This window comes from Candidatus Pelagibacter sp. uisw_138, assembly GCF_059512485.2.
This window is the reverse complement of sequence record NZ_CM183453.2, coordinates 1370630-1414611: the sequence shown is the minus strand read 5'-3', so window position 1 is coordinate 1414611 and position 43982 is coordinate 1370630. Positions and strand designations below refer to the sequence as shown.

General features: G+C 29.9%; 46 protein-coding genes and 1 pseudogene (1 of these 47 cut by a window edge). 20 read left to right on the top strand and 27 right to left on the bottom strand.

Going from position 1 to position 43982, the window contains the following annotated elements; all coding sequences use genetic code 11:
- Positions 1-338: 338 nt before the first annotated feature.
- Entirely contained in the window at positions 339-599 is a 261-nt protein-coding gene (gene rpsT, locus AC5YGC_RS07590) for a 30S ribosomal protein S20 (protein WP_496139622.1), read from the bottom strand.
- 50 nt (positions 600-649) lie between these two features.
- A complete protein-coding gene (gene mutM / locus AC5YGC_RS07585; RefSeq protein ID WP_496139621.1) occupies positions 650-1513 on the bottom strand; it encodes a bifunctional DNA-formamidopyrimidine glycosylase/DNA-(apurinic or apyrimidinic site) lyase in 864 nt (287 codons plus the stop codon).
- Positions 1514-1548: 35 nt separating this feature from the next.
- Between mutM and ubiE the strand changes: the two genes are divergently transcribed.
- Genes ubiE through AC5YGC_RS07555 form a run of 6 tightly spaced genes read left to right on the top strand, consistent with a single transcriptional unit; the run spans position 1549 to position 6677 of the window.
- The gene (gene ubiE, locus AC5YGC_RS07580) at positions 1549-2253 is read left to right on the top strand and encodes a bifunctional demethylmenaquinone methyltransferase/2-methoxy-6-polyprenyl-1,4-benzoquinol methylase UbiE (RefSeq protein WP_496139620.1); all 705 of its coding nucleotides are present in this window, start codon (positions 1549-1551) and stop codon (positions 2251-2253) included.
- Positions 2253-3821, top strand: coding sequence for a 2-polyprenylphenol 6-hydroxylase (gene ubiB / locus AC5YGC_RS07575; RefSeq protein WP_496139619.1), 1569 nt, complete (start codon positions 2253-2255; stop codon positions 3819-3821). Before ubiE ends, ubiB begins: the two co-directional genes overlap by 1 nt.
- 8 nt (positions 3822-3829) lie before the next feature.
- Entirely contained in the window at positions 3830-5035 is a 1206-nt protein-coding gene (gene coaBC / locus AC5YGC_RS07570) for a bifunctional phosphopantothenoylcysteine decarboxylase/phosphopantothenate--cysteine ligase CoaBC (protein ID WP_496139618.1), read from the top strand.
- Positions 5036-5041: 6 nt separating this feature from the next.
- On the top strand, positions 5042-5479 hold the full coding sequence (dut, locus tag AC5YGC_RS07565) for a dUTP diphosphatase (protein ID WP_496139617.1): 438 nt from the start codon (positions 5042-5044) through the stop codon (positions 5477-5479).
- On the top strand, positions 5476-6231 hold the full coding sequence (locus AC5YGC_RS07560) for a ThiF family adenylyltransferase (RefSeq protein ID WP_496139616.1): 756 nt from the start codon (positions 5476-5478) through the stop codon (positions 6229-6231). Before dut ends, AC5YGC_RS07560 begins: the two co-directional genes overlap by 4 nt.
- The gene (locus AC5YGC_RS07555; protein WP_496139615.1) at positions 6228-6677 is read left to right on the top strand and encodes an SH3 domain-containing protein; all 450 of its coding nucleotides are present in this window, start codon (positions 6228-6230) and stop codon (positions 6675-6677) included. The genes AC5YGC_RS07560 and AC5YGC_RS07555 overlap by 4 nt, the downstream gene beginning before the upstream one ends.
- Here the strand turns inward: AC5YGC_RS07555 and AC5YGC_RS07550 are convergent.
- The 4 genes from AC5YGC_RS07550 to AC5YGC_RS07535 all read right to left on the bottom strand — a co-directional run bounded on the left by AC5YGC_RS07550 (position 6670) and on the right by AC5YGC_RS07535 (position 9605).
- Positions 6670-7263 (bottom strand): DUF3501 family protein, encoded by a 594-nt coding sequence (locus AC5YGC_RS07550; RefSeq protein ID WP_496139614.1) that lies wholly within the window; start codon positions 7261-7263, stop codon positions 6670-6672. The genes AC5YGC_RS07555 and AC5YGC_RS07550 overlap by 8 nt on opposite strands.
- Before the next feature lie 2 nt (positions 7264-7265).
- The gene (locus AC5YGC_RS07545; RefSeq protein ID WP_496139613.1) at positions 7266-8597 is read right to left on the bottom strand and encodes a heterodisulfide reductase-related iron-sulfur binding cluster; all 1332 of its coding nucleotides are present in this window, start codon (positions 8595-8597) and stop codon (positions 7266-7268) included.
- A 58-nt stretch (positions 8598-8655) separates the two neighbouring features.
- Positions 8656-9072: a rubrerythrin family protein gene (locus AC5YGC_RS07540; RefSeq protein ID WP_271512302.1), complete on the bottom strand. Its 417-nt coding sequence runs from the start codon at positions 9070-9072 to the stop codon at positions 8656-8658.
- Positions 9073-9176: 104 nt separating this feature from the next.
- Positions 9177-9605, bottom strand: a complete 429-nt coding sequence (locus tag AC5YGC_RS07535) for a transcriptional repressor (protein ID WP_496139611.1) — start codon at positions 9603-9605, stop codon at positions 9177-9179.
- A gap of 73 nt (positions 9606-9678) precedes the next feature.
- Between AC5YGC_RS07535 and fabA the strand changes: the two genes are divergently transcribed.
- From fabA to AC5YGC_RS07515, 4 genes are all read left to right on the top strand, one after another.
- Complete coding sequence (fabA, locus tag AC5YGC_RS07530; RefSeq protein ID WP_496139610.1) at positions 9679-10179, top strand: bifunctional 3-hydroxydecanoyl-ACP dehydratase/trans-2-decenoyl-ACP isomerase; 501 nt, start codon at positions 9679-9681, stop codon at positions 10177-10179.
- Positions 10179-11390: a beta-ketoacyl-ACP synthase I gene (gene fabB / locus AC5YGC_RS07525; RefSeq protein WP_496139609.1), complete on the top strand. Its 1212-nt coding sequence runs from the start codon at positions 10179-10181 to the stop codon at positions 11388-11390. Before fabA ends, fabB begins: the two co-directional genes overlap by 1 nt.
- Positions 11391-12176 (top strand): SDR family oxidoreductase, encoded by a 786-nt coding sequence (locus AC5YGC_RS07520; RefSeq protein WP_496139608.1) that lies wholly within the window; start codon positions 11391-11393, stop codon positions 12174-12176.
- Between the two features lie 83 nt (positions 12177-12259).
- Positions 12260-12652 carry a cupin domain-containing protein gene (locus tag AC5YGC_RS07515; RefSeq protein WP_496139607.1) on the top strand — a complete coding sequence of 131 codons (393 nt, stop codon included), beginning with the start codon at positions 12260-12262 and terminating at the stop codon, positions 12650-12652.
- A 75-nt stretch (positions 12653-12727) separates the two neighbouring features.
- On the opposite strand, the gene pnp is transcribed toward AC5YGC_RS07515, so the two are convergent.
- From pnp to AC5YGC_RS07450, 13 genes and pseudogenes are all read right to left on the bottom strand, one after another.
- On the bottom strand, positions 12728-14800 hold the full coding sequence (gene pnp, locus AC5YGC_RS07510) for a polyribonucleotide nucleotidyltransferase (protein WP_496139606.1): 2073 nt from the start codon (positions 14798-14800) through the stop codon (positions 12728-12730).
- Positions 14801-14821: 21 nt separating this feature from the next.
- Positions 14822-15070 carry a 30S ribosomal protein S15 gene (gene rpsO, locus AC5YGC_RS07505; protein ID WP_415278299.1) on the bottom strand — a complete coding sequence of 83 codons (249 nt, stop codon included), beginning with the start codon at positions 15068-15070 and terminating at the stop codon, positions 14822-14824.
- 13 nt (positions 15071-15083) lie between these two features.
- Positions 15084-15452, bottom strand: coding sequence for a 30S ribosome-binding factor RbfA (gene rbfA, locus AC5YGC_RS07500; protein WP_415286456.1), 369 nt, complete (start codon positions 15450-15452; stop codon positions 15084-15086).
- On the bottom strand, positions 15452-17656 hold the full coding sequence (gene infB / locus AC5YGC_RS07495; protein WP_496139605.1) for a translation initiation factor IF-2: 2205 nt from the start codon (positions 17654-17656) through the stop codon (positions 15452-15454). Before infB ends, rbfA begins: the two co-directional genes overlap by 1 nt.
- Before the next feature lie 10 nt (positions 17657-17666).
- Positions 17667-19220, bottom strand: coding sequence for a transcription termination factor NusA (nusA, locus tag AC5YGC_RS07490; protein ID WP_496139604.1), 1554 nt, complete (start codon positions 19218-19220; stop codon positions 17667-17669).
- A gap of 98 nt (positions 19221-19318) precedes the next feature.
- On the bottom strand, positions 19319-20488 hold the full coding sequence (gene metK / locus AC5YGC_RS07485) for a methionine adenosyltransferase (protein WP_496139603.1): 1170 nt from the start codon (positions 20486-20488) through the stop codon (positions 19319-19321).
- On the bottom strand, positions 20481-22025 hold the full coding sequence (gene lnt, locus AC5YGC_RS07480) for an apolipoprotein N-acyltransferase (protein ID WP_496139602.1): 1545 nt from the start codon (positions 22023-22025) through the stop codon (positions 20481-20483). Before lnt ends, metK begins: the two co-directional genes overlap by 8 nt.
- 1 nt (position 22026) lies before the next feature.
- Entirely contained in the window at positions 22027-22488 is a 462-nt protein-coding gene (gene ybeY, locus AC5YGC_RS07475; protein ID WP_496139600.1) for an rRNA maturation RNase YbeY, read from the bottom strand.
- Complete coding sequence (locus tag AC5YGC_RS07470; protein WP_496139599.1) at positions 22481-23482, bottom strand: PhoH family protein; 1002 nt, start codon at positions 23480-23482, stop codon at positions 22481-22483. The genes ybeY and AC5YGC_RS07470 overlap by 8 nt, the downstream gene beginning before the upstream one ends.
- A gap of 2 nt (positions 23483-23484) precedes the next feature.
- Positions 23485-24828 carry a tRNA (N6-isopentenyl adenosine(37)-C2)-methylthiotransferase MiaB gene (miaB, locus tag AC5YGC_RS07465; protein WP_496139598.1) on the bottom strand — a complete coding sequence of 448 codons (1344 nt, stop codon included), beginning with the start codon at positions 24826-24828 and terminating at the stop codon, positions 23485-23487.
- Positions 24829-25260: a putative 2OG-Fe(II) oxygenase gene (locus AC5YGC_RS07460; RefSeq protein ID WP_502314041.1), complete on the bottom strand. Its 432-nt coding sequence runs from the start codon at positions 25258-25260 to the stop codon at positions 24829-24831.
- Between the two features lie 189 nt (positions 25261-25449).
- Positions 25450-25857: pseudogene (locus tag AC5YGC_RS07455) on the bottom strand (Fur family transcriptional regulator); the annotation flags it as partial.
- An 8-nt stretch (positions 25858-25865) separates the two neighbouring features.
- The gene (locus AC5YGC_RS07450; RefSeq protein WP_496139595.1) at positions 25866-26252 is read right to left on the bottom strand and encodes a peptidase M22; all 387 of its coding nucleotides are present in this window, start codon (positions 26250-26252) and stop codon (positions 25866-25868) included.
- A gap of 7 nt (positions 26253-26259) precedes the next feature.
- Here AC5YGC_RS07450 and AC5YGC_RS07445 point away from each other — a divergent pair, with 7 nt between their 5' ends.
- Positions 26260-27258 carry a polysaccharide deacetylase family protein gene (locus AC5YGC_RS07445; RefSeq protein WP_496139594.1) on the top strand — a complete coding sequence of 333 codons (999 nt, stop codon included), beginning with the start codon at positions 26260-26262 and terminating at the stop codon, positions 27256-27258.
- On the opposite strand, the gene AC5YGC_RS07440 is transcribed toward AC5YGC_RS07445, so the two are convergent.
- The 4 genes from AC5YGC_RS07440 to murJ are packed head-to-tail and all read right to left on the bottom strand — an operon-like array spanning position 27255 to position 31412.
- The gene (locus AC5YGC_RS07440; protein WP_502314018.1) at positions 27255-28280 is read right to left on the bottom strand and encodes a glucosaminidase domain-containing protein; all 1026 of its coding nucleotides are present in this window, start codon (positions 28278-28280) and stop codon (positions 27255-27257) included. The genes AC5YGC_RS07445 and AC5YGC_RS07440 overlap by 4 nt on opposite strands.
- 2 nt (positions 28281-28282) lie before the next feature.
- Positions 28283-28825 (bottom strand): NifU family protein, encoded by a 543-nt coding sequence (locus tag AC5YGC_RS07435; protein WP_496139591.1) that lies wholly within the window; start codon positions 28823-28825, stop codon positions 28283-28285.
- Between the two features lie 56 nt (positions 28826-28881).
- The gene (trpS, locus tag AC5YGC_RS07430) at positions 28882-29883 is read right to left on the bottom strand and encodes a tryptophan--tRNA ligase (RefSeq protein ID WP_496139590.1); all 1002 of its coding nucleotides are present in this window, start codon (positions 29881-29883) and stop codon (positions 28882-28884) included.
- Between the two features lie 2 nt (positions 29884-29885).
- Positions 29886-31412, bottom strand: coding sequence for a murein biosynthesis integral membrane protein MurJ (gene murJ, locus AC5YGC_RS07425; RefSeq protein ID WP_496139589.1), 1527 nt, complete (start codon positions 31410-31412; stop codon positions 29886-29888).
- Between the two features lie 50 nt (positions 31413-31462).
- On the opposite strand from murJ, the gene AC5YGC_RS07420 reads away from it, so the two are divergent.
- Positions 31463-33751: a phosphate acyltransferase gene (locus AC5YGC_RS07420; protein ID WP_496139588.1), complete on the top strand. Its 2289-nt coding sequence runs from the start codon at positions 31463-31465 to the stop codon at positions 33749-33751.
- Here AC5YGC_RS07420 and AC5YGC_RS07415 read toward each other — a convergent pair.
- Positions 33748-34341: a BON domain-containing protein gene (locus AC5YGC_RS07415; RefSeq protein ID WP_496139587.1), complete on the bottom strand. Its 594-nt coding sequence runs from the start codon at positions 34339-34341 to the stop codon at positions 33748-33750. The two genes, AC5YGC_RS07420 and AC5YGC_RS07415, sit on opposite strands and share 4 nt — an antisense overlap.
- Positions 34342-34476: 135 nt before the next feature.
- Complete coding sequence (gene rsmI, locus AC5YGC_RS07410) at positions 34477-35193, bottom strand: 16S rRNA (cytidine(1402)-2'-O)-methyltransferase (RefSeq protein WP_502314017.1); 717 nt, start codon at positions 35191-35193, stop codon at positions 34477-34479.
- A 32-nt stretch (positions 35194-35225) separates the two neighbouring features.
- Between rsmI and AC5YGC_RS07405 the strand changes: the two genes are divergently transcribed.
- Positions 35226-36377 carry an ABC transporter substrate-binding protein gene (locus AC5YGC_RS07405; RefSeq protein WP_496139585.1) on the top strand — a complete coding sequence of 384 codons (1152 nt, stop codon included), beginning with the start codon at positions 35226-35228 and terminating at the stop codon, positions 36375-36377.
- On the opposite strand, the gene rdgB is transcribed toward AC5YGC_RS07405, so the two are convergent.
- Positions 36361-36963 (bottom strand): RdgB/HAM1 family non-canonical purine NTP pyrophosphatase, encoded by a 603-nt coding sequence (gene rdgB / locus AC5YGC_RS07400; RefSeq protein WP_496139584.1) that lies wholly within the window; start codon positions 36961-36963, stop codon positions 36361-36363. The genes AC5YGC_RS07405 and rdgB overlap by 17 nt on opposite strands.
- A 36-nt stretch (positions 36964-36999) precedes the next feature.
- On the opposite strand from rdgB, the gene AC5YGC_RS07395 reads away from it, so the two are divergent.
- The 6 genes from AC5YGC_RS07395 (at position 37000) to AC5YGC_RS07370 (ending at position 43198) form a co-directional block, all read left to right on the top strand.
- Complete coding sequence (locus AC5YGC_RS07395; protein ID WP_496139583.1) at positions 37000-37635, top strand: nucleotide exchange factor GrpE; 636 nt, start codon at positions 37000-37002, stop codon at positions 37633-37635.
- A gap of 62 nt (positions 37636-37697) precedes the next feature.
- On the top strand, positions 37698-39647 hold the full coding sequence (gene dnaK / locus AC5YGC_RS07390; protein ID WP_496139582.1) for a molecular chaperone DnaK: 1950 nt from the start codon (positions 37698-37700) through the stop codon (positions 39645-39647).
- A 32-nt stretch (positions 39648-39679) separates the two neighbouring features.
- Positions 39680-40801 carry a molecular chaperone DnaJ gene (dnaJ, locus tag AC5YGC_RS07385; RefSeq protein WP_496139581.1) on the top strand — a complete coding sequence of 374 codons (1122 nt, stop codon included), beginning with the start codon at positions 39680-39682 and terminating at the stop codon, positions 40799-40801.
- Between the two features lie 36 nt (positions 40802-40837).
- A complete protein-coding gene (gene dapB, locus AC5YGC_RS07380) occupies positions 40838-41614 on the top strand; it encodes a 4-hydroxy-tetrahydrodipicolinate reductase (RefSeq protein WP_496139580.1) in 777 nt (258 codons plus the stop codon).
- On the top strand, positions 41614-42267 hold the full coding sequence (nth, locus tag AC5YGC_RS07375) for an endonuclease III (RefSeq protein ID WP_496139579.1): 654 nt from the start codon (positions 41614-41616) through the stop codon (positions 42265-42267). The genes dapB and nth overlap by 1 nt, the downstream gene beginning before the upstream one ends.
- Before the next feature lies 1 nt (position 42268).
- Entirely contained in the window at positions 42269-43198 is a 930-nt protein-coding gene (locus AC5YGC_RS07370; protein WP_496139578.1) for a PfkB family carbohydrate kinase, read from the top strand.
- A gap of 6 nt (positions 43199-43204) precedes the next feature.
- On the opposite strand, the gene AC5YGC_RS07365 is transcribed toward AC5YGC_RS07370, so the two are convergent.
- The gene (locus AC5YGC_RS07365) at positions 43205-43786 is read right to left on the bottom strand and encodes a winged helix-turn-helix domain-containing protein (RefSeq protein ID WP_496139577.1); all 582 of its coding nucleotides are present in this window, start codon (positions 43784-43786) and stop codon (positions 43205-43207) included.
- Positions 43787-43806: 20 nt separating this feature from the next.
- On the opposite strand from AC5YGC_RS07365, the gene AC5YGC_RS07360 reads away from it, so the two are divergent.
- A protein-coding gene (locus tag AC5YGC_RS07360) for a L,D-transpeptidase family protein (RefSeq protein ID WP_496139576.1) crosses the window boundary here: on the top strand, positions 43807-43982 show its 5' end (the start). Its footprint extends 313 nt past the window's final position; the window shows 176 of its 489 coding nt (coding positions 1-176); the start codon lies at positions 43807-43809; its stop codon lies beyond the right edge, outside the window.

Below are 43982 nucleotides of genomic sequence, written 5' to 3'. Positions count from 1 at the left end.
AAGAATTTGTAGGAATAAAGTTAGTTAGAAGCAAAATAGAAATTATACAATAGAAAAGTTTGTATATTTAAAAATAAATAAAATCTGTAGGTGAATCATTTTTAACGCGAACTTTTTTTAAAGGTGGTCTGTTTTTATTCTTAGAAAATATTTTTTCACAATGTAATTTAATTGAACAAAAAATAATAAAAATAAATTTTACAATCTTTAAATCTATGAGTGTGTGATTTATAAATAATAAGTTTTACTAAATCTAGATATGGTGTTGTTAATTAAAAAGGAAATCTTATTTGGTACAAGTACCTTAGGTTGAAATTTTTCAGCAACTGTAGATGATTTTATAAGGCTGTGATCTTTTTTGTTATTCTTGAAATGTTTCTTGAAGCATTAGCTTTCTTAATAATTCCAGTTTTTGCAACTTTCATTAATTCAGAGTTCAACTTTGGTAAGAATTTTAGAGCTTCATCTTTTTTCTTTTCTTCAAGAAGAAGGTTCATTTTTTTTATAGCATTCCTATATTTGCTCTTACGAGCCTTATTAACTAGTGTTTGCGTAGCAATTTTTCTAATTCTTTTAATTGCTGATTTTGTGTTTGCCATAAGCGCAGTGGTATAGCTGTAGAATTTATACTGGTCAATAGAATAATTGCTTATTTTTGGCAGGTATTACAAAAAAAAGTGGATCTATTGGATATAAATATTTTCTTTATTTTGCCAGTGCATTTGTTTCTTAGACATTTTAAATTTTCTCTTTGGTAAACTTTAAATTCTTTTTGAAAATTACCATTTTCACCAGAAATATTCTTAAAATCACGAATACTTGACCCACCTTTTTTAATAGCCCTATTAAGTATACTTTTTGAATAAGTAATAATTTTTTTGCAATCTTGCTTAGATAACTTTGATGCATAGATAGTTGGATTAATTTTGCATAAAAATAAAATTTCACTTGCATAGATATTTCCAATTCCTGATACAAATTTTTGATCCAGTAAGAAACTTTTTATATCTTTCTTTTTATTTATAAAATAACCAATTAAATATTCTAAGTTAAAATTTTTAAAAAAAGGTTCTGGCCCTAAATGACTAAATCTTTTTTTAAGCTCCTTCTTGTTTTCTATAAATTTAAAAAAACCAAATCTTCTAGGATCGTTATATATAACTTTTAAACCTTCAAAATGAATTTCAACATGATTATGTTTCTTAGGGAGTCTTGGTGAGTTATAAAAACTAGTATTGGTAAACTTGCTAATGTTAATTTTTTTTATCAAATGAACAGTCCCTGACATCCCCAAATGAATTAAACAAAAAGATTCATCAGAAAAATTCAAGATTAAATACTTTGAAAATCTAGTTACTTTTTTAATGATTTTATTTTTTAACAATTCTTCAAATTTTAAAGGAATTTTAAACCTTAAGTTTCTATTCGTAATTATTATTTTTTTGATTTTTTTACGCTCTATTTTTTTAGATAACGATTGTCTGACTATTTCTACTTCTGGTAATTCTGGCATTTGAGACTATATTATCAATAAATAATAAATTTAATATGCAACAATATCTCCAAAATAAAAAAGGCCTTGTCCAAAGTGTCTTTGATAATGTCTATGACAAATATGATTTAATGAATGACTTTATGTCATTAGGAGTTCATAGAGTTTGGAAAAAAGATCTATTAAGCTGGATGAACCCCTCAAATAATAAAACTTTAATTGATGTTGCCTGTGGTACTGGAGATCTTGGTAAACTTTTTTTAGACGCAACTGATAAAAATGGAGAAATATTTTGTGTCGATCCAAATAAAGGAATGATTGGTAAAGGCAAAGAAAAGTTAAGTACTTATAAAAATATCAATTGGATAATTGCTCCAGCTGAAAAATTGCCTATTGAAGATAATTCTTGCGATTATTACACAATTAGTTTTGGGCTACGAAATACTAAAGACCTAAATAAAGCTCTATCAGAAGCTTATAGAGTTTTAAAACCAGGAGGTCGCTATTTATGTTTGGAATTTTCTAAAATTCAAAACTCTAATTTGGATTTTATATATAAAAATTATTCAAAACTTATTCCTTTGGTTGGAAAGGCTATTGTTGGACAAAAAGAACCTTATGAATATCTAATTAAAAGTATTGAAGAATTTATTAATCAAGAAGAGTTAATCGATTTAATGAATAAAAATAAATTTGTTAACTGTAGTTATAGAAATTTATCAGGTGGAATTGTAGCTATCCACTCAGGTTGGAAAATCTAATGTTAAAAAAAATATTTATTTTATTTAAATTGGGAAGAAAATTAGCTCGTTCTGATATATTAGCCATTCTTTCTAAGTTTAAAAAGCCACCATTAACAATCAAGATTCTCTTTCAAATACTTTCATTTTCTTTTTCGGCTCCTAATAGAACTAATTTAAACGAAAATGAAGGAGCAAGACTTTCTAAATCCCTACAATCGATGGGAACTACATTTATTAAATTAGGACAATTTCTAGTTACTAGACCTGATATTATTGGAGATGATTTAGCAAAACAGTTAGAGGGCTTACAAGATAGATTGCCAGCATTTACCTTATCTGAAGCCAAAGCAATAATTAAAAAAGACCTAGGAGATGATACCTTCAATTCAATCATTGATTTAAGTGAGCCAGTTGCAGCAGCCTCAATAGCACAAGTCCATAAAGCAAAAATAAATGATAATGGAACCATAAAAGATGTTGCTATTAAAATTTTGAGACCAGATATTAAAAAAGTATTTAATGAAGAAATAGATGCCTTGATGCTTTTTGCTTTTATGGTTGAGTCATTTATAAAAAAAACAAAAAGATTAAAATTGGTAGAAGTTGTCTTTCTTCTTAAAGAAATAACTAATTTAGAAATGGATTTAAGATTTGAGGCAGCAGCTGCAAATGAATATGCTGAAAATACAAAGAATGATGCAGGTTTTAGAGTTCCTGCTATATATTGGAATTTTACAAGCGAAAATGTAATGACACTTGATTGGGTTGATGGTGTTTCTATTCGTGAAACAGAAGATTTACAAAAAAGAAATATAGATACTAAAAGAATAGCCTCTGATGTTATTCAGCATTTTTTAAGGCATGCTGTTAGAGATGGTTTTTTTCATGCTGATATGCATCAAGGAAATATATTTATTGATAATAGTGGACAAATTGTTCCTATAGATTTTGGTATAATGGGAAGATTGGATAGTCTTAGTAAAAGATTTTTAGCTGAAATTTTATTTGGATTTATTCAAAGAGACTACAAAAAAGTTGCTGAAGTACATTTGGTTGCTGGTCTAGTTCCTAAAGATGTACCCGTTAATGATTTAGCACAAGCATTAAGATCAATTGGTGAACCAATCTTTGGCCAATCTGTAAAAGATATTTCTGGGGGTAAATTGTTAAAACAACTTTTTGAAGTTACTGAAAAATTTAATATGCAAACTCAACCTCAATTATTAATGTTACAAAAAACAATGGTAGTTGTTGAGGGTGTGGCTAGAAAACTTAACCCTAATACTAATATATGGGAGACTTCAAAACCAGTTTTAGAAAATTGGCTGAGAGAAACAAAAGATCCAATTAATACCTTGAATGAAAGTTTAAAAACTACCACTGAAGTAATTAAAAAGTTACCTGATTTTCCAGAGATTATGGATAAAGCTAATCAAGCTTTATCGTTTTTAGCAAGTGGACAGATCCCACAAAATTCAAATTCATTTACAGCCTTAAATGAAAAGAGATCTGAAATGACTACCTTTAGAAATCAGTCTATTGTTGGTTTATTACTGCTTGTAATTTTTGGTCTAGTAGTATTTTAATTTGCACAATGAATAATATATCTGAAAAAAAAATACTTTTAATAATATGTGGTGGCATATCTGCTTACAAAAGTTTGGAATTAATCAGATCTTTAAAGAAATTAGGTGCAAAAGTTAAAACTATTCTTACTAAAAGTGCCAAAGAATTTGTAACTCCTTTGTCGGTTGCCTCACTATCTCAAGAAAAAGTTTATGACGAGTTATTTAGCCCTGAAAATGAGGCTGAAATGGATCATATTTCACTATCTAGATGGGCAGACTTAATTGTTGTGGCTCCAGCTACAGCTAATACAATTTCAAAATTGAGTGCAGGGTCTTCTGAAGATCTGGCTTCAACTGTAATTTTAGCTTCTGATAAAGATATTTTTTTAACACCGGCTATGAATGTTAGAATGTGGGAACACCCATCAACTAAAGAAAATCTTAAAAAACTAAAATCATTTGGTTATAAAATTATAGGTCCTGAAATTGGTGATATGGCCTGTGGAGAATTTGGTGAAGGGAAAATGACTGAACCAGATAATATTGTTCAAGAAATTAATTCATACTTTAGTGAATTAAATAAAAATTATAAACTAAAAGCCTTAGTAACGGCTGGACCAACTAATGAGTATATTGACCCTGTAAGATTTATAACAAATAAGTCTTCTGGAAAACAAGGCTATGCCTTAGCAAAAGCATTCGCTAAAAAAGGTTTTCAAACCACTTTAATTTCTGGACCTACAAATTTAGAAGTAAGCAATAATATAAACTTAATTAAAGTAGAAACTGCAGATGAAATGTTTAAAGCTACACAAGATAATTTACCAGCAGATGTAGCAATTTTTTCAGCAGCTGTTGCTGACTTTAAAGTTAAAGAAACAAACAACAACAAAATAAAAAAGCAGGAAAAATTACATTTAGAACTAGAAAAAAATATTGATATTTTAAATTATGTATCAAAACATAATTCTCTTAGACCAAAGTTGGTAATTGGATTTGCTGCAGAAACTAATGATGTTGAAGAAAATGCAAAAAAAAAATTAGAAGAAAAAAATTGTGACTGGATAATAGCAAATGATGTTTCCAATAAAGCAATTGGATTTGACTCTAGTTTTAATGAAGTTTCAATCTATTATAGAGATAAAAATATGAATGATGAAAGGCTTGCAATAAAAAGTAAATCTGAAATTTCTGATGAAATAGTAGATAGAGTTATTAAAAAATTAAATTAAAATTCAGTGGCTAAAGTATTAATCAAAAAATTAAATCCTAAAGTAGAATTACCTGCTTACAAAACAGATGGTGCTTCAGGTATGGATTTGATGGCTTTTATAGAGAAGTCTATTAGAATAGCCGCTAATAGCTCATATTTGGTTCCTACAGGGCTTTCAATAGCATTTTCAGAGGATTATGAGGTTCAAATTCGTCCTCGATCTGGTTTGGCTGCTAAAAAGAGTATTACAGTTTTGAACACTCCAGGAACAATTGATAGTGATTATAGAGGAGAAATTAAAGTTATACTTTTTAATCATGGTAAAGAAGATTTCCTTATCAACAATAAAGATAGGATAGCGCAAATGGTCTTGATACCTGTAATTAAGATGGAGCTTGAAGAAACAGATAATTTACCCAACACATTACGAGGTGATGGTGGATTTGGTTCAACAGGTAAATGAATAACCAATTAAGAAAAGTAGCAATAGAGAGATATTCAAGACAAATAGTACTAAAAGATATTGGCACTATAGGGCAAAAAAAAATTATATCTGCAAAAGTTTTAATTGTTGGAATGGGTGGCTTAGGGTCTCCTGTTGCTGAATTTCTTGCAAGAGCTGGTGTTGGTTTGATAGGAATAGTTGATGATGATAAAGTTAGTTTATCCAACCTACACAGACAAAGTCTTTATAATACTAGTGATATAGAAAAATTTAAAGTTCAAGTAGCAAGGGGTAAAATTAAAAAAATAAACCCAAGTATTAAAATTAAAATTTACAAAATAAGACTAAATAAAACTAATTTTAAGAAAATTATAAAAGATTATGATTATATAGTTGATGGCTCTGATAATTTTTCTACAAAATTTTTATTAAATGATTTTTGTTATAAATTTAAAAAAATACTTATAACTGGAGCTATAAGTAAATTTGACGGTCATATATTTACTTTTGATTTTAAGAATAAAAAAATCCCATGTTTAAGATGTTTTTTTCAAGACTCTGATATTTCAGATGATTTATTTAATTGTGAGTCTGAAGGTATTCTAGGTACTGTTGCTGGTATAATTGGAACTATACAAGCAAACGAAGTTTTAAAGAAAATACTTGATATTGGAAAGGGTCTTGATGGATATATTTTTATCTTAGACTTATTACAATTAAATTTTAGAAAAGTTAAACTTAAAAAAAGAAAAAACTGTTTTTGTAAATGATAAAAAAAATAGCTATTTGGTGTTTATGTCTATCAATTTTAAGCATTCAATTCATAAACGCTGATGAAAAATTTTTATCTCTAAAAAAAAATAAGACTAATGTTAGGTATGGGCCAAGTATAGATCGTTCTATTAAATATGTTTATAGAAAGATTAATTTGCCTGTAAAACAGATAGACAAAAAAGAGAATTGGAGAAGAGTAGTATTTTTTGATAATAATAGTGGCTGGATTCATTGGAGTCAGTTGAAACCATCAAACTCTATTATTATTTTAGAAGATAAAATCTTATATAAAAAACCATCTAACTTTTCAAAACCAATAGCCAAATTAGAAAAAGGAAGACTATTAGTTTTAAAAAAATGTGAGAATATATGGTGTAAGGTGAAGACTGATGATTATTCAGGTTGGGTCAAAACCAAAAATATCTGGGGGTCTATTAAATAAAATCAGCACATAGTGATTTAACACTATTTTCAGCTAATCTTGTAGTGTGGGTGTACTCTTTATGATCAATCCCAAATTCAATGGTTGCACCATCTGACTTAAATTTAGAAACTTGATCATCATTTAATTTAAAATGGATAAACTGCACTGAAGAAGCTTTTCCTTCTGCTGATGTTCTATCAACATCTTCTTCTGGAACAGCCTTAACAATTTCATCATTAATTTTCATGAATATTTTTTCTTCAATTCCTCCAACTTTACCTAAAAATGCAGCTCTTGAAATTGGATTATCAATTTCAAACATTAGTGTAGCTGTAAGTTCTTTTCCGTTTGGAACCAAAGGGTTATAGGCTATTAACTCATCTTTTAATTGCTCATCACCACCTTTTTCAATGTGAAGCATCTCTTGAACTTGAGCAACCATAGTTTCAAAACTTTCAAAATAAAAAGTGGCATAAGGACCAAGTGCTATTCTTCTATCTTTTTTAAACTCAACTAAATCTTTTCTGATTTGTTTTCTGCTTTTTGCATAAACATCAGATGGTAATAAATCTTCTTTTTCTATTTGTCTTTTTTCTTTACTCATAATTATAATCTATAACTTTTTGCCATTAATTCGATAGGATGAAGTGCCTCATCATTTGCAATATTTGTGTCTGTTTCTAATTGTTTTAAATGCTTACCTGCCAACGGACAATCTGAGGCCATGTATTTGTTATTTTTATTTTTAATCTGTTTTGCTGTTGGTGTTCCAACTTTTATAGCTAAATCGTGAGTTTCCTTCATCACACCAAAAGTTCCCCCATGACCAGCACATCTTTCAACAACATCCATTTTTATATTAGGGATAAATTTCAGCATATCTCTAGATTTAATACCCATGTTTTGTGCTCTTGCATGGCATGCGTTGTGAACTGTAACTCCACCATCAATTTCTTGTAAACCTTCTGCTAGGCCCTCGTTTTGTGCTATATCAACGATATATTCATCTATATCACTAACTCTTTTTGAAAGTCTTTTAATGTTTTTGTCATTTGGTAATAGTAAAGGCCATTCAAATTTTAACATTAGACCACAACTGGCTGTTAAAGTAATAATTTGATAACCCTTGTCTACCCACTCCAATAAATCTTTGGAAACTTTTTTGGCTTGCTCTACAACTTTTGGTAAATCTGCTTGCTCAAGATAAGGCATTCCACAACAACCCGGATAAGCTTCTTGAACCTCTACTCCATTTTTTTTTAAAACTTTTAATGCAGCTACACCTGTATCTTTTTTATTAAAATTAACAAAGCATGTTGAGTAAATTACAACTTTTCTATCTTTAGATGGAGCTTCACTATTTGTTGGAATGTTATTTTTTTTAAAATAATTTGTAAATGTTTCTGAATTATAAGTGGGAAGCTTAACTCTCATATCGATTCCAGCAACTAATTCTAATATTTTTCTAAAGAATGTATTTTTAATGTTTGATGCCCAGTTTATTAGTGATGATAGCATTACACCAATTTTTCCATTTCTATCAATTTGAGCTAATTGTGCTGGCACTGCTGGTAATTTATTTAATTTTTTTTGAGCCGTTCTATATCTCAACATCAAATGAGGAAAGTCTAAATCAAAATCATGGGGTGGAACATAAGGACATTTGGTCATAAAACACATGTCACATAATGTGCAGGCGTCTACTACAGGTTCAAACTGTTCACTTTTTAAACTTTCTACATCCTCATTTTCTGACTCATCTATCATGTCAAATAATTTTGGAAACGAGTCGCATAAATTAAAACATCTTCTGCATCCATGACAAATATCAAATGCTCTTCTCATTTCGTCATCTAATTTTTTAGGGTCTAAAAAATCAGGATGCTCAAAATTTATTGGGTGCCTAATGGGTGCATCTATACTGCCTTCTTTGCTCATATTTAAAAATTTAAGGATTTAATGGTGGGGAAGATCCCCACCATAAATTAAGTCTTATTTACGCAATAGATTCTAGTGTTTTTTGGAATTTACCTGCGTGTGATTTTTCAGCTTTTGCTAAAGTTTCAAACCAATCAGCAATTTCTGAAAAGCCTTCTTCTCTAGCTGTTTTTGCCATACCTGGGTACATGTCTGTATATTCATGTGTTTCACCCTGTACTGCTGAAGCTAAATTAGCTTTAGTTTCACCAATCGGCAATCCTGTTGCTGGATCTCCAACTTCTTCAAGATACTCAAGGTGTCCATGTGCATGACCTGTTTCACCTTCAGCTGTAGATCTAAATACAGATGCTACATCGTTATAACCTTCAATATCTGCTTTTTGAGCAAAATATAAATAACGTCTGTTTGCTTGGCTCTCACCTGCAAATGCATCTTTTAAGTTTTCTTCTGTTTTACTTCCTTTTAATGACATATTTTTCTCCTTAATGATTATGATGTACATATAATCGTTCTAAACTATATGTCAACAGTTTAGAATTGTTTTAATGTAAATATTAAGCTGTTGAAATTATTGAATTATTTTTGCGTTTGATTATCAGTTGCAACTTTAATTAATACTTCAACAGATTTTATTTTTTTTCCAGTAATATTTTGTTTAATATTTACCGAATCAATATCGTCGTTGCTACAATCAATTAACTCATTTGTGTCTTCGTCAAAAAAATGATGGTGCTCGGTTACGTTAGTGTCAAAATAGCTTTTATCTGAGTTGATAGAAATTTCTTTTAGATATCCTTTTTTTTTAAATGCGTGAATTGTATTGTAAACTGTTGCTAAAGAAATTTTTTCACTCAGCTTATCCTCAATAATTTTAGTCAGATCATTTATTGTAAAGTGAAAGGTTTTTTCAGGTGAAAATAATACTTCACAAATTTTTAGTCTCTGTCTTGTTGGTCTTAAGCCAGATTCTCTTAATTTTTCAGTGTATATACTTATATTGTTCATTACTGTTTATAATAGTTCTAAACTATTTCTATATTATAATCCCGATAAATCAAGTATTAAGGGACTGAAATTTATGAAAAAAAACTCATTCACATATGATGAGCTAATAAGCTGCGGAAATGGCGAACTTTTTGGCCCAGGTAATGCAAAATTACCACTTCCACCAATGCTCATGTTTGATAGAATAACAGAGATCAACGAGGACAATGGTAATTTTAGTAAGGGCTCTTTAAAAGCCGAGCTTGATATCAAAGAAGACCTTTGGTTTTTCGATTGTCACTTTAAGGAAGACCCTGTTATGCCAGGTTGTCTTGGCTTGGATGCTATGTGGCAGCTAGTTGGTTTTTACCTTGGTTGGCTTGGCAATCCAGGTAAAGGGAGAGCTTTAGGAGTGAGTACAGTAAAATTCACTGGTGAAGTTTTACAAAATGTTAAAAATGTAAGATATGAAATTGATATGAAAAAAGTTATGGCACCAGGTGGAACAACCGTTGGTCTTGCAAATGGTTTAGTATTTGCCGATGACAAAAAAATATATTCAGCAGAAAGTTTAAAAGTGGGGTTATTTAAATAATGAGAAGAGTAGTAGTTACAGGTTTGGGAGTTATTTCTTGTTTAGGTAACAATCAAGAAGAAGTTTATCAGTCTCTTTTAAATTCAAAATCTGGAATATCTTTTTGTGAAGAATACAAAGAACACAATTTAAGAAGTCATATTCACGGCAAACCAAATATTAAACTTGAAGATCATGTTGATAGAAAAACTATCAGATTTATGGGCTCTGGATCTGCATATAATTACATTGCAATGAAAGAAGCTATTAAAGACTCAGGATTAGAGGATAAAGATGTGAGTAATTTTAAAACTGGAATAGTTATGGGTTCTGGTGGTCCTTCAATAGAAAATGTAGTTTTATCTGTTGATAAGACTAGAGCTAAGACACCAAAATTGATGGGGCCATTTATTGTCCCAAGAACTATGGCTAGTACATCTTCAGCAACTCTTGCCGTACCTTTTAAAATTAAAGGAGTTAATTATACGATGAGTTCTGCATGTGCAACTAGCGGACACTGCATCGGTCATGCAAGTGAATTAATTCAAATGGGGAAACAGGATGTTGTATTTGCAGGCGGTAGTGAAGAATTACACTGGGCTATGACTGCAATGTTTGACGCGATGACTGCTTTGTCTTCTAAATATAATGATGCACCCGAAACTGCTTCAAGAGCTTATGATAAGACTAGAGATGGCTTTGTAATAGCAGGTGGTGGTGGAGTTTTAGTGCTTGAAGAGTATGAGCATGCAAAAGCTAGAGGCGCAAACATATATGCTGAATTAACAGGCTATGGCGCGACTTCTGACGGATATGATATGGTAGCCCCATCAGGTGAAGGCGCTGTTAGATGTATGAAGATGGCTTTAGCGACAGCTAAAAATAAAATGGACTACTTAAACACTCATGGAACATCAACTCCAGTTGGAGATATAACAGAGCTTAGAGGTGTTGGAGAAGCATTTGGTGCTGAGGTACCAAAAATTAGTTCTACTAAATCTCTTTCTGGTCACCCACTAGGTGCTGCTTCAGTTCATGAAGCAATTTATAGTTTAATCATGATGAAAAATAGTTTCATTACAGCATCAGCTAATATCAATGACATGGATGATGAAGCTAAAAAATTTCCAATCGTTACTAAAACTGAAACAGATGTTAAATTAAACTCTGTAATGTCTAACAGCTTTGGTTTTGGTGGAACAAATGCAACTTTAATTTTTGAAAAGGTCTAAATGAGTTTAATGAAGGGTAAAAGAGGATTGATCATGGGTGTTGCCAATGAAAGATCAATTGCTTGGGGTATTTCACAAAAACTTGCAGAAGCTGGAGCAGAACTTGCATTCACTTATCTTGGGGATGCACTAAAGAAAAGAGTAATTCCTTTAGCTGAAAAATTAAATTCAAAAGCTACATTTAGTTGTGACGTTGAAAATAAAGAAGAAGTAATAAAACTTTTTGAAGATATCAAATCTGAGTGGGGACAAATTGATTTTGTAGTTCACGCAGTTGCTTTTTCAGATAAATCAGAATTATCAGGTGAATATCTAAATACAACTAGAGAAAATTTTTTAAGAAGTATGTTAATTTCATGTTTTTCATTTACAGAAGTTGCAAAAGAAGCATCTAAATTAATGAAAGAGGGTGGAAGCATGTTAACTTTAACTTATGAATCTACTAAAGCTATTCCAAATTATAACGTAATGGGTGTTTGTAAATCAGCTCTTGAGGCAAGTGTTAAGTACCTTGCAAGAGATCTGGGTGCTAAAGGAATGAGGGTGAATGCAATAAGTGCAGGACCTATTAAAACTTTAGCAGCTTCTGCTATTGGGGATGCAAAATTCTTATACAAATGGAATGCGAACCATTCTTTCTTGAAGAGAAATGTAGATATCCATGATGTTGGAAACTCAGCATTGTATCTACTAAGCGACCTTGCAGCTGGTGTTACTGGTGAAATTCACTACGTAGATGCTGGATATAACAAGGTTGGGATGCCAGATCCTAAGAATATTACCTAAAGTATAGTTAAATTTATTAGGAACAATTCTTTAGACTTAATGATTTATATTTAAAAAAAATAAAACATAAGTTAAGATTTTGAATGATTTCTGTAAAAAACCTTGCTTCAGTTTCTGACCAAGAATGGTCAACAACCGAAAAGTATCCTGGAGTTAGATGGAAATTTTTAATCGATTCAGATTTCGATGGTAGTTCTGGTCTATCCCTTGGTTTTGCTGAAATAGTACCTGGTGGAAATTTAACCCTTCATTATCACTCACCTGCAGAAATATATGTGGTTACCAATGGTACAGGAATATTAAATAAATCTGGTGAACTTGAGACAATTAAAAAAGGTGATGTAGTTTATATAGCTGGAAATGCAGAGCACTCCTTAAAAAATAATGGTAAAGAAACTTTAGAATTTTATTGGATTTTTCCAACAGATAGTTTTTCAGAAGTAGAATATTTTCCAACAAAACAAGAGAGTGCATAGAGCTTTCAGATAAGTGCCCCATAAAAAAAACCCCCAGAACTTTCATTCGAGGGGTTTAGAATTTTAATTTAAAAATTATTCAGCAGCTTGTTTCATAGAAAGTTTAACTTTACCTCTATCGAAACCAATCACTTTAACTTTTACTTCATCGCCTTCTTTGACAACATCAGTAACTTTTTCTACTCTTTTAGCAGCAAGTTCTGAGATATGAACAAGACCATCTTGTTTGCCTAAGAAATTTACAAATGCACCAAACTCCATAATTTTCATTACTTTACCTGAGTAAATTTTATTTAGTTCAGCTTTTGCAGTTATGTCTTTAATAATCTGCATAGCAATGTTTCTAGACTCTTCGTCTGGAGCAGAAACTGTTACCACACCTTCATCATTCACATCAACTTTTGCACCCGACTTTTCAACAATCTCTCTAATTGTTGCTCCACCTTTTCCAATAACGGCTGCGATATCTTTTTTATCAACAGTAATTTGTTCCATTTTTGGAGTGTGTTCACCAACATCAGCTCTTGATTCACTTAAGACTTTATTCATTTCACCTAAGATATGAACTCTTCCTTCTTTAGCTTGTTTTAAAGCCTGCTCCATGATTTCAAATGTGATACCTGTAATTTTGATATCCATTTGAAGTGAAGTAATTCCATCTTTAGTTCCAGCAACTTTAAAATCCATGTCTCCAAGATGATCTTCATCACCTAAAATATCTGACAAGACACTAAAATCATCGCCTTCTTTAATTAATCCCATTGCAATACCTGCAACTGGCTCTTTAATTGGCACTCCAGCATCCATAAGCGCAAGAGATGCGCCACAAACACTTGCCATTGAAGAAGAACCGTTAGATTCTGTAATCTCAGACACTATTCTGAAAGTATATGGAAATTCCTCTTTAGAAGGTAATGAAGAATTAATTGCTCTCCATGCTAATTTTCCATGGCCAACTTCACGTCTTCCAGTTCCAATTCTTCCAGTTTCACCAACTGAAAAAGGAGGGAAATTATAATGAAGCATAAATCTTTCTCTATGCTGTCCATCCAAACTTTCTAATCTTTGTTCATCATCGGATGTACCTAAAGTAGTCACAACAATCGCTTGTGTTTCTCCTCTAGTAAATAAAGCTGATCCGTGAGTTCTTGGTAAAACACCAACTTCACACTCAATAGCTCTTACATCGGCTAAACCTCTACCATCTATTCTTTTTTTGTTTTTAAGAATATCAGTTCTAACAATCTTCTTTTCAAGATTTTTTAATTCATCATTAACATTAAAATCAGAGTAATTTTCATCTTCTGCAAAAAGCTGTTTTGCTTTATCAGAAATTTCTGAAATTTGATTTGATCTATCTTGTTTGTCTATTGTCGCAAAAGCTTTAGTTAAATCTTCTGTAAAGTTTTCTTCAAGTTTTTTCTTAACTTCCGATAAATCTTTTTTCTCAACAGTCCATTCTGGTTTTCTACATTCTTTTGCAAGTTCCTCTATCATTTCGATTACTGGAACAAAACCTTCATGGCCAAACTTAACTGCATCTAACATTACTTCTTCTGTTAAACCTTTGGTCTCAGATTCAACCATAAGCACAGCATCTTTAGTACCTGCTACAACTAAATCTAAAGTAGAGTTTTCTAGCTCAGCTTTTGATGGGTTTAATATGTATTTACCATCAACTAAACCAACTCTTGAAGCACCCACAGGTCCCATAAATGGCATTCCTGAAATAGCTAGTGCTGCTGAAGAAGCTGTAATTGCTAAAATATCTGGTTGATTATCTTTGTCATATGAAATTACTGTTGGTAACAACTGAACTTCATTTTTAAATTCACTTGGAAACAAAGGTCTGATTGGTCTATCAATTAATCTTGAGATCAATTGTTCACTTTCAGTTGGTCTTGCTTCTCTTTTAAAATATCCACCAGGAATTTTACCACCTGCATAATATTTTTCTTGGTAATTTACAGATAGAGGAAAATAATCCATATCTGAATTTACTTTTTTTGCTCCTACTACTGTTGCTAAAATAACCGTTTCACCACATGAGGCAACGATTGCTCCATCTGCTTGTCTTGCTACTTTACCTGTTTCTAAACTTATCTTCTTACCTGCTACTTCAATTTCCTTCTTATATACTTTGAACATCTATTTTCCGTTTCCTTCTATCTATTTTCTTAAATTTAATTGTGTTAATACATTTTTGTAAGAATCGAATTTATTTTTCTTTAAATATTCTAACAATTTTTTTCTTCTATTTACTGCTCTTAACAATCCAACCGAAGAGTGTTTATCTTTTTTGAATTGCTTAATGTGCGCTGAAAGAGTTTCAATTTTGCCTGTTAATAATGCAATTTGTACTTCTGAAGAACCAGTGTCCTTCTCATGCATTTTTAATTCTTCTGCTTTATTCGTCATACTATTTATTTTCCTATTTGTTTGTTTGTTTTATTAAGTTTTCTATTTTTTCTGCGTATTCAAAAGAATCATCTTTAGCAAAAAGTATCTTTGGTATGTATTTCATAAATACTTTTTTAGATAAAATTTTTCTAATTAAAAAAGAATATTCTCTTAGTTTTTTAATAACTTTTTCAGTATCTTTTCCTCCTAGGGGTAATACATACGCTTTTGCAATTTTAAGATCTTGACTCATTTTCACTTCTGTAACCGTTATGGTATTAGTTTCTAAATTCGGCACCTTAGCTTCATTTCTAGCGAAAATCATACCTAAAGATTGCCTAATCATCTCTCCAACACGTAATTGTCTTTGTGATACCGGTTTTCCTGTTTTATCAACCATTATATTGTTCTTTCCGTCGTAGTCGTACTATACGCCTCTATTGTATCGTTTTTCTGGAAATCGATAAAGTCTTTAAGTGTTATTCCACATTCTTGGCCGTTACTGACCTGTTTTGCCTGATCTTTTTCTCTAAAAATAGTACTTATTTTACCAGTATAAATAATTGCTCCATCTCTTACTACTCTAGCATTTGCTCCACTAGCTATTTCACCTTCGGTTACTTTTGAACCCGCAACTTTTCCTGTACCTGAAACTTTGAAAATTTCTAGAATTTGAGCTGTGCCAACAATTTTTTCTTGAACATCTGGAGCAAGAAGTCCTGACATTCTTAATTTGATATAATCTAAAACTTCATAAATAATATTGTAAGAAGATATTATAATTTTTTCATTCTCTGCTAATTTTTTTGCTTCCTTGCTTGGTTTAACATTAAATGCAATTAATGTAGCATTAGATGCTTTTGCTAAAGTTACATCAGTCTCTGTTACCATTCCGATATCAGATAAAATTATTTTAGGTTTTACTTCATCATGAGTAATTTGATTAATCGCACTTTTAATTGCTTCAGCAGATCCATGAACGTCTGATTTTACAATAATATTTAATTCTACAGCTGACTTATCAGCAAAAGCTGAATCTTGAGTTGCAAAAGTTAAAGAGCTTCCACCAGTTTTGGTTTCGTCTGCTCTAGTCTCACTTAATGTTTTGGCTTCTTTTTCTGTATCTAAAACAATAAAATCATCTCCTGATTTAGCCGCTCCATTAATTCCAAGAATTTCAACTGGCATTGATGGTGGTGCTTCATTAACACTTTCTCCTTTATCGTTAATTAAAGCTCTTACTTTTCCCCATTTTAATCCACTAACAAAAAAATCACCTTTTTTAATTGTTCCAGATGTAACCACAACTGTTGCAACCGCTCCTCTACCAATATCAATTTTAGATTCTAAAACAATTCCTGTTGCTTTAGATTCAAAGTCAGTTTTTAAATCTAAGATTTCTGCTTGTAGAACAATCGACTCTACTAATTTATCTAAATTCTTTTTATTTTTTGCAGAAATTTCAACCATCAAAGTATCTCCCGATAAATCTTCTGCAATAAGCTCATACTCCAAAAGTTGGTTCTTTATTTTTTGTGGGTCTGCCTCTGGTAAATCACACTTGTTGATTGCTACAACTATTGGAACGTTCGCAGCTTTTGCGTGTTTTATAGATTCAATTGTTTGAGGTTTAACTCCATCATCTGCAGCAACAACTAATACTACAACGTCTGTTAATTTTGATCCTCTTGCTCTCATTTCTGTAAATGCAGCGTGACCTGGTGTATCAATAAAAGTTAGTTTATTAGATTCGTGTTGTATTTGATAAGCACCAATATGTTGTGTTATTCCACCAAATTCACCAGAGACAACATTGGCACTTCTTAAAACATCTAATACTGAAGTCTTCCCATGGTCCACATGACCCATCACAGTTACGATCGGCGGTCTATTCTTTAAATTTTCAGATCTAGACTCTTTTATTTTTTGAATAATCTCTTCAGCTTTTGTTTCTCTAATAGGATTGTGACCAAATTCTTTTACTAAGTATTCAGCTGTATCTGCTGCTAATGTTTGATTGATAGTAACCGTCACTCCCATTCCAAATAAATGTTTGATTACATTGTTTGATTGCTCAGCCATTCTGTTAGAAAGTTCTCTCACTGTGATTGCTTCAGGAATATTTACATCTCTTTTTACAGGCTTTAGGCTTTCTTGAATTTCTTCTTTAGTTAGCTCTCTATTTTCTTTTAGCTTTGCTCTTTTAAGTGAAGCCATACTTCTTGTTCTTGCTTCGATCTCATCGCTTAACGCTCTTGAAACAGTTAATTTTAATTCTCTTTTTTTAGTGTCAGGTTTACCTGTGTCACCTTTAAGTCTTCTGGTTGCTCTTTGCTCAGCTAACTTACGTTTTTCATAATCATTAGTTATTGGAGAAGATGGTTTAGGCGCCGATGTAGTTCTAGGGGGAAAGCTACTTGCGTTTGTTACTGTCGGTTTTGACCTAACACTAGCAGGTCTAGTAAAGTTACCTCTAGGTGCAAATTTGCTAGGTTTTTTTTCAATTACAACAGAATTTTTACTTTGAGTTTTTGCTAACTCTATATTCTCTATCGATTTCTTGGCTATGCCAGAAAGTGTTAATTTTGTTTTTTTGTTTTCCATATTTCATTACTCAATCTTTGTAAATTATGTTTCTTGCAGACATAATTAATTCATCCGCTTCTGTTTTTGACAAAGCAAAATCTTCAAGATATCCTTGAATCTTAATTCTTTCACCTTTTACAACATCATAACCACCAGTTAATTCATCAGAGGCAAGGTCTGCAAAATCTTCTAGTTTTAAAATCTTTTGCTCTCCTAAAGTAACCAACATTCCTGGCGTTAGTCCTTTGTGATTTATAAGATCATCTTGAAGTCCCAAATCTTTAATTCTTTGAGTGATGTCTTCTTGATCTTTTTGGTAAAACTCTTTTGCTCTTTCAATCAAAGCCTTAGCAGTGTCTTCCTCTATACCTTCAATTTTCATTAAATTTTCTGGTGAGCTATCTTTAATGTCTGAAATAGAAGAAAAACCTTCAGCAACAAGTAATTGTCCTAATGTTTCGTCCAACTCTAAATTTTTAACAAAGTTTTCAGTTTTTTCTTTAAACTCAGATTGTCTTCTTTCTGAATCTTCTGCATCAGTCATTATATTAATTTCGTAATTTAATAATTTAGTAGCCAACCTAACATTTTGACCTCTACGACCAATTGCTTTACTTAAGTTTTCTTCAGTTAAAATTACATCTAATTTTTTTGCAACACTATCAACGTTTACTCTTTGAACTTCAGCCGGTGATAATGCATTTGAAACTACTATTGCTGGATCTTCAGACCAATTAACAATATCAATTTTTTCACCTTGTAATTCGTTAACTACTGCTTGAACTCTTGATCCTCTCATTCCAACACAAGCTCCTACTGGATCTAATGAAGTATCAACAGCTTTAACACAAATTTTTGCTCTGCTTCCCGGATCTCTTGCTGATGATTTGATTTCAATTAAACCATCATAAATTTCAGGAACCTCTTGAACAAATAATTTTTCCATAAATTTTGGATGTGCTCTTGATAAAAATATTTGCTGTCCTCTAGCTTCTCTTTTTACGTCATAACAATAAGCTTTAACTCTATCTCCAGCTTTAATATTTTCTCTAGGGATCATTTCATTTTTTTGAATAATTGCTTCAGTTCTACCCAAATCAACTATTACATTTCCAAATTCTAGACGCTTAACAATTCCACTTAGAATTGAATCTTTTTTGTCTATGAAATCATTATATTGTCTTTCACGCTCTGCTTCTCTTACATTAAAACTAATAACTTGTTTTGCTGTTTGTGCAGCTATTCTTCCAAAATCAAAAGAAGGAAGCGGTTGTAAAATTTCATCACCAATTTTTTTATCTTTGTTTACTTCATTTAAAATGATTGCATCTTGAAGATTAATTTCTGTATTTGTATTTTCTGGTTTTTCTACAACAATTAATTTTCTGAAAATTCCAATATCACCACTTTCTCTGTCTATTAAAACTTTAATTTCATTGTCCTGTCCAAATTTTGATTTAGCAGCTTTTGCAATTCCAGTTTCCATGGAATCAATAATTAATTCTTTATCTATAGACTTTTCTAAAGCAACTGCTTCAGCAATTCTTAATAACTCTAATTTATCTGATCTTCTATTTAACATAAGTTTATTAGCTCCAAAAAAAAATGGGCTAAAGCCCATTCTGTAATTTCAATAATGTAAGGGCAATATATAAAGATTTTTTTTTAATTCAATAGCAACTATTTAAAAAAAACGTCTTTTTTATCTGTTTTTTCCCATGAAAATGAACCGTTAGCTTCAGGCACCCTTCCAAAGTGACCGTAAGCTGCTGTTTTTTCGTAAATAGGTTTATTTAAGCCTAGCATTTCTCTTATGCCTCTTGGGCTTAAATCAAAATTTTCTGAAATCTTTTCTGTTACAAATTTATTTTTTTCTAAATCATTATCAAATAAATCTACATAAATTGATAAAGGTTTAGAAACTCCGATTGCGTATGCTAGTTGAATTAAACATTTTTCAGCAATGTTAGATGCAACAATATTTTTAGCAATATATCTTGCTGCGTAAGCAGCTGATCTATCAACTTTAGTTGGATCTTTACCAGAGAAAGCTCCTCCACCATGAGGTGCTGCTCCACCATAAGTATCTACAATGATTTTTCTACCTGTTAAGCCACAATCCCCATCCGGACCACCAATCACAAAATTTCCAGTTGGGTTTATATATAATTCATCTTCATTAAAATCTTTCAAAAACTTTTCTGGAATTGATTTTGATAAATAAGGTTTTAATAATTCTCTAACTTCAGCCTGATCTATATCTGCTGAGTGTTGTGAAGATATAACAACTGATTTTACTTTGGTTGGTTTTCCATCAACATACTCAAACGTAACTTGACTTTTTGAATCTGGCTCAATATTTTTTAATTTTCCAGATTTTCTATCTTCTGCCATTAATCTCAAAATCTTATGTGAATAATGAATTGGTGCAGGCATTAATTCTTCAGTTTCATTGCAAGCATAACCAAACATTATTCCTTGGTCACCCGCTCCTTCATCTTTATTAATTGATGAGTCCACACCCATTGCTATATCTGCAGATTGTGCGTGAAGGTGGCTTTCTATTTTTGTAGCTTCTCTCCAAGTAAAACCATCTTGATCGTACCCTATATCCTTGATGCATTCTCTTACTTTTTGAATAAGATCTTCTTCTTTGATGCTCGGTCCTCTTACTTCTCCAGCTAAAACAACTTTGTTTGTAGTGGTTAAAGTTTCACAGGCTACTCTTGAAAAAGGATCACCTGAAAGGTAGCTATCCACAACCATATCGGAAATACGATCTGACACTTTGTCTGGATGTCCTTCAGAAACAGACTCGCTTGTAAATAAAAAATTTTTTAAATTACTCATGTGTAATTTTATTAAATGAAAAAATTAAAAAAATATATAATAAAATAAGCATAAAAAATATCTTATCCCCATAATTCATATAGAGCGTAGATTTAAGGACTTTACTCTCTTTAAAATCAACATAACCATTAGTGCCAAACTCAACTTTTTTTTCTATAATACCAATGGGATTAATAATGGCAGATATTCCATTGTTTGCTGATCTAATTACATACTTACCACTTTCAATTGATCTAAAGATACTATGTGCAAAATGTTGTTTTGGGCCAATAGAATTTCCAAACCACCCATCTTCTGAAATATTAATTATATAATCAAAGTTTTTGTCTTTAAATAATCTATTTGAATAAATAATTTCATAACAAATTAAGGGAAGTAATTTTAATTCTATCTTGTCATTTTTTATTGAAAGTGTTTTTTGACTCTCACCTTTTGAAAAAGATTGGTAATCATTGGTTACTGTTTTAAGTCCTATTAAACTAAGAACTGTTTCAAATGGGATAAACTCTCCAAATGGCACTAAATTAATCTTATTGTAACTATGAATTAAATCCAATTTATTGTTAAAAACTGCCATTGAATTAAAAAATAAATTTTCACTATTTTTAGTCTTTACGCTATTTAGACCCATGATAATTAAATCATCATTTCCAAAACTATTTGAAAATAACTCCTTATATATATCCATATCTCTTAAATAACTGTCCGGAATAATTCCTTCGGGCCATAAAAAAATTGTTGGTTCTTTTTTTTCTGGGTTACTCAAGGTAATTAGTTCTTGGATAATTTTTAACTCATTCTTTCTTGAATAAAATCGATCCAAACTAATATTGGGTGATACGGCTCTTATTGTAAAATTATTTTTGATATCAGTCGTAGTATTAAATTGATTGTACTTTAAATTACCAAAAAATAAAAAGCCTGCAGAAATTACTATAAAGAAAAAACAGACAATAATTTCTTTTCTGGTTTTTCTTAGGATAAATATAGCTGGCACAGTAAATAAAGATATGCAGATTAAATTAAAAGAATAAGTCCCGATTACTGAAAGAATTTGAATAAAATAAATACTTTCTGAAAAACTAAAAGCAATTAAATTCCACGGAAAACCAGTAAGAATGGATCCTCTAATAAATTCAATAGATCCATATAAAATTGAAAAAATCAAAAATGTACTAACAACATTTTTAGAATAAAAAACAGAAAACAAATAAGTTATTAATCCATAAAATATTGCCAGAAAAGCAGGAAATAAAACTATAGCTATTGGTATTAAAAGTTTGAAGCTTTCATCAAAAGTTAAGGAAATTGCGATCCAATATAAACTACATAAAAAATAACCAAAACCAAAAAACCATCCATATTTAAAGAAAGATTTATTATTGGGGTTGGTTTTTTTTTCTATAAAAAGAAAAATAAAGAATAATGAAAAAGTAAAAAAATTAATTATAAAATAATTATAAGGTGGCAAGCTGTAAGAACTAATAGCACCTAAAAAAAATACATATAATATGTTTAAAAAATTTTTTTTAAGCAAGTTAGGCAACTTTTGTTTTAATAAATTTATAAATGTTATCTTCTTCTTTACTCATTTTTTTAAAGTCTTTTAGTTTTATGTGGTCGTGTCCTAATAAATGAAGAAATCCATGAATAAAAATTTTAACAACTTTTTGTTTAAACTCTAAAATGCTTATATTTTTTGGTTTATTCATAAACTCATAGCTAATTACTATATCACCAAGATAATTTGATTTTTTTGGGTTAAATTTTTTCTCGAATGGAAATGATAATACATCTGTGGGTTTATTTTTATTTCTAAAATCTTTATTTAGTTTTTTAATATTCTTATTATTTGAAAGTAAAATTGTTAGATTTATTTTTTTACCTATAAATTTATATTTTTTTGGAAAAAACTTTATAATGAAATTGAAAAAAGTGTTATTTTTCTTGATTTTTTTGCTCCAGAGAGTGCACTCCGAAACCACATCAATTTTAATCATTTTCTTGATCAGTATAAGCTTTTACAATCTTAGATACCAAAGGATGTCTCACCACATCTGAATGATCAAAATCTATAACTGAAATTTCCTTTAAATGTCCAAGTAATTTCTTAGATCTACTTAAGCCAGACATATTTTTATTTGGTAAGTCTATTTGAGAAGGATCACCATTTATAACGATTTTTGAATTCTCACCAATACGCGTTAAAAACATCTTAATTTGAGTATCAGTTGCATTTTGGGCTTCGTCTAAAATTGCAAAAGAATTCTTTAAAGTTCTTCCTCTCATGAAAGCAAGTGGCGCTATTTCAATATCACCAATTTCAATCATTCTCTGTATTTTTTCAAAATCAAATAAATCATAGAGGGAATCATATAGAGGCCTTAAATAAGGATCTACTTTCTCTTTCATGTCTCCTGGTAAAAAACCAAGTCTTTCACCAGCTTCTACTGCGGGTCTTGATAAAATAATTCTTTCAATCTTTTTATCAAGCAACATGGTTAATCCGACAGCTACCGCTAAAAAGGTTTTACCTGTTCCGGCAGGGCCTGCTGATATAACAATATCACTTTGTCTTAATGCTCTAACATATTCTTTTTGCCTTTCAGATCTAGGAATAACAGATTTTTTTGGTGTTTTAATTATGTCAGAAACATTTTGATTTTTTACTTTCTCTTCAATCATAAATTTATCTATAGATGAGATTATATCTTTTTTCTCAATACTTCCATTATTAATAAATTGATATGCAAGGAATTGAATAGCATTTTTTGTTATTTCGTTTTGTTCTGGGGTTGATTTTATTAAAATTGAATTTCCTCTTGAATAAAGATTTGTATTTGTAATTTTTTCAAGTTCTTTTAAATTTTCATTAAACTCACCAACAACCCCCATTAATAAATCATTATCATGAAAGATAACACTTAAAGAATTATTGTCAGAATATACAAATTTTAATGTTGAATTAATTTTTTTTGAAACTGTATTATTCAATCTTAAGCTACCTTTTTTTTAGTGCTTTCAGTTAATTTTCCAAAAAGACTATTTTGATTGCTACTTGTTATTTCAACTTGTACAATTTTTCCAATATTTTCTATGTTGCCGTCGAAAATTACCGATGACATGTATTCTGTTCTACCAAATAACTTGACCCCATCTTTCATTTTATTTTCTACTAGAACATTTAAAATTTTATTTTCAAGAGATTTATTTTTTTGTATTTGGTTATTAAATAATTTCTCCTGAATTATTTCTAATCTTTGTTTGGATTTTTTGTGATCAACTAGTTTTAAATCTGCTGCAACAGTTCCCGGTCTTGGGCTAAAAATAAACGAATATGAGTTGGTAAATTTTATTTTTTCAATCAATTCCATTGTCATTTTAAAATCTTGCTCATCTTCTTCTGGATATCCAATAATAAAATCGCTGGAAAACTCAATTTTTGGGTTAATTTTCTTAAGTTTTTCATAAACCAACACGTATTCTTCAATGGTGTGCTTTCTATTCATTAAATTTAAAATTTTATTTGATCCGCTTTGTACTGGTAAATGTACGAGTGGCATCAGTTTAGATGAAGTCTTATAAACATTAATCAAGCCATCCGTCATATCCTTAGGATGAGATGTTGTGTATCGAATTCTTTCAAGTTTATCAAAGCCATCAAGTTTAATTAGCAAGTCTGAGAGTCTGTACTCTTTACCTTCCTCATGATAACTGTATGCGTTTACATTTTGACCTAGCAAGATAATTTCTTTTGTACCACTTTGGATTAATTCTTTTGCTTCATTTATGATTTGATCAAAGGGTCTGGAATATTCAGGTCCACGGGTATAAGGCACTACACAAAAATGACAGAATTTATCACAACCCTCTTGAATTGTTAAAAATGAAGAAACTTTACTGTTTTTATTTTTAATCTTACTTAAATAATTAAATTTTGAAATTGTATCAAATTCTGTTTCTTCCTCTTTATTTTTATTTTTTGAATGATTTAATATTGCCTCATTTATTTTATGATAGGACTGTGGACCAATTACAATGTCAATATAAGGTTCTCTTTTTAACATTTCTTGATTTTCTGCTTGAGCAACACAACCAGCAACAATTACAATTGGTTTTTTTTTCTCTCTAAAAATTTTTTTAACTCTTCCTATTTCGTGGTAAACCTTTTCTTTTGCTTTATCACGAATATGACAGGTGTTTAAAAGATAACAATTTGCATCCTCGTATTTATCAGTTTTTTCAAAACCTATCTTTTTAACTATATCAAATATACGATTTGAGTCGTATTCATTCATTTGACAGCCAAATGTTTTTATAAAAATTTTTTTATTTTCCATTTAAACCAAGACAGCTTGTTCATCAATTTTTGCATTGAAAGACACGGATCTTCGCTCTTCGTCAGTACCTGAAAATGGATAAACAGTATGCATTAAATAACTAGGAAATAAATAGAAGTCACCTACTTTGGGTGTAATAGTGTAAGTTGAACTGCAAAATAATTTTTTTGATCCATCAATTAATATAAGTTTACCATTCTCATTTAATTTTTTATCTTTTTGAAAAGTTTCACCCATTGTTTTTGGTACTTTTAAATAACCAACACCCGAAATATGTCCACTGTGGATGTGTATTGGATTGTATTCATTCTTAAATTGCCTAACAATCCAAGATTTAATGATTTGAAAATTTTTTAGCTGAAAATTTTTTTCACTCCATATCCATTGATTACATGCCGATGCAATAAATTCACCCCATTTTATTTTTTTCATAAAATCTGCATCCATTAAAAATTCTTGATAAACATTTCCTGCAAGATTTGGACCTTCATTTGATTTTTCTAATTTATCTTTATTATTAATCATTTCATCAACAAATAAATTCATTTGATCCATAATTTCTTGTGGAATATCAATTTTAACTACTGACGGACCGAAAGGTTTTAAAATTTTAATTTCCATGTTTTTTTTTTTAATTCCATATAACTCAAGTTTATGATCAACTAATCGATATCCATATTTATTGGCAATTTTTTCTTGTAGCTTTTCTATCTCTTCATCAACAAATTCAATAATTTCCCCTGATTTAACATCAATTAAATGATCATGATGTCCTTCATTTAATTCTTCGTATCTAGCTTTACCCCCTTTAAAATCATGTTTTGCTAAAATCCCAGACTCCTCAAAAAGCTTAACTGTTCTATATACCGTGGCAATACTTATTTTTGGGTCAATCTTTGAAACTCTATTATAAAGCTCATCTACATCTGGATGATCGTTTGATTCCGACATTACTTTTGCAATAATTTTTCTTTGATCTGTAAGTTTAACCCCTTTAGCTAAACATTTTTTTTCAATATTTTCTGACATTTTTAATTTTAACTTAAATAAATAGGATTAATCAAATTCTTTTTAATTTTAAATTTTTCACATAAATTAGGGACATCTTCATACTTAACTTCTTCAAATCCCTTAAAATCTTCAAAACTAAAGCAATAATAATTGATTTTTTTAGTTAGAAATAAAGCTTTAATCGTCGCTAACGAATTTCTAATTCCAGCAAAACTACCTGGTCCCCTGTTTACATAAATAACATCAATTTGATCTAAAGAAGAAGAATTTACCTTTAAAAAATCATTAATTAAGATCATTAATTTTTCAAAATTAATTTTACTATTTTCATGACTACAAGTATAAATATTTTCACTAACTATGAGTGTTAAAAAAATCTTATCTCTTGTGGCATCTACTATTAAATTTTTCATTATAATAATGTTATTTGCCATCAATTCTAAAGCAGAAGAAAATAATATCAAATATTATTCTGAAGATAGCGGCATTCTTTCTTTAATGTACCACCGATTTGATGAAAATATGTATCCTTCAACAAATATACAAATGGATATTTTTAAAAAACAAATGTCTATAATAAATACCTTAAATTACAAATTTTATGACCCACAATATTTACAAAAAAATTTTAATATTACAAAAAATAAAAAAGAAATACTTATTACTATAGACGATGCATTTTTATCTTTTTATAAAATAGCATGGCCATACTTAAAGAGAGAGAAAATTCCTTTTATTTTATTTGTTTCAACTGAAACTATAGGCAAAACTGGCTATATGAGTTGGCAACAAATAAAAGAAATAGAGAAAGAGCCATATGCTTACATTGGTAATCATTCCCATTCTCATGATTACTTGGTTGATCTAGACACAGAAAATTTTTTGTCTGATATTAATACTTCAATTAAAATCTTTAATCAGCACTTAGGCTATAACCCAATTTTTTTTTCATACCCATTTGGTGAGTATAGTAGAACTATTAAAGATTTTATTTCCAAAAATTTTGATTTTGCTTTTGGTCAACATTCTGGTGTTATTGATATTAATAAAGATCCCCATGAATTACCTAGATTTCCAATTAATGAAAAATATGGTAACCTAGAAAGATTCAAATTTTTAATTAATCTTAGTTCACTTCAATACAAATCTTTAAACCCTGAAGATAAATATATTGCCAATAATAATCCACCAAAACTATCTGTCGAATTTTTTGAAAATCAAAAAAATATAGAAAATATTAATTGTTTCTCTGATGAAGGTGGTGGATGGGATAAATCAAATATTACTTTTAATAAAAATGTACTGAAATTAAACTTTAGAGAAAAATTTACATTCAGAAGAGGTAGAGTTAATTGTTCACTTAATGATGATGGAATATGGAGATGGTTTGGTGTTCAATTTTCAGTGAAACAAAATTAAATTAAACTTTCTAAGTCTTTGCTTGATGGCAGTAACTTAGCATCATCAAAATCAGTTAAATCATTTTGTTTAATAATTTGTTGTAAAGTTTTAACATACTCTTTTCCTGTCTCTGCATATTTATCTAGGTATTCAGTAAGAATCATGCTGTCTAATTTTTTTCCTTCGTCTCTCAATTCGGCTCTTGCACTTCTAAAACCTTTATAAGAAGAGTGTGTATTCAAATTTCTTTGATAAGCTTTTACAGATGCTTGCAATACCTTAAATCTCATAACTTTATGAGTGCTATCATCTTCTGCATCTGCTGGTTTTATTCCCTCTCCACTCCATGTCCATTGACCAAATAATGCGTTTCCTTCTTGAGCAAATCTTGATGTTCCCCAACCAGTTTCCTTTGCTGCTTGTGCAATAGCCATTGAAACAGGCACTTCATCCATTCTAACTTTTAATGTAGGTAAATCTTTATTTACTACTCCATATTGTTTGAATTTCATATTCAACCAATGTTGCTCTGTTTTTGTATTTTTACTTTTATTTAAAATACCAAAGAGCTTCATTCTATCTAGTTTAATACTATTATTTTCATCAATAACTAAAGGCAAAATTATCTGAATAAAAAAGTTTTTTCTTTTTTTAGTATTATCTATTTTTACAATCTCTTTTGGTAATAGATCTAAGCTTATGGGTTTTACTAGCTTATTTTTTCTAACATCTTTTAAATTGTAATTTGTTGATTTAAAAAGTTCTTCAATTGTTGCTGCACTTAATAGTATTGCATCTGATGGCTGCTCATCAAATGTTAAAACATCTTCATATAGTTTTGTTGTTTCGTTTTCTAGTAATTTTTTTAAATTATTTTTTGAATTATTTTCATAATCTTTAGAAAATATCATTTTTTCTTTTGTAAGATCAATAGCTAGTGGAGCTATATAAAAAATTGATATAATAATCAAGCTTGATAAAAAAATTCTCGAAAGATTATCTAGTCCACTTTCTTGTGTTTTAATTTTTTTTTTTTGCATGCCTATATTGCAACCACTTCTTTTACCTCTGGTAAATAATGACACAAAAGATTTTGCACGCCTTGTTTTAAAGTCATTGTTGAGCTAGGACACCCAGAACAGCTTCCCTGTAGTTCTACCTTAACAATTCCATCTTTAAATTCTTTAAACTTAATATCACCCCCATCTTTTGCAACAGCTGGCCTAATCTTTGATTCTAAAATGCTTATAATTTTTTTTTCAATTTCAGTATGTTCTTCATTTTTTTCCCCAAGCAACTCATTGGCAATCACAAACTCTTTTCCTGTTGAATAAAAATCATTAATCAGCGAAATAGCTATATGTTTAATATCTTCCCAATTTACTTCTTCACTTTTATTTATAGATATAAAATCTTTTCCTAAAAATACACCTGTTACTCCATTAATTGATAAAACATTTCTTACCAAATCATTGTCGGTTTCTTCTTTTTTTGTTAGTTCAAATGAACCACTATTGGAGACCGTTTTTCCAGGTAAAAACTTAAGTGAATTAGGGTTGGGTGTTACTTCAGTTTGAATAAACATATATTTATATATAAAGGTAAATGTCTAAATTTAAACCAATTAATAAATATATTTCATTAAAAACCTACTATTTCTTTCATTTGTTTCATCTTTTTTGAGGCAATTTTGTCTGCTTTATCAGATCCTTCTAATAAAACTGAATCTAAGAATTTTTGATCCTCTAACAACTTTTTAATTTCTTTTGAAATTGGTTCAATTCTTTCAATAAGAACTTCTGATAATTTTTCTTTAAATTCAGAAAAATTTTTTCCATTAAATTCAGTTATAGATTTTTCTAAATTTTGATTTTTTAAACTTGAATAAATCCCTAATAAATTTTCTGCTTCGGGTCTTTCTGTTAGATTGTTAATTGCTCCTGGCAAAGGTAATGGGTCTGTTTTAGCTTTTTTTATTTTGTTTATTATTTGATCTTTATCATCTGTAAGGTTAATTCTGCTTAAATCTGATGGATCTGACTTGCTCATTTTTTTTATTCCATCTTTAAGGCTCATTATTCTAGAAAATTGTTTTTGAATTAACGGCTCCGGTGCTTTCAAAAATTCTGTAGCTTCAAAATCATTATTAAACTTTTGCGCAATATCTCTGCAAAGTTCTAAATGTTGTTTTTGATCATTTCCAACTGGAACATGAGTTGCATCATAAAGCAAAATATCTGCAGCCATCAAAACTGGGTAAGAATAAAGACCAATGCTAGCTTTTTCTTTATCTTTTCCAGCTTTTTCTTTAAATTGTGTCATCCTATTAAGCCAACCCATTCTTGAAACACAGCTTAAAATCCACGCAGCTTCTGAGTGTGCTGAAACCATTGATTGGTTAAAGATTATGCTTTGCGACGGATCAATTCCACACGCAATAAATGTAGCTACAGTTTCTCTTATATTTTTTTTTAATTCTTTTGGGTCTTGCTTAACCGTTATTGCATGAAGATCTACAACACAAAAAATACATTCATTTTCTCTTTCATTTTGTAATTTTACAAAGTTCTTAATTGCACCAAGATAGTTTCCTAGATGAAGATTTCCTGTTGGTTGAACTCCCGAAAAAATTTTTTTACTCATGACTAGTAGTTTAAATTAATATCACTTCTTTTAAAAGCCTTGATTAAAATTGCAATTAAAAGATAAAATATTAGACCTGATGCAACTGCACCAATTAAGTAAATAACTTTAAAGCTTGCCTCATAAAGCAACTTGTCATTCAAAAAATGAATTACATAGCTAAAAAATATTCCCATTAATATTGAGGCTAATAAAATTTTAACAAACCTATTTATAAATATTAAATTAAAACTGAATAAATTACTCATTTTTAGAAAAATAAATAATAAAATCGCGTTAAACCAAGATGATATAGTAGTTGCTATTGGTATAATTATGAACCCAACTTCCTTAAAAAAAACCACACTAATAAACACATTCAACAAAACAGAGGTTAAAGAAATATAAAAAGGCACTTTTGTGTTATGTCGTGCGAAAAAAAAAGCTGAAAAAACTTTAATAAGAGAAAATGCTGGCAATCCAATCGCAAAATAGAATAAAGCTTTTGCTGAGTTTATAACACTTAATTCATTGAAAGAACCGTATCCAAATAAGGAAGATATAATTTCTTTAGACGCAATAAGTAACGCTATTGCTGCTGGAATACTTAAAAATAAACTTAACTCTAGGGCTTTATTTTGAATCAGATTTATTTTTTCTTTTTTATTACTCTGAACATGCTTAGAAAGTTGAGGGAGTATTACCGTTCCTATTGCAATTCCTGCAATAGCAAGATTTATTTGATAAATTCTATCTGCATAATAAAGATAAGATACTGCACTAGCTTGGAAAGATGCAATGATTGTCCCTACTAAAATATTTATCTGAGTAACACCAGAAGAAAAAATACTAGGAATCAATTTTTTGAAAAATAGTTTAACTTTATTGTCAATTTTAAATGAAAAATTAATTTTAGGAGAAAAGTATTTTTTTACAAAAAAATATAAGAAAATAAGCTGCAAGATTCCTGAAATAGTTACTACATATGACATGTAATATACTAATTGATCATTTAAAATTTTTCCAAATAACAATACTCCAATTAAAAGAATATTCAAAATTATAGGTGTAGCCGATGCTATAGCAAATTTGTTATGTGAATTTAAAATGGCAGAAAAAAAAGATGCTAAACTAATAAACATTAAAAAAGGGAAAGTAATTCTTGTCAAAGTTATAGCTAATTCCATTTTTTGATAATCACCTTCAAAACCTGGTGCTATCAAAAAGACAAATAGTGGCATCATTATCTCAATAATAAGGACTAAAAAAAACAACCCTATTACAAGTAAAGTAAAAATATTATTTGCAAATTTTTGTGACTTTTTTTTATTATATAACAGTGATGAATAGCTAGGGACAAACGCTGCATTAAATGTTCCTTCTGAAAATAATCGTCTAAATGTATTTGGTATCCTGAATGCCACAAAGAAAACGTCTGCTAATGGGCCTGCACCAAGGAACACAGCTATCAATATGTCTCTTGCATAGCCCAATAATCTACTTATTATGGTAAAAAAACTAAATGTGCCTGTTGACTTAATTAAGTTCATAAATCATATTAGTCTTAAATTTACTCCATTTGTATATCTAATTAACTTGAATGAAAAAAACTAAAATAGACCATTATACCGATAAAGAAGCTTTAGATTTCCACAGCAAGAATAAACCTGGAAAAATTGAGATTAATTCTTCTAAACCAATGACTACAAAAAGAGATTTGGCACTAGCCTATTCTCCAGGTGTTGCTGTACCAGTGCAAGCAATTGCTGATGACCCGGAAACTGCCTATGATTATACATCTAAAGGAAATTTAGTTGCGGTCATAAGTAATGGCTCAGCTATTTTAGGAATGGGTAATTTAGGGGCACTAGCATCTAAACCTGTAATGGAAGGAAAAGCAGTTTTATTTAAAAGATTTGCTGACATAGATTCTATTGACCTGGAAATTGACTCGCGAGACCCTGACGAAATTATTAATAGTATCAAAAACTTTGCCTGCGGTTTTGGTGGTATTAATTTAGAAGATATCGCAGCTCCAGATTGTTTTATAATTGAAGAAAAGTTAAAAGAGATTTTAGATATTCCAGTTTTTCATGACGATCAACATGGAACAGCAATAATAACTACAGCAGCATTAATTAACGCCCTAGATATTAGTGGCAAATCAATAAAGGATATTAAAGTTGTTGTTAATGGAGCTGGTGCGTCTGCAATTGCTTGTACAAATTTATTTAAAAATAGTGGTGTACCTAGTGAAAATGTAATCATGCTCGATCGTAAAGGAGTGGTCTATAGGGGTAGAACTGAAGGAATGGACCAGTGGAAATCTGCTCATGCAGCAGAAACTAAAAAAAGAACTTTAGAAGAGGCTATAGATGGAGCTGATGTATTTTTAGGATTATCTGCCAAAGGAGCTTTAAAAAAAGAGTTAGTAAAAACTATGGCTAAGAACCCAATAATTTTTGCCTGTGCAAATCCTGATCCTGAAATAACACCTGAAGAAATAATGGAAGTCAGAGATGATGCCATTATTGCAACTGGAAGATCTGATTATCCTAATCAAGTAAATAATTTAATTGGTTTTCCTTATATTTTTAGAGGAGCATTGGACGTGAGAGCTACAACTATTAATGAAGAAATGAAAGTTGCTGCTGCAAACGCAATTGCAAAATTAGCAAGAGAAGATGTTCCAGACGAAGTTGTTGCTGCAATGGGGGGAGATCGTCCTAAATATGGAAAAGATTATATAATTCCATCTACATTTGATCCACGACTAATTAGTGTAATTCCTGCAGCCGTTGCAAAAGCTGCTATGGATAGTGGTGTTGCCAAAAAACCTATAAAAGATTTTGAAGCTTATAAAGACCAACTTAAACAAAGGCTTGATCCTTCAGTAACTATTATGCAGGGTATTAACTCTCATATCAAAAAAAATCAAAAGAGAATTGTTTTTGCAGATGGGGAAGATGAAAACACTCTTAAAGCAGCAATTGTATTTAAAAATTCTAAATTAGGTACACCAATTTTAATTGGTAAAAAAACTAAAATTAAAGAAAGAATAAAAGAAATTGGCTACAATGAAAACTTTGATATTGAAATAGTTAATTCTGAAGATAAAGAAAAAAGAGAGAAGTATGTAAACTTTTTATTTAAAAAAATGCAAAGAGAGAAAGGTCTTTTGGAAAGAGATTGTGATAGATTAGTTAGAAATGATAGAGTTATATGGGCAGCTTGTATGGTTGCTTGTGGTGATGCCGATGGTGCTGTCACTGGAAATACTAGAAGGTTTGGAGCCTCTTTTGATAAGGTTACACAAGTTATAGATGCTAGACCAGGTGAAATCATGTTTGGATTAAACATGGTTGTTGCAAAAGGAAAAACTATTTTTGTTGGGGACACAAGTGTAAATGAATACCCAAGCTCAGAAGAGCTTGCTGAAATTGCAATTTCATCTGCAAGAGTAGTTAAAATGTTTGGTTTTATTCCAAGAGTTGCTTTTGTTTCTCACTCTACTTTTGGTCAACCTCTAACAAGTAGGACTAAACATATAAAAAAAGCTGTTGACATTTTAAAAGATAAAAATGTAGATTTTGATTTTGATGGGGACATGCAGCCAGATGTTGCCTTAAATGAAGAATACAAAGAATTATATCCTTTCTCTAGTATTGTGGGAAATGCAAATATATTAATAATGCCAGGCCAACACAGTGCTGCTATTTCTTATAAAATGATGAAAAGCTTAGGTGATACCAAAGTTATTGGTCCTCTTTTAATTGGATTGGGTCAACCCATTGAAATAGCCCCTTTAAGATCGTCTACTTCAGAAATCATAAATTTAGCATCAGTTGCTGCCTATTCTGCTGATGTAATTGATTATAAAAAAAATTAATTTTTTTGAATTCTTAGATCTTCAACCAAGACAATACTTGCAATAACATCTTCTACATCAAGTATTTCTTTTGCTTCATTTATTACTTCTTTTCTTTCTTCTGTAGTTAAAGAAATTCCGTAAATAAATATATTTTTCTTATAGGTATCAATTTGATAATTGGTTGCTTTAATTTTTTTGTTAAATATTAAAGCTGTACGGAGTTGAGATGTAATTAACAAATCTTTAGCTGATTGCTGAAAGTTAAAATCTTCTTTTATTTTAATATCATTTTTGACTGATCTGGCACCTTTTGTCTCCCATGCAAGTTTGGTAATTTGAAGTTTTTCTTCAGGATTATCTACTTTTCCTGTTACAAAAATTTTTCCATCTAACACCTTTGTGCTTACAGTCAATATATAGCTCTTGTCTCTTAGGGCTAATCTTGCAGCTAGATTTTTTTGCATTACCGAGTCGTCTATTTGAGTACCTAAAGACCTTGGATCAAACGCAATACTAACTCCTGTTCCAAAAACTCCTTTTGAACTAATCCCAACACATCCTGTTAAGATTAAAAAAATCAAACTTATTAAAAATATTTTATTTTTCATTTTTTATTTTTAGACAATAATTATAAATTTCTTTTTTTGATACATTCGTGTTTTGACTAATTAAATCCGTAATATCTTTTATGCTTATTTTTTTAATTAATTTTTGAATATTTATTTTATCAGATTCTTTTAATATTATCGATGAATTTTTTTTTTTACTTTTTCAGAAATAACAATGGTTAACTCTCCTTTAGGATCAGATTTAAATGGTTCAAGTGTATCTACATCTGTTCTTATATATTCCTCATAAAATTTTGTCATTTCTCTACAAACCAAAATTTTTCTATTTGAAAAATAATATTTTAGATCTTTTATTGATCTATTAAATTTTCGTGGAGAAATAAAAAAAACAATACAGCCCTCTAAATTTGTAAGCCTTTCGAAGTCTTCTTTTAATTTATTGTTTTTTTCAGGAAAAAAACCATAAAAAAAATATTTTTCATTAAATCCACTTATAGAAACTGCAGAAGAAACTGCTGACGCACCTGGGATTGGAAAAATGTCTATACCATTACTAGCACATTCGTTAACCAATATAGCTCCTGGATCTGAGATCGATGGAGTTCCAGCGTCAGAAATTAAAGAAACAATCGACCCTGATTTTAAAATATCAATGACTTTTGATAAATTTTTTATTTCATTAAATTTATGATTTGCAATAAGTTTTGATCTAATTTCATATCGTTCCAATAAATTTTTTGAAATACGTGTGTCTTCACATAGAACATAATCTGATTTTTTTAATACTTCTAGAGCTCTTAAGGTGATGTCACTTAAGTTCCCAATAGGAGTAGCCACAATATAAAGGCCACTTTTCACTTTATTATTTATATTTTCAGTATGTATAATCATCAGGTTATAATAGCTATAATAATAACATTAAAATGAACAAAATTATTAAAATTATATTTTTCTTAGCTTTTGCTTTCTCAATAGCTCCGGTCACACTTTTAGCAAATGATAAAATTAAGATTGGTCTTCTTGTGCCATTAACTGGAAAGAACTCAGATATAGGGCAATCTATAATTAAGTCTACACGCCTTGCAATTAACACAATAAATAATACATCAATTGAGATCATACCAAAGGATACACAATCAAATCCTGAAACAACCTTAATAGCAGCTAAAGAGTTGGCTAATTCAGGAATAAAAGTTGTAATTGGTCCTGTTTTTAACGAAAACCTAATTTACCTAGATGAGTTAAGTGAACTAACATTCTTAGCTCTAACAAATAAAAATGATAATTTTTCTAAGAATATTATTAACACTGGAATCAATGCAACTTCACAATTAAATGCAATTAAAAAATTTATAGAATTAAATGAAATAAAAAAAACAATCTTTCTTACCCCAGATGTAAGTTTTAGAAATGAAATCGAAAAAGCTATTTCTAATTCTAAAATAAAAATATTAGAAAATTATATTTATAATACCGATCCAACTAAACTTACTAAGCAAATTGAAAAAATTACACTCTATGATCTTAGAAAACAAAACCTTGAAGATGAAATAAATAGACTAGAGAAATCAGAACAAAATAATAAAGAACGTTTAATTGAAAGATTAAAAAAGAGAGATACTCTTGGTAGTGTAAAGTTTGACTCAGTGGTAATTTCTGATTTTGATGAAAGTTTAAAAAGTGTAACAACTTCACTGTTTTATACAGATATATCTCCTAAAGAAAAATATTTTATTACTCTCAATCAATGGTTTGATGAATCTCTTTTAAAAGAGATCAGTTCACAACCCTTGTATTTTCCTTCTGCAAATAAAAGTAATTATGATGAATTTTCAAATGAGTATTTTGAGAAATATAATCAATACCCTAATCAATTGTCTTTTTTAAGTTATGACGTAGTTGGACTTATTTATTATTTAACCCTTCAAAACAACTCTGTTGTTGATGAAAAAATGTTTAAGAAAAAAAACTTGTTTAAAGGAAAGATTGGAATTTTTGAAATTAAAAATAATAAAATTAACCATACTTTAAATTTTTATAAAGTTGAGGGTGGAGAGTTTAAAAAAATTTTTTAATTTTTTTAAAAGCTTTAAATCTATGATCTATTTTATATTTTTGTGATGCTCTCATTTCACCAAATGTAACTTTTTTTCCAAGTGGTATGAAAATAGGATCATAACCAAATCCATTTTTACCTTTTATAATTGGTGAAACAAAACCCTCAACTTTACCCACAGAAATTATTATTTCATTATTCACATTATAAATCGTTAAAGCACAAATAAATCTAGCTCTAATTTTTTTTTGTCTCCAATCTTTGTCTTTTTTATCTAGTTCTTTAAAAACTCTATTCATTGCCTTTTTAAAATCACCTTTTTTACCTCCCCATCTAGCTGAATAAATTCCAGGATCTCCATTTAGAGCATCTATTTCTAGACCTGAATCATCAGACAGGCATGTCATTTTTGTCTTTTTGAAAAAAAATTTAGCCTTGATTAAGGAGTTTTCCTCAAATGTTTTCCCATTTTCTGGGGGGCTTTTCATTTTAAAGTCTTTTGGAGAGTATATTTCGAGGTTTTTAGGTAATAAATCCCTAATTTCTTTCAATTTCCCTTTATTATTGGTGCCTACTAATAATTTTATAATTTTATTCTTTAACATCTAGCAATTATCAAATTGCATACCATATAAATTGTCATGGAAAAAGATCAAAACATTAATTCTGAAGATCAAAACGAAGAAATTAAAGAGGCTGAAACAAAAGAGGGAATTCAAAAAGTACAAGGCGATTCAGGAGAAAAAAATCAAGAAGTAAAAGAGGTTACATCTGAAGAAAAAATTAAAGAGTTAGAAGATAAAGTTGCTAGAGCTTTTGCCGAAATGGAAAATCAAAGAAGAAGATTCGAAAAAGAAAAAGAGGATGCTTTTGATTATGGTGGATTTTCTTTTGCAAAAGAAGCTTTGAACCTAATTGATAATCTTGAGAGATCAAAACAAATTTTAGAAAATGATGAAGTTTTAAAAGACACTGAAGCTTTAAAGAAAACTTTAGAACATTTTGAAATTATAAGTAAGGATATGGTATCAATTTTTTCAAAAAATGGAATTACAGCTGTAATTTCTATTGGTAAAAAATTGGATCCTAATCAACACCAAGCTATGATGGAAATTGATGATGACCAAAAAGAACCTGGAACAATAGTTCAAGAAATTCAAAAAGGTTTTATGATGAAAGATAGGCTTTTGAGGCCAGCACTAGTTGGGATTTCAAAAAAAACTAAAGACCAAAATGATCAAAAAAGTGAGGAAAATCAAGAAAATTCAGACAATTAATAATAGTTGTCAGAACTTGTAGATTAAAAATTAACACTTATATGAAGGATAGGAATAAAATTATGAGCAAAATTATAGGAATAGATTTAGGAACGACAAACTCATGTGTGTCTATCATGGAAGGTAGTCAGCCAAAAGTTTTGGAAAATGCTGAGGGTGCAAGAACAACCCCTTCAGTTGTGGCTTTTACTGAAGACGGAGAAAAACTTGTAGGACAGCCCGCAAAAAGACAGGCTGTTACCAATCCTGAAAATACTATTTTTGCTGTAAAGAGATTAATCGGAAGAAATTTTGAAGACCCTACTGTAAAAAAAGATATTGCAGCTGCCCCTTTTAAGATTGTAAATTCAGAAAAAGGAGATGCTTGGATTGAAGCTAGAGGAGAAAAATATTCACCCTCTCAAATTTCTGCATTTATTCTTCAAAAAATGAAAGAGACTGCTGAAAAATATTTAGGTCAAGAAGTAACAAAAGCTGTAATTACAGTCCCTGCATATTTTAATGACGCTCAAAGACAAGCAACAAAAGATGCTGGTAAAATTGCTGGTCTTGAAGTTTTAAGAATTATTAATGAACCAACAGCAGCCTCTCTTGCTTACGGTTTAGATAAAAAGCAAAATAAAAAAATAGCCGTTTATGACTTGGGTGGTGGAACTTTTGATGTTTCTATTCTTGAGTTAGGTGATGGTGTATTTGAAGTTAAATCTACAAATGGTGATACATTTTTAGGTGGTGAAGACTTTGATAATACAATCGTTGATTATTTGATTGGTGAATTTAAAAAAGATTCTGGTATTGATTTAAGATCAGATAAATTAGCCCTTCAAAGATTAAAAGAAGCTGCTGAAAAAGCAAAAATTGAGCTATCTTCTGCAGAACAAACAGATGTTAATTTACCCTTTATAACAGCTGATAAAACTGGCCCAAAACATATTAATCTAAAAATGACTAGAGCTAAATTAGAAGCTTTGGTTGAGGATTTAATTTCAAGAACATTACCACCATGTAAAACTGCTCTTAAAGATGCGGGACTTACTGCAAATGAAATTGATGAAATTGTAATGGTTGGTGGGATGACAAGAATGCCAAAGGTTCTTGCTGAAGTTAAAAACTTTTTTGGTAAAGAACCAAATAAAAGTGTAAACCCTGACGAAGTTGTTGCAATGGGTGCTGCAATCCAAGCTGGGGTTCTTCAGGGAGACGTTAAAGACGTACTTCTTTTAGATGTAACACCTCTATCACTTGGGATTGAAACATTGGGAGGAGTATCAACAAAATTAATTGAAAAAAATACAACAATACCAACTAAAAAAAGCCAAGTATTTTCTACAGCTGATGATAATCAGCCTGCTGTATCAATAAGAGTACTTCAGGGTGAAAGAGAAATGGCGTCTGACAATAAAATGTTAGGAAACTTTGAACTAGTTGGAATTGCGCCTGCTGCAAGAGGAGTTCCTCAAATAGAAGTAACTTTTGATATTGATGCAAATGGAATTGTAAGTGTTTCTGCTAAAGACAAAGGAACTGGTAAAGAACAAAAAATTCAGATCCAAGCTTCCGGTGGTTTAAGTGATGAAGAAATTGAAAAAATGGTAAAAGATGCTGAAGCTAATAAAGATGAAGATAAAAAGAAAAGAGAATCTGTAGACGCAAGAAATCAAGCAGACACATTAATTCATTCAACAGAAAAGAATCTAAAAGAGCATGGTGCTAAAGTTTCAGATGCTGATAAAAAAGCAATAGAGGATGCATCAACCGACTTAAAAGAAGTTATTAAAGGAACTGATACTGAAGAAATTAAAAAGAAAACAGAAACTTTAGTTCAGGCCTCTATGAAATTAGGTGAAGCAATTTATAAATCTCAAGAAAAAAAAGAGGGCTCACCTAACGATGGTGATAAAAATGATGAAACAAAAAAAAACGATAATGTAGTTGATGCAGATTTTGAAGAAGTAAAAGAAGAAGAAACAAAAGAAAATAAAAAAGAAGAAGATAAAGAAAAAAGCGCTTAAGACTTAAAACAACTATCATCTTAAAGTAACTTATGGCTAAAAGAGATTTTTATGACGTCTTAGGTGTTAGCAAGAATGTAAGCCCTGAAGAATTAAAATCTGCCTATAGAAAACTAGCAGTTAAACACCACCCCGATAAAAACCCTGGAGATAAAGCTTCTGAAGATAAATTTAAAGAAGCTGGTGAAGCTTACGGCATTCTCTCAGATAAAGAAAAAAAACAAAACTATGATAACTTTGGCCATGCTGCTTTTGAAGGTGGAGGCGGTGGAAGACAAGGTGGTGGTTTTGGTGGAGCTGATTTTTCAGATATATTTGAAGATTTTTTTGGAGATTTTGGTGGTGGACAATCAAGGGGAAGAAGGAAAACCAACAATAGAGGGTCTGATCTAAGATATGATTTATCTATTACTCTTGAAGAAGCCTATGAAGGAAAAAAGCAGGATATAAAATTCTCAACAACAGAAAAATGTAACACTTGTAAGGGCAATGGCTCTAAACCTGGTCATTCTCCAGACAGATGTACTGTTTGTGGTGGAAATGGCAAAGTAAGGTCTAACCAAGGTTTTTTTACTGTTCAACAAACTTGTCCTCAATGTGCTGGCTCTGGTGAAGAAGTAACAAATCCATGTACAGACTGTAATGGTCAAGGTAACAAGCAAGCTTCAAAAAAAATATCAGTTACAATACCTAAAGGTGTTGATGATGGTACTAGGATTAGATTAGCTGGGAAAGGTGAAGCAGGGTCCAGAGGTGGAGCAAGTGGTGATCTTTATCTTTTTGTAAATGTTCATTCACATGACTTATTTAAAAGATCTGATGAAAACCTATTCTTTGAATTTCCCATATCCATTGCAGATGCAGCATTGGGAACCACAATAGAAATACCAACAATTGATGGTGGAAAAGCTAAAATTAAAATACCTGATGGAACTCAAAATGGAAAACAATTTAGACTAAAGGGTAAAGGTATGCCTTATATGAGGGGCAGTGGAAATGGAGACCTTTATGTCCAAGTAAATACTGAAGTTCCTATTTCTTTAAATAAAGAACAAAAAGAGTTACTTGAAAAATTTAGAGAAATTGAAAACGAAAAGTCTAATCCAAGTATTAAACAATTCTTTCAAAAAGCAAAAAGTTTTTGGAAAAACTAAAGACTAATTAACTAAAAAAGGTTAATATTTTCTTAGATGAAAAAAATTAATTTAGCTATTTCTGGCTGTCTAGGGAGAATGGGTCAACAACTTATTAAATCCTCAAAAAATAATAAAAACTTTAGACTAGCTGCTCTTACAGAAAATAAAGCTATCAACAAAAGAATTTCTGGTATCAAGCTTAGTATAAATACTGAAGAAGCTTTTAAAAAGACCGATGTAATAATAGATTTTACAGTCCCAAACTGTAGTTTAGATATTTTAAAAATTGCCTCAAAATTAAAAAAAAGAGTAGTAATTGGAACAACTGGTTTTAATCAAAAAGAAGATGCTTTAATCAAAAAGTTTTCAAAAACCATACCTATTTTAAAAGCTGGCAATATGAGCCTTGGTGTTAATTTGTTAATGTATTTAACTGAAATTGCCTCAAAATCGCTAAATGATGAATATTTAAGCAAAGTATTTGAAGTTCATCACAAACACAAAAAAGATTACCCATCAGGAACAGCTTTAATGTTGGGAAAAGGAATTGCAGACGGGAAAAATAAAAACCTTTATAATTTAATGGGTAAAAAATTTTTAAATAAAAAATCTTTTCCTTATGGAAAAAAAATTAATTTTAATTCAATTAGAAAAGGTGAAATTATTGGTGAACATGAAGTTAGATTCTCAAGTGGAAAAGAGATAATAAAATTAAATCATGAAGCTTTTGATAGAGCACTTTATTCAGATGGAGCTTTAATTGCTGCAAGATGGTTGGTTAATAAAAAACCAGGGCTTTACTCCATGAGAGATTTATTGAGCTTTAAATAATGGATGAAAAAGAAAAAGCTAAAAAGATACTAAAGATTTTAAATAAGATTTATCCTACAACCCCCATTCCACTAAATCATACTAGTAATTTTACTCTCTTAATGTCGGTTCTTTTGTCGGCACAATGTACTGATCTAAATGTTAATAATGTAACTAAAAATATATATCCAAAATATAATAGACCTGAACATTTTGTAAAGTTAGGCAAAAAAAGAATAGAAAAATTAATCAAAAGTATTGGTCTCTTCCGGGTTAAGGCTAAAAGCATTTATTTAATGTCTAAACAACTTCTAGAAAAACATGAAGGCAAAGTGCCTAAAAGCTTTGAAGCACTCGAAAAACTGCCTGGTGTAGGCCATAAAACAGCAAGTGTGGTTATGTCTCAAGGTTTTGGAGTTGCGGCTTTTGCAGTTGATACCCACATTCATAGATTAGCTCAAAGATGGGGCTTAACGAATGGCAAAAATGTTATTCAAACTGAAAAAGATTTAAAAAGAATATTCCCAGAAAAAACATGGAGCAAATTACATTTACAAATAATTTATTATGGAAGAGAATTTTGTAAAGCAAGGGAATGTTATGGTTTGACTTGTAAAATTTGCACGACTTGTTATCCTAATCAAAAAAATCCAGTTAAAATAAAAAAAGCTTAAAATGAAAATACTAGGAATTGGCAATGCAATTGTTGATGTTATATGTAAAATTGATGAGCAATACTTAATAGATAATCAATTAACAAAAGGCACAATGAAACTAGTTGATGAAAACGAATTTAAAAAACTTTTATCCACTCTTAAAATTGAAGAAACTCTCTCTGGTGGATCTGTTGCAAATTCTATTGTTGGACTATCTCAATTAGGAAACGATGTTGGATTTATAGGTAAAGTTAATGATGATGATTTGGGACAAAAATACGAAGAAGGCTTAATTAAAGAAAAAGTTAAATATTTTTATAATAAAAAAAAAGAAAACTTACCAACTGGAACTTGTTTAATCTTAATCACACCTGATGCAGAAAGAACTATGGTTACATTTTTAGGAATTGCTGGAAAAATTAATCAAAATGATATTAATGAAAAAGCTCTACAAAAAAGCGAAATGATATTTTTAGAGGGATATTTGTGGGATGAAGGAGAGCCAAAGTCTGCCTTTGATAAAGCAATGGCGCTATCCAATACTAAAGCCATGTCTCTATCAGATCAATTTTGTGTAGAAAGACATAAAAATAATTTTTTAGATTTAGTTAAAAATAAGCTTGATATAACTTTTGCAAATGAACAAGAAATTAAGTCATTAATTGATGCTAAAAACTTTGAAGATGTTATTGAATTTGGCAGACAACTAGGAAAACTTTTAATTGTCACACGTGGTGAAAAAGGAAGCATTGCTATTAAAGATCAAGAAATTATAGAATGTCAGAGTAAACCTAATTTAAAAATTGTAGACTTAACAGGTGCTGGAGATATCTTTGCAGCTGGTTTTCTTCATGGGTTAATTAATAATAGCTCAACAAAAGAATGTCTCGAAAAAGGAACCGAAATGTCTTCAAAGATAATCCAAAAAGTCGGAGCTAGACTAGATTAAGCTATTTTAGTCAATAAAATAACCATTTTTATGGCTCAATATAAATTCTTCATCTTTAAATAAATCACTTATTTTTTTTCGTAATCTATAAATATGTGTTTCTACCGTATGGGTCTCCATGTTTGTTGAATAATCCCATATATTTTTTTGAAGATCTGCAACATTGTGTTTAATTTTTTTATCATTTAAATACAAAATAATTTCAATTTCTTTTTCTGTTAACTTTAACTTTAAATTACCTTTAGAAAAAAATTTAGAATTTAAATTTAATTCATAGCCCTTAATTGTAATCTTAGACTGTTGGTTAAATTTTAATTTGATTAATTTAATATTGATTAGCTCTAATAATTTATTGAATGATAAGGGCAAATTATTGAAGTCTAAAAAATTTTTATCAGTTATATTGTTATTTAATAATAATTTATGATCAGTTTTTGAAATTACTAAATCATTTAATCTATCTAGATCAAATTTCTTTTCAAAATCTTCTTCATTCTCAATTTTTATAATTTTAAAAGATAAATTTTCTTTTATCTCATCTAAAATTTCATATAGTAAATTAAAATTTATAATAAAAACATTTTGCATAATTATATTTAATATTACTTATGATAATTCATGTACCAAATAAAAACACTCTTATAATTGACGACTTTAAATTAAGATGTTGTGTTGGAAAAAGTGGCATAAATTCTAATAAAAAAGAGGGTGATTGTTCAACCCCTAAAGGATTATTTAGTTTAAGAAAATTGTATTTTAGAAAAGATCGTGTTGGTATTCCAAA

What these genes read in the sequence shown, in the direction of transcription:
- rpsT (WP_496139622.1), bottom strand. Translation starts at nt 599, where the DNA reads ATGGCAAACACAAAATCAGCAATTAAAAGAATTAGAAAAATTGCTACG.
- mutM (WP_496139621.1), bottom strand. Translation starts at nt 1,513, where the DNA reads ATGCCAGAATTACCAGAAGTAGAAATAGTCAGACAATCGTTATCTAAA.
- ubiE (WP_496139620.1), top strand. Translation starts at nt 1,549, where the DNA reads ATGCAACAATATCTCCAAAATAAAAAAGGCCTTGTCCAAAGTGTCTTT.
- ubiB (WP_496139619.1), top strand. Translation starts at nt 2,253, where the DNA reads ATGTTAAAAAAAATATTTATTTTATTTAAATTGGGAAGAAAATTAGCT.
- coaBC (WP_496139618.1), top strand. Translation starts at nt 3,830, where the DNA reads ATGAATAATATATCTGAAAAAAAAATACTTTTAATAATATGTGGTGGC.
- AC5YGC_RS07560 (WP_496139616.1), top strand. Translation starts at nt 5,476, where the DNA reads ATGAATAACCAATTAAGAAAAGTAGCAATAGAGAGATATTCAAGACAA.
- AC5YGC_RS07555 (WP_496139615.1), top strand. Translation starts at nt 6,228, where the DNA reads ATGATAAAAAAAATAGCTATTTGGTGTTTATGTCTATCAATTTTAAGC.
- AC5YGC_RS07550 (WP_496139614.1), bottom strand. Translation starts at nt 7,263, where the DNA reads ATGAGTAAAGAAAAAAGACAAATAGAAAAAGAAGATTTATTACCATCT.
- AC5YGC_RS07545 (WP_496139613.1), bottom strand. Translation starts at nt 8,597, where the DNA reads ATGAGCAAAGAAGGCAGTATAGATGCACCCATTAGGCACCCAATAAAT.
- AC5YGC_RS07540 (WP_271512302.1), bottom strand. Translation starts at nt 9,072, where the DNA reads ATGTCATTAAAAGGAAGTAAAACAGAAGAAAACTTAAAAGATGCATTT.
- AC5YGC_RS07535 (WP_496139611.1), bottom strand. Translation starts at nt 9,605, where the DNA reads ATGAACAATATAAGTATATACACTGAAAAATTAAGAGAATCTGGCTTA.
- fabA (WP_496139610.1), top strand. Translation starts at nt 9,679, where the DNA reads ATGAAAAAAAACTCATTCACATATGATGAGCTAATAAGCTGCGGAAAT.
- fabB (WP_496139609.1), top strand. Translation starts at nt 10,179, where the DNA reads ATGAGAAGAGTAGTAGTTACAGGTTTGGGAGTTATTTCTTGTTTAGGT.
- AC5YGC_RS07520 (WP_496139608.1), top strand. Translation starts at nt 11,391, where the DNA reads ATGAGTTTAATGAAGGGTAAAAGAGGATTGATCATGGGTGTTGCCAAT.
- AC5YGC_RS07515 (WP_496139607.1), top strand. Translation starts at nt 12,260, where the DNA reads ATGATTTCTGTAAAAAACCTTGCTTCAGTTTCTGACCAAGAATGGTCA.
- pnp (WP_496139606.1), bottom strand. Translation starts at nt 14,800, where the DNA reads ATGTTCAAAGTATATAAGAAGGAAATTGAAGTAGCAGGTAAGAAGATA.
- rpsO (WP_415278299.1), bottom strand. Translation starts at nt 15,070, where the DNA reads ATGACGAATAAAGCAGAAGAATTAAAAATGCATGAGAAGGACACTGGT.
- rbfA (WP_415286456.1), bottom strand. Translation starts at nt 15,452, where the DNA reads ATGGTTGATAAAACAGGAAAACCGGTATCACAAAGACAATTACGTGTT.
- infB (WP_496139605.1), bottom strand. Translation starts at nt 17,656, where the DNA reads ATGGAAAACAAAAAAACAAAATTAACACTTTCTGGCATAGCCAAGAAA.
- nusA (WP_496139604.1), bottom strand. Translation starts at nt 19,220, where the DNA reads ATGTTAAATAGAAGATCAGATAAATTAGAGTTATTAAGAATTGCTGAA.
- metK (WP_496139603.1), bottom strand. Translation starts at nt 20,488, where the DNA reads ATGAGTAATTTAAAAAATTTTTTATTTACAAGCGAGTCTGTTTCTGAA.
- ybeY (WP_496139600.1), bottom strand. Translation starts at nt 22,488, where the DNA reads ATGATTAAAATTGATGTGGTTTCGGAGTGCACTCTCTGGAGCAAAAAA.
- miaB (WP_496139598.1), bottom strand. Translation starts at nt 24,828, where the DNA reads ATGGAAAATAAAAAAATTTTTATAAAAACATTTGGCTGTCAAATGAAT.
- AC5YGC_RS07460 (WP_502314041.1), bottom strand. Translation starts at nt 25,260, where the DNA reads ATGAAAAAAATAAAATGGGGTGAATTTATTGCATCGGCATGTAATCAA.
- AC5YGC_RS07450 (WP_496139595.1), bottom strand. Translation starts at nt 26,252, where the DNA reads ATGAAAAATTTAATAGTAGATGCCACAAGAGATAAGATTTTTTTAACA.
- AC5YGC_RS07445 (WP_496139594.1), top strand. Translation starts at nt 26,260, where the DNA reads ATGTTATTTGCCATCAATTCTAAAGCAGAAGAAAATAATATCAAATAT.
- AC5YGC_RS07440 (WP_502314018.1), bottom strand. Translation starts at nt 28,280, where the DNA reads ATGCAAAAAAAAAAAATTAAAACACAAGAAAGTGGACTAGATAATCTT.
- AC5YGC_RS07435 (WP_496139591.1), bottom strand. Translation starts at nt 28,825, where the DNA reads ATGTTTATTCAAACTGAAGTAACACCCAACCCTAATTCACTTAAGTTT.
- trpS (WP_496139590.1), bottom strand. Translation starts at nt 29,883, where the DNA reads ATGAGTAAAAAAATTTTTTCGGGAGTTCAACCAACAGGAAATCTTCAT.
- murJ (WP_496139589.1), bottom strand. Translation starts at nt 31,412, where the DNA reads ATGAACTTAATTAAGTCAACAGGCACATTTAGTTTTTTTACCATAATA.
- AC5YGC_RS07420 (WP_496139588.1), top strand. Translation starts at nt 31,463, where the DNA reads ATGAAAAAAACTAAAATAGACCATTATACCGATAAAGAAGCTTTAGAT.
- AC5YGC_RS07415 (WP_496139587.1), bottom strand. Translation starts at nt 34,341, where the DNA reads ATGAAAAATAAAATATTTTTAATAAGTTTGATTTTTTTAATCTTAACA.
- rsmI (WP_502314017.1), bottom strand. Translation starts at nt 35,193, where the DNA reads ATGATTATACATACTGAAAATATAAATAATAAAGTGAAAAGTGGCCTT.
- AC5YGC_RS07405 (WP_496139585.1), top strand. Translation starts at nt 35,226, where the DNA reads ATGAACAAAATTATTAAAATTATATTTTTCTTAGCTTTTGCTTTCTCA.
- rdgB (WP_496139584.1), bottom strand. Translation starts at nt 36,963, where the DNA reads ATGTTAAAGAATAAAATTATAAAATTATTAGTAGGCACCAATAATAAA.
- AC5YGC_RS07395 (WP_496139583.1), top strand. Translation starts at nt 37,000, where the DNA reads ATGGAAAAAGATCAAAACATTAATTCTGAAGATCAAAACGAAGAAATT.
- dnaK (WP_496139582.1), top strand. Translation starts at nt 37,698, where the DNA reads ATGAGCAAAATTATAGGAATAGATTTAGGAACGACAAACTCATGTGTG.
- dnaJ (WP_496139581.1), top strand. Translation starts at nt 39,680, where the DNA reads ATGGCTAAAAGAGATTTTTATGACGTCTTAGGTGTTAGCAAGAATGTA.
- dapB (WP_496139580.1), top strand. Translation starts at nt 40,838, where the DNA reads ATGAAAAAAATTAATTTAGCTATTTCTGGCTGTCTAGGGAGAATGGGT.
- nth (WP_496139579.1), top strand. Translation starts at nt 41,614, where the DNA reads ATGGATGAAAAAGAAAAAGCTAAAAAGATACTAAAGATTTTAAATAAG.
- AC5YGC_RS07370 (WP_496139578.1), top strand. Translation starts at nt 42,269, where the DNA reads ATGAAAATACTAGGAATTGGCAATGCAATTGTTGATGTTATATGTAAA.
- AC5YGC_RS07365 (WP_496139577.1), bottom strand. Translation starts at nt 43,786, where the DNA reads ATGCAAAATGTTTTTATTATAAATTTTAATTTACTATATGAAATTTTA.